The following is a 56,185-nucleotide window of genomic DNA, read 5'->3' as shown; positions in this document are numbered from 1 at the left end:
GTGGACGTGAGTTCCGGCGTTGAAGTCGGCAAGGGTGTCAAGGACGCCGTGCTGATGCGCCAATTCTGCGAAGCCGTCCGCGAAGCCGACGCCCGACGGGCCGACGCCGACAGCGGATACTGAATTTCCCGAGAGTCACGATGTTTACCTACGACCAACCCGATGCCCGTGGGCATTTCGGGGTCTACGGCGGCAGCTTTGTCGCTGAAACCCTCAGCCATGCGCTCGACGAATTGCGCGGGGCCTATGAGCACTACCGCCACGACCCGCAGTTCATCGCCGAATTCCGCCGCGAACTGAAGCATTTTGTCGGCCGCCCCAGCCCGGTCTACCACGCCGACCGCATGAGCCGCGAGATGGGCGGCGCGCAGATCTACCTCAAGCGCGAGGACTTGAACCACACCGGCGCGCACAAGGTCAACAACACCATCGGCCAGGCCCTGCTCGCCAAGCGCATGGGCAAGCCGCGCGTGATCGCCGAAACCGGCGCTGGCCAGCATGGCGTGGCGACCGCGACGATCTGTGCGCGCTACGGCATGGAGTGCGTGGTCTACATGGGTTCGGAGGACGTGAAGCGCCAAAGCCCGAACGTGTACCGGATGCACCTGCTCGGCGCCCGTGTGGTGCCGGTCGAGTCGGGCAGCAAGACGCTGAAGGACGCACTCAACGAGGCGATGCGCGACTGGGTGACGAACGTCGAGAACACGTTCTACATCATCGGCACGGTGGCGGGCCCGCACCCGTATCCGGCGATGGTGCGCGATTTCCAGAGCGTCATCGGTACCGAATGCCTGACGCAAATGCCGGACATGATCGCCGAGCTGGGCGGTCCTGCGGGTCGGCAGCCGGACGCGGTGGTCGCCTGCGTGGGCGGCGGCAGCAACGCCATGGGCATTTTCTACCCCTACATTCCGCACGAGGGCACGCGCCTGATCGGCGTCGAGGCGGCGGGCGAGGGCATGGACACGGGCAAGCACTCGGCCTCGCTGCAACTGGGCAAGCCCGGCGTGCTGCACGGCAACCGCACCTACATCCTGCAGGACGCCAACGGCCAGATCACCGAGACGCACTCCGTGTCGGCGGGTCTGGACTACCCCGGCGTCGGCCCGGAACATGCGTATCTGAAGGACATCGGTCGCGCCGAGTACGTCGGCATCACGGACAAGGAAGCCCTGGAGGCGTTCCACTACCTCTGCCGCACCGAGGGCATCATCCCGGCGCTGGAGTCGAGCCACGTATCATCCAGTTGATCGAGAACGAGCCGCGCGAGCGGGTGGTGCCGGTGGCCGCCGGTTTCCTCCGCGAGATCCGCGCAGCCTTGGACACGCTCCAGACCACCCCCGCAACCGCCCCAGGAGAACGCGCATGAGTTGGCTCGACAAGCTGCTGCCCCCCAAGATCCAGCAGACCAAACCCAGCGAACGCCGCACGGTGCCGGAAGGCTTGTGGGTCAAGTGCGCGTCCTGCGAGACGGTGCTCTACAAGACCGACCTGGAGGGCAACCTCAATGTCTGTCCGAAGTGTGGTCACCACCACCGCATCGATGCCCGTGCCCGCCTGAACGGTTTCCTCGACGACGAAGGCCGCTACGAGATCGGCCAGGAAGTCCTGCCGGTCGATGCGCTGAAGTTCAAGGACAGCAAGAAATACCCCGAGCGCCTCAAGGAAGCGATGGAGTCCACCGGGGAGACCGATGCGCTGGTGGTCATGGGCGGCTCGGTGCTGAGCATTCCGCTGGTCGTCGCGGCCTTCGAGTTCGACTTCATGGGCGGCTCGATGGGTTCCGTGGTCGGGGAACGCTTCGTGCGCGGGGTCGAGACGGCGATCGAGCAGAAAGTGCCGTTTGTCTGCTTCACCGCCACGGGTGGGGCGCGCATGCAGGAAGGGCTGCTCTCGCTGATGCAGATGGCCAAGACCAATGCGTCGCTGACCCGCCTCGGCAAGGCGAAGCTGCCCTACATCAGCGTGCTGACCGACCCGACGATGGGCGGTGTCTCGGCCGGGTTCGCCTTCGTGGGCGATGTGGTCATTGCCGAACCCAAGGCGCTGATCGGTTTCGCCGGCCCGCGCGTGATCGAGAACACCGTGCGCGAGAAGCTGCCGGAGGGCTTCCAGCGGTCGGAGTTCCTGATCGAGAAAGGCGCGCTGGACATGATCGTGGACCGCCGCGAGCTGCGCCAGACCGTCGCCCGCCTGCTGGCGATGCTGCAGCGGCAGAGCGCCGACGCGGTGTCCTGAGCCCACCTGCCACGCTCCGTGCTCCTGGGGGCGTCGCAAGACGCCCCTTCGGTTTTTCAACGTCGATGTGACCGCCATGCCCCACACCCTGTCCGACTGGCTCGCCCACTGCGAGCGTCTGCACCCCGTGACCATCGAACTCGGCCTCGACCGGGTGCAGCGCGTGCGCGAGCGGATGGGCCTGCAGTTCGATGTGCCGGTGTTCACCGTGGCGGGCACCAACGGCAAAGGCTCGACCTGCGCCATGCTCGAAGCCATCCTGCTGCAGGGCGGCTACCGCACGGCGGTCTACGGCTCGCCGCACCTGGTGCATTTCGAGGAGCGCCTGCGCCTGAACGGCGACGTGGTGCAGGCCGAGGTGCTGCTGCCGCATTTCGCTGCGGTCGAGGCGGCGCGGGGTGACGAGTCACTGACGTATTTCGAGTTCACGACGCTGGCCATCCTGCACTGCATGGCCGCGCAGCCGCTGGATGTGGTGGTCCTCGAAGTCGGCCTGGGCGGGCGGCTGGATGCGGTGAACATCATCGATGCCGACTGCGCCATCCTCACCAGCATCGACCTCGACCACATGGACTACCTCGGTCCCGACCGCGAGTCGATCGGCCGCGAAAAGGCCGGGATCATGCGGGCCGGCCGACCGGTGGTCGTGTCCGACCCGGTGCCGCCGCGCAGTGTCATCGAACACGCCGAAGCGTTGGGCGCGGACCTGTGGCTGTTCGGCCGCGACTTCAACTATTCGGGCGACCGCCAGCAGTGGGGCTGGAGCGGGCGCGGACGGCGCTACAACGCAATGGCCTACCCGGCGCTGCGCGGCGCGAACCAACTGCTCAACGCCTCGGGCGTGCTGGCCGCGCTGGATGCCATGCGCCCGCGGTTGTCGGTGCCGGCGCAGGCGGTGCGCAACGGGCTGGCGCTGGTCGAATTGCCGGGGCGCTTCCAGGTGGTTCCCGGACAGCCCACGCTGGTGCTCGATGTCGCCCACAACCCGCATGCCTCGGCCGTGCTGGCGCAGAACCTCGACCAGATGGGCTACTTCCCGCGCACCCACGCCGTGCTCGGCGCGATGGCGGACAAGGACATCGCCGGGCTGGTCGGGCCGCTGCTGTCGCTGGTCGATGTGTGGCACCTGTGCGATCTGCCCACGCCCCGCGCGGCCACCGCCGAAGGGCTGCGAGCGGCCATCGCAGCGGCGCGTGCGGCCCGGCCCAGCGGTTCTGCGCCGCTGCCGGCACCGGTGCTGCACTGCAACAGCGACCCGCAGGCGGCATTGGGCGCGGCGCTCAAGGGGGCGGACCCCACTGATAGAATCGTCGTTTTCGGATCTTTCCATACCGTCGGCGGTGTCTTGCAACACGGACTGCCACGCCTGGGCGCCGCACACGTCGGCTGACACGCCCGCTTTCGCCATCCCCACCACCCCGAGCAACGCGGCCTGACGGCTGAACCAGATGGGCTTGTTTTCCTTCCTCCAGCGCAAGAAGACCCCGGCTCCCGAGGCCCGCAAGCGCACGCCGCCGCCCCAGGATCCCGTGACCGTCGAGACGCTGCGCACCCGTGCCCGCCGGCGGCTGATCGGCGCGGCGGTGCTGGTGGGCGGGGCGGTGCTGGGGTTGCCTGCGCTCTTCGACAAGCCACCGCGTCCCGCGGACCAGTCCTTCCAGGTCCGTCTGGCCGGTGGCGAGGGTGCGGCGGCGGTGTCGGTCAAGGCGCCCACGGCGGTGGGGCAGGCGGGTTCCGCGGCGCCGACCGCCTCGGGCCGGCCGTCGGGATCGGTGGTGGCTCTGGCGACGACCGGGGCGGTCGTGGCGGCGGCAGCAGTGTTGCCGGGCACGGCCCGCAAGCCACCGGCCGACGAGGCCATCATCACCGAATCCAAGGCCGACCCGAAGGCCGAGGCGATGGCACGGGCGGCGGCCGCCAAGCTGAAAGCCGACAAGGCCCGCGCCGAGAAACTGAAGGCCGAGAAGGCGCGCCAGGCAGAGCAGGCCCGCGAAGCCGACAGGGCTGACAAGGCGCGCGAGGTGCGGTTGGCGGCCAAGAAAGCCAAGGACGCCAAAGAGGCGCAGGACGCCCGTGCGTCCGCCCGCAAGGACAAGGACGCCCGCGATGCCAAGGCGGCCAAGCTGGCGAAGGCCAAGGCCAATGCCGATGACGAGAGCGACAAGCCCCGCCGTTACGTCATCCAGTCCGGCTCGTTCGCCGAAGCGGCGGCCGCCCGTGACCTGGGCCGCCGCATCGGCAAGATCGGGCTGGATTCGCATGAACAGCACGTCGAGACCGCCGCCGGTTCGGCCCGGACGCGGGTGCGTCTGGGACCGTTCAATTCCAAGGAAGAAGCCTTGCGTGCCGCTGCGAAGCTCAAGGCGGCCGGGCTGAACGCTGCGGTGCTGCCGCTCTGAGGCCGGACCATGCTCGCCGACCTCGGGTGGATCGATCTGGCGATGTTGGCGGTGCTGGCGCTGTCGGTGGTCGCGGGGATGTTGCGCGGTCTGGTCAGCGAGGTGATGTCGCTCGGGGGCTGGGTGGTGGCGTGGCTGCTGTCGCAGGCGTGGGCGCTGGACGTGGCCGCGGCCTTGCACATCGGCGAGCCAGGGGGCCAGATCGCCCGCCTGTCCGGGCTGGTGATCACCTTCGTCGCGACGCTGCTCGCGTGGCGCGTGCTGACCTGGCTGCTGCAGCAGGTGATCCACGCGACGCCGCTGGCACCGCTCGATCGCTTGCTGGGCGCAGCGTTTGGCGTGCTGCGCGGCGGGCTGATCCTGCTGGTGGCGGTGATGATGCTGGGCCTGACGCCGATGGCGCGCCAGCCGTCCTGGCAGGCGTCGGACGGGGTGCGCTGGCTGACGGCTGCTCAGGCGGTGCTGGCCCCATGGCTGCCCGGCGACTGGCGGCCACTGCCGAGCGCGGCACCCGAGCCGGAACCGAGCCCCTCGGCACCAGGCTGAGCTGCAACGAAGACACGCAAGACACGCAATACACGCAGCACAAACGGGGATGACCGCGCCATCCGGCCCGGTGTCCGTTGGGAATTTCTTGAAAAGATGGAGTGAGCGATGTGTGGCATCGTCGGTGTGATTTCCAAGTCACCAGTGAACCAGTTGATCTATGACGCGCTGCTCTTGCTGCAGCACCGGGGCCAGGACGCGGCCGGCATCGTCACCGCCGTGGGCACCAAGTTCTTCATGCACAAGGCCCGCGGCATGGTGCGCGACGTGTTCCGCACCCGCAACATGCGCGCGCTGCCCGGCACGCTTGGCCTCGGTCAAGTCCGCTACCCGACCGCCGGCAACGCCTACAGCGAGGAGGAGGCGCAGCCCTTCTACGTCAATGCGCCGTTTGGCGTGGTGCTGGTCCACAACGGCAACATCACCAACGCCCACGCGCTGAAGACCGAGCTGATCGACATCGACCGCCGCCACCTCAACACCGAGAGCGACACCGAGGTGCTGATCAATGTCTTCGCGCACGAGCTGCAGGCAGCGGCGCAGGATCTGCCCCTCACGCCCGTGGAAGTGTTCAAGGCGGTCAGCGCGGTGCACCGCCGCGTCAAGGGTTCCTACGCCGTGGTGGCGCTGATCGCCGGCTACGGACTGGTGGCGTTCCGCGATCCGAACGGCATCCGCCCGCTGTGCCTCGGTTCAGCAGAAGCCTCCGGCAAGGGCACGGAGTGGATGGTGGCCAGCGAGTCGGTCGCCCTCGAAGGCAACGGCTACCACCTCGTGCGCGACGTGGCGCCGGGCGAGGCGCTGTTCATCACCCTGGAGGGTGCGCTGCACAGCCAGCAGTGCGCGGTGTCGCCGTCGCTGCACCCGTGCGTGTTCGAGTTCGTGTACCTGGCGCGCCCGGACTCGGTCATCGACGGCATCTCGGTCTACCACGCCCGCCTCAACATGGGCGAGACACTGGCGCAGCGGGTCGTCAGCACGATGCCGCCGTCCGACATCGACGTGGTGATCCCGATTCCCGAGTCGAGCCGGCCCTCGGCGATGCAGCTCGCGCAGCGCCTGGGCAAGCCCTACCGCGAAGGCTTCGTCAAGAACCGCTACGTCGGCCGCACCTTCATCATGCCGGGCCAGGCCACGCGCAAGAAGAGCGTGCGCCAGAAGCTCAACGCGATCGGCATGGAGTTCAAGGGCCGCAACGTGCTGCTGGTGGACGACTCGATCGTGCGCGGCACCACCTCGCGCGAGATCGTGCAGATGGCCCGCGAGGCCGGCGCGAACAAGGTCTACATGGCCTCGGCGGCGCCGCCGGTGCGCTACCCGAACGTCTACGGCATCGACATGCCGACCTCGGCCGAGCTGATCGCCCATGGCCGCACGATGGACGAGATCCGCGACTACATCGGCTGCGATGCGCTGATCTACCAGGACGTGGACGCGATGAAGCGCGCGGTGTCGTCGCTGAATCCGTCGCTGGCGGGGCTGGAGGCGTCCTGCTTCGATGGGCACTACATCACTGGCGACGTGAGTCCGGCCGATTTCGAGGCGATGAAGACCCAGCGCGCCAGCCAACCGCAGGAAGAGGAGGGCGCGGCGGCCGACCGCTCCCGCCTGGCCCTGCCGAACCGGGGGGATTGACCATGGGTGTGCGTGACGACCGCTGCCTGCCGGAAGGGCTGAGGCCCGAGACGCTGGCCGTGCGCACCGCGCTGCCGCCCAGCCAGCACGGCGAGAACTCCGAGGCGCTGTTCCTGACCAGCACGTTCGTTCAGCCCGATGCCGAAACCTCGGCGCGGCGCTTCGCGAACATGGAGGACTTCACCTACGCGCGCACCAGCAACCCGACGGTGCGCAGCCTGGAGATGCGCCTGGCCGCGATGGAGGGGGCCGAAGGCGCCATCGCCACCGCCACCGGCATGAGCGCCATCCTGCTGCTCATCATGGGGTTGCTGAAGGCGGGTGACCATGTGGTGTGCTCGCGTTCGGTGTTCGGTTCGACCATCGGCCTGTTCGCCAAGGAGTTCGGCAAGTTCGGTGTCGAGACCAGCTTCGTCTCGCAGACCGACATCGCCGAGTGGCGCGCCGCGATCCGGCCGACGACGAAGCTGCTGTTCGCCGAGACCCCGACCAACCCGCTCACCGAGGTCTGCGACATCCGGGCGCTGGCCGATCTGGCGCACGAGGCGGGGGCGCTGCTGACGGTGGACAACACCTTCTGCACGCCGGCGCTGCAGCGACCGCTGGCGCTGGGCGCGGACCTGGTGATGCACGCTGCCACCAAGTACCTCGACGGCCAGGGTCGCGTGATGGCGGGTGCGCTGTGCGGTGCCAATCGGCTGATCGTGGACGTGTTCGGCGCGACGATGCGCGCTGCCGGCATGACGCTGGCGCCGTTCAACGCCTGGGTCGTGCTCAAGGGCATGGAAACGCTGTACCTGCGCATGAAGGCGCAGAGCGAGTCCACGCTGGCGGTGGCCCGCTGGCTGGAGCAGCACCCGGCGGTGGCGCGCGTGTACTACCCCGGTCTGGCCTCGCACCCGCAGCACGCACTGGCGATGGCGCAGCAGTCCGGCCTGGGGGGCGCCGTGGTGTCCTTCGATGTCCGGGCTGACACGCCGGAAGCGGCGCGTGCCGCGGCGTTCCAGGTCATCGACAGCACCCGCGTGCTGAGCATCGCCACCAACCTGGGCGACACCAAGTCCATCATCACGCACCCGGCCACCACCTCGCACGGCCGCCTCACCGAGGCCCAGCGCCAAGCCGCCGGCATCGGCCAGGGCCTGGTCCGTCTGGCGGTCGGCCTGGAGCATGTCGACGACATCACCGACGACCTGCAGCGCGGCCTGTCACTGGTCGGTCACTGATCTGAGCACACCATGAGTCAAGTACGCACCCGCTTTGCCCCGTCGCCCACGGGCTTCATCCACCTCGGCAACATCCGCTCGGCCCTGTACCCATGGGCCTGGGCGCGGGCCACCGGCGGTGTCTTCGTGCTGCGCATCGAGGACACCGATGTCGAGCGGTCGTCGCAGGCCGCGGTGGACGTGATCATCGAAGGCATGAAGTGGCTCGGCCTGGACCACGACGAAGGCCCGTTCTACCAGATGCAGCGCATGGACCGCTACAAGGCGGTGCTGGCGCAACTGGTCGAGCAGGGCTGGGTCTACCCCTGCTACATGTCGATGGCCGAGCTGGACGCGCTGCGCGAGCGGCAGATGGCGAACAAGGAAAAGCCGCGCTACGACGGCACCTGGCGGCCGGAGCCGGGCAAGGTGCTGCCGCCGGTGCCGGAGAGTGTGAAGCCGGTGCTGCGTTTCAAGACGCCACAGGGTGGTTCGGTGGTCTGGGACGACAAGGTCAAGGGCCGCATCGAGATCAGCAACGACGAGCTGGACGATCTGGTCATTGCGCGGCCGGACGGCACGCCGACCTACAACTTCTGCGTCGTGGTGGACGACATCGACATGCGCATCACCCATGTGATCCGCGGCGATGACCACGTCAACAACACGCCGCGCCAGATCCACGTTTTCCGGGCGCTAGGCGTGGAGCCGCCGGTCTACGCCCACTTGCCGACCGTGCTGAACGAGCAGGGCGAGAAGATGAGCAAGCGCCACGGGGCCAAGCCGGTGACGCAGTACCGCGACGAGGGCTATCTGGCCGACGGCGTCGTGAACTACCTGGCGCGGCTGGGCTGGAGCCACGGCGATGACGAGATCTTCAGCCGCGAGCAACTGGTCGCGTGGTTCAACCTCGACCACCTCGGCCGCAGCGCTGCGCAGTTCGACGAGGCCAAGCTGCGCTGGGTGAACGCGCAGCACATGAAGGTCTGCGACAACGCGGTGCTGGCGGGGCTGGTGTCCACGCAGTTCGCCAGCCGTGGCCTGAGCGTGCCGGCCGACGCACGGCTGGCGGCGATGTGCGCGCTGTTCAAGGACCGCTGCAGCACGACGGTCGAACTCGCGGACTGGCTGTCGGCCTACTTCGTGGACATGCAGCCGAGCGAGGCGGATCTGGCGCAGCACCTGAACGCCGTGTCGCGTCCGGCCTTGGTTGCGCTGCGCGATCGGCTGGCCGAGCTGCCGAGCTGGGACGCCCCGTCGATCCAGCAGGCGATCAAGAACACCATCGGTGAGCTGAAGGTGAAGATGCCGCAACTGGCGATTCCGCTGCGGGTGCTCGTCTGCGCCCGGACCCAGACGCCCCCCGTGGAGGCGGTGCTGGCGCTGTTCGATAAAAATACTGTGCTCAAACGCTTGCAAGTCATCTGAATTGATTTCATAATCACGTTCTCGCTTGAACAACGAAGCGCCGAAGGCAATCAAATGTCGGGGGTATAGCTCAGCTGGGAGAGCGCTTGCATGGCATGCAAGAGGTCAGCGGTTCGATCCCGCTTACCTCCACCATAAAAGCGTTTCAGAGTTCATCGGGCAAGTTTCAGTTTTGAAGACTCCTTCGTCTAGAGGCCTAGGACACGACCCTTTCACGGTCGTTACAGGGGTTCGAATCCCCTAGGAGTCGCCACTGCGGAGTGGTAGTTCAGTTGGTTAGAATACCGGCCTGTCACGCCGGGGGTCGCGGGTTCGAGTCCCGTCCACTCCGCCACCATTTGGGGGTATAGCTCAGCTGGGAGAGCGCTTGCATGGCATGCAAGAGGTCAGCGGTTCGATCCCGCTTACCTCCACCAAATTCCTTTTTGATGGTTTGACTGACTCCTTCGTCTAGAGGCCTAGGACACGACCCTTTCACGGTCGTTACAGGGGTTCGAATCCCCTAGGAGTCGCCACTGCGGAGTGGTAGTTCAGTTGGTTAGAATACCGGCCTGTCACGCCGGGGGGACTCCTTCGTCTAGAGGCCTAGGACACGACCCTTTCACGGTCGTTACAGGGGTTCGAATCCCCTAGGAGTCGCCACTGCGGAGTGGTAGTTCAGTTGGTTAGAATACCGGCCTGTCACGCCGGGGGTCGCGGGTTCGAGTCCCGTCCACTCCGCCATGTTTTGCATGAATCAAGGTTTGGTTTTAGGGTCATCCCTGTTGACTCCTTCGTCTAGAGGCCTAGGACACGACCCTTTCACGGTCGTTACAGGGGTTCGAATCCCCTAGGAGTCGCCAAGTTTCAAATGGTTTCGTACCGCTGCGGAGTGGTAGTTCAGTTGGTTAGAATACCGGCCTGTCACGCCGGGGGTCGCGGGTTCGAGTCCCGTCCACTCCGCCACCATCAATTCCAGATCCAAATTTTTTGAAATGCCCGTTCATTCATGGTGAACGGGCATTTTGTCTTTGTCTTGCGATTCTCTTGCTGCCTACAATGCGCGGGTTTCTATCTAACCAGGATTCTTTCTTATGCAAGTGATTGCTTCCGCCTTCAAGGCTTATGACATCCGCGGCATCGTTGGCCAGGCGCTTGACGTTGAATTTGCCGAGCATCTGGGCCGTGCGTTCGGCACCGAGGCACTGGCCTTGGGCGAGCGCGCCGTGGCGGTGGGCCGCGACGGGCGTGTTTCCGGCCCGGATCTGAGTGCCGCCCTGATGCGCGGTCTGGCCTCGACCGGTCTGGATGTGATCGATCTGGGTGCGGTGACGACACCGATGCTGTACTACGTGGCCGCCACCCGTGCGGACATCGGCTGCCGCAGCGGCATCCAGGTGACGGGCAGCCACAACCCCAAGGACTACAACGGCTTCAAGATGGTGCTCGGCGGCGTGGCCATCTACGGCGACACGATCCAGGGGTTGCGTGCCCGCATGGAGTCCGAGACCTACACCACGGCCGCAGCACCGGGCGGCATCACCACACACGACATCCTGCCCGAATACACCACCCGCATCACGGGCGACTGCAAGCTGGCGCGCCCGATGAAGATCGTGGTCGATTCCGGCAACGGCATTCCCGGCGCCTCCTCGCCCGGCATCCTCAAGGCGTTGGGCTGCGAGGTGGTCGAGCTGTACAGCCGTGTCGATGGTGATTTTCCGAACCACCACCCGGATCCCTCCAAGCTGGAAAACCTGGCCGACCTGATCAAGGTCGTCCACGCCACCGATTTCGAACTGGGCCTGGCCTTCGACGGCGACGGCGACCGGCTGGGTCTGGTCACGAAGGACGGCGAAATCATCTTCCCGGATCGCCAGATGCTGCTGTTCGCACAGGACATCCTGACGCGCAACCCCAACGGCCTGATCATTTACGACGTGAAATGCTCGCAGCGTCTGCCGGTGGGCATTCGTGCTGCTGGCGGTGTGCCGATGATGTGGAAGACCGGCCACTCGCTGATGAAGGCCAAGCTGCGCGAAACCGGTGCTCCGCTGGCCGGTGAGATGAGCGGCCACATCTTCTTCGGCGAACGCTGGTACGGATTCGACGACGCGATGTACACCGCTGGCCGCCTGCTGGAGATCCTGTCGCGCTTCGCCGACCCGAGTGCGGTGCTCAAGGCGCTGCCGACCAGCTTCAGCACGCCCGAGCTGAACGTCGCCGTGCCCGCCGGCAACCAGCACGCCATCGTGGACCAGCTCATCGCGCAAGCCGACTTCCCTGGTGCCGTGATCGGCACCATCGACGGCCTGCGCGGCGACTACGCGGACGGCTTCGGCCTGATCCGTGCGTCCAACACCACGCCGGTGCTGGTGCTGCGCTTCGAAGGCCACACCGCCGAAGCACTGGCGCGCATCGAGCACGACTTCATGGCCGCGCTGCGCAAGGTCATGCCCGAAGCCGAAGTGCAGGCTTCCGCGCATTGAACCCGGTGTCCGGCCACCGGCTGTGGCAGCGGGCGGCGTTGGCGGCCTATGGCGCCGGGATGCGCTTGCTGCTGCCGGCCTTGCTGCTGAGGCTGTGGTGGCGGGCGCGGCGTGAACCCTTGTACGGCATGGCGGTGTCCGAGCGCCTGGGCTTCGGGCCTGCCACCGCACCGGGCGCTGTCTGGCTGCACGCGGTGTCGCTCGGCGAGACGCGCGCTGCCGAGCCTCTGGTGCGGGCGCTGCGCCTGCAGTGGCCGGAGGTGCCGATCCTGCTGACACACGGGACGGCCACGGGACGCGCGGCCGGGGAGCACCTGCTGGAGCTTGGCGACCACCAGTGCTGGTTGCCGCTGGACACGCCGGGAGCGGTGCGGCGGTTTTTCCGCAGGCACCGCCCGGCGCTGGGTATCTTGATGGAAACCGAAGTCTGGCCGCAGTTGCTGCACGCTGCACAGCGCGCCGGGGTGCCGGTCGTGCTGGCGAATGCACGGCTGTCCGAGAAGAGCTTGCGCCGGTCACTGTGTCTGGATGCGCTGCTGCGTCCCGCTGCGCAGTCGCTGGCCCAGGCGCTGGCGCAGACCGAGGCCGACGCGCAGCGCCTGCGGCAGGCAGGGGTGGTCGATGTGCAGGTGCTGGGCAACCTCAAGTTCGACCAGCATCCCTCTGCCGCGCTGCTGGCAGTGGGCGAGAGCTGGAGTGCGGGCCTGTCGCGCCCGGTGGTGCTGGCCGCCAGTTGGCGCGAGGGCGAGGATGCGCCGCTGCTGGATGCCTGGCGTGCGTTGCTGGAGCGCCGCGCCGCCACCTCCACTTCGCAGCCACAGCCCTTGCTGCTGCTCGTGCCGCGCCACCCCCAGCGTTTCGATGAAGTGGCCCGGCAGGTCACGCAGGCTGGACTGACCCTCGTGCGGCGCAGCACCTGGGGTGCGGCCGGACCGGGCACCGTCGCACGGGCGGCACAGGTCTGGCTCGGGGACTCGATGGGCGAAATGCCGGCGTACTACGCCTGCGCCGATGCGGCGCTGCTGGGCGGCAGTTTTGCGCCACTGGGGGGTCAGAACCTGATCGAGGCGGCGGCCTGTGCGTGTCCCGTGTTCCTCGGGCCGCACACCTTCAACTTCCAGCAAGCCGCCGAGGGGGCGGTCGCTGCCGGTGCTGCTTGGCGGTGTACGGACCTGGATGAGGCGGTGGCGGCGGCATGTGCGCTGGCTGACCGTCCCGCAGCGCGTGCCGCGGCGTCGGCCGCTGCCGTGTCCTATGCCGGGCGGGACCAGGGCGCCGCAGCGCGCATGGCCCGCACCCTGCGGCACTTCATTTCGTCGACAACAGCGCGTTGACAGCGTCGATGTCACCCGCGGCCAGCACACCCGCGGCCTGGCGCAGCTTCAGGCTGTTCACCAGCACGTCATAACGCGCCTTGGCCAGATCGCGCTGGGTCGAGAACAATTGCGTCTGCGAGTTCAGCACGTCCAGGTTCACCCGCACGCCCACCTTGTAGCCGAGCTTGGTGGCGTCCAGCGCGAGCTTGCTGGAGGCTTCGGCCGCTTCGAGCGCCTTGACCTGCGCATTGCCGGATTGCACACCGTAGTAGACCTGGCGCGTGGCCTGGGCGACGGCGCGGCGTGCAGCGTCCAGTTCGTTGCGCGATTTCTCTTCCAGGGAAACGGCTTCCTTGATCTGGTTCTCGATGGCGCTGCCGGTGTAGAGCGGCACCTTCAGCGTCACGCCGACCGAGTGGTTGGTCGTCGTGCCCACGCCGCCGGACGAACTGGCGCCGGTGCCACGGTTGTTGGCCCCGCCGAGCTGGCCTTGCAGGTCCACGGTGGGCAGGCGTGCGGCGTCGGTGCGCTGGGTTTCGAGCTTCGCGATGTCGTAGGCGAGGCGGGCCTTGCGCACGGAGGGGCTGTCCTCGGTGCGGTCCACCCAGGCATCGACCGGCTCGGTCTGCAGCGGCAACGCGACCGGGATGGACAACCCGTTCGGCTGCAGCCCCTGCCGTCCGACGATCTGGTCAAGCGCCAGACGGCGGGTGCGCACGTCGTTGTCGGCGGCGATTTCCTGGGCGGTGGCCAGATCGAAGCGGGCCTGGGCTTCGCGGGTGTCGGTGATGGTGGCGGTGCCGACCTCGAAATTGCGCTTGGCCGAGGCGAGCTGTTCGCTGATCGCGGTCTTGGAGGCCCGGGCCGTGGACAGCGTGTCCTGGGCGGCCAGCACGTCGAAGTAGGCTTGCGCCACGCGCACCGCCAGATCCTGCTCGGCACTCGCCAGATCGGCTTGCGCGATGTCGAGTGCCTTGCGTGCCTTGCCGATGGTGAAGCTGTTGGGGCGGTTGAACAGCGGCTGCACCGCCACCACGCCGAGCGAGCCGGTGGTGGTCGAGCGGGCGCCGAACAGCGGCGTGTCCGTGCCACCGTAGGACGCGCCCGCCTGGAGGCTGACCGTCGGGCGTGTCAGCGCGTCCGCCTGGGCGGCCTTGTAGCGGCTGGACTCTGCGGCGGCGCGCGAAGCCAGATAGGTCGCGTCGTAAGCCTTGGCGGCTTCGTAGACCTCCTTGAGGCTCTCGGCCGACACGGGCGCGGACAGACACGCCAGGACAGCAGCGGCAACGCTCACCAGACCAGACGCAGACGACAAGGGGTGTTTCAACACGGACATGGACGCTTCCTCGAACTTAACTGGCTTGACTGGCTAGAACTGGCACTCAGTACATGGGCACACGCGCATCGACCAGGCGGGACCACGCATCGATGCCCCCCGCGACGTTGTACACCGACGTGTACCCCTGCTGCGCCAGGAACAGCGCCACCTGCTGGCTGCGCACTCCGTGGTGGCAGAGCGCAAGGATGGGCTGATCTCGGTCGATTTCAGCCCATCTGGCTGGAATTTGCTGCATCGGGATCGTGACCGATGCCGCGCCCTCCAGCACTATCCGCGCCGTGGCGATTTCCCATGGCTCGCGCACGTCCAGCAGCACGGGGTGCTGGCCCTGCGCAGTCCACGCCTGCACCTGTGCGGCGACCGCATCGACCCGGAGTTGCTGCATGGCGGCGGATCCTGGTTCAGAACTGGAAGGCCGAGGGCTGCGCGAAGCCTTCGAGCCGCGGCGCCACGGTGTCGAACAGCACTTCGGTCGTGAACTGGCGCTCGCTGACCCGGCGCACACGCAGCGCGCGCATCATCGGCTCGCTGCCCACCACGGCGACCAGACGGCCACCGACCTTGAGCTGCTGCAGCAGGTTCTCTGGCACCTCGGCCACCGACCCTGACAGCACGATCACGTCCCACGGGCCACGGCCGGTGTCACCGTTCACGCCATCCCCCTGGCGGACCTCGACGTTCATCACCGCGGCGTGGCGCAGGTTCTCGCGGGCCACCGCGGCGAGTTCCGGGCGCTTTTCGTAGGTGACGACCTGCTGCGCCTTGTGGGCCATCAGCGCGGCCATGAAACCCGAACCGGTGCCGATCTCCAGCGCCTTCTCGTGGCGGTGCAGCTCCAGCTCCTGCAGCAGGCGGGCTTCCAGGCGCGGGGCCAGCATCACCTGACCGCCGGGCAGCGGGATCTCCAGGTCCGTGAAGGCGATGCTGCGGTAGGCGGCCGGCACGAAATCCTCGCGCTTGACGATGGCCAGCAGCGCCAACACCGACTGATCCAGCACGTCCCACGGGCGGATCTGCTGCTCGATCATGTTGAAACGGGCCTGTTCGACGTTCATCTTGGGTTCCTCGGGAGCTTGGGGTCTTGCGCAACGAAACCTGTCATTTTAGGAGCTGGCGGTGTCGCGCATCGGTTGATCTGCGGTCTGTGGTGCAAATCGGCGCTTCAGCCACGCCCCCAGATCGTCCATGTAGCAATAAATGACCGGCACCACCACCAGCGTCAGCACCGACGAGGTGATCACGCCGCCGATGACCGCCTGTCCCATCGGGGCGCGCTGCTCCGAGCCTTCCGACAGCGCGAACGCCAGCGGCACCATGCCGAAGATCATCGCCAGCGTGGTCATCAGGATCGGCCGCAGCCGCACCTTGGCCGCCAGCAGCAGGGCGTGTTCGCGGTCGAGCGGCTGGCCGGTCACGTCACCGGCGCGGGCGCGGATGGCGAAGTCCAGCAGCAGGATGGCGTTTTTCGTCACCAGCCCCATCAGCATCACCACGCCGATCACCGAGAACAGGTTCATCGTCGAGCGGAAGGCCAGCAACGTCAGCACCACGCCGACCAGCGTCATCGGCAGCGAACTCATCAGCGCGATCGGCTGCAGGAAGCTGCGGAACTGCGACGCCAGGATCATGTAGATGAAGACCACCCCCATCGCCAGCGCCGACACCGCGTAGGCAAAACTCTCCGCCATGTCCTTGGTCGATCCGCCGAACCGCCAGCGCACGCCCGGCGGCAGTGGCTGCGTGTCGAGCACGCGGCGGATGTCGGCGGAGACCTCGCCGGCCGAGCGCCCGTAGACGTTGGCGGTCAGCTCGACCTCGCGCAGGAGGTCGCGGCGGTTGATCTGGTTGGCGGTGCTGTCGGCGCGCACGTCGGCGACCTGGCCCAGGCGGACGGTGCGCGGGCTGCCGTCAGCGTTGCTGCCCGCCAGCAGGGGCAGGGCCTGGAGATCGCGGGCCTCCCGGCGGGCCTCGGGTGCCAGCCGGACCTTCACGTCGATGTTCAGGTCGTCGCTGGCACGCCAGTTGCCCACTGTCTGGCCCGCCACCAGGGCGCGCAGGCTGCTGGTGATGCTGCCCACGCTCAAGCCCAGATCGGCCGCCACGTCCCGGCGCACCTCGATCGCCACTGTCGGCTGGTTCGGCTTGGCGCTGGTGTCCAGATCGACCAGACCGGGAATGGCGCGCAGCCGCTCGGCGATGGCCACGCTCTGGCGCTGCAGCTCGGCCAGATCGCTGCCCTGGATCGAGAGCTGCAAGGGCTTGTTGCCGCCCACCGCGTCGAGCAGGCCGACGTGCGTCACCGTGATGCCCGGTACCCGCGCCAGCCGTTCGCGCAGCGGGCCGGTGAGCTGGTCCTGGTTGAGGGCGCGGTCCTTGCGATCGACGAGGCGGATGTAGATCTGCGCGTAGATCTTGCCCTGGGCCTGCCCGGTGTTGATCGTCGTCAGCGTGTAGCGCACTTCGGGCCGCTCGCGCACGATGGCCTCGACCTCGCGTGCCTTGGCTTCCGTGGTCTCCAGCGAGGAGCCGACCGGGGTGTTGAAGCTGACGAAGGTCTCCGAGTAGTCGGCCTTGGGCACGAACTCCGAACCCAGCAGCTTCACCAATCCGAGGCTGGCGACGAACGTGGCCAGCGCGATGCCCAGGGTGGCGAGCTTGTGCCGCAGTGCCCAGCGCAGCGCCGACTGGTAGACCTCGCCCAGCCCGTGCGAGAGGCGATCGACGGCGTGCGTGACACGGCCGAGCGTGTGGTCATAGACGGTGCGGGGCTGGAAGGGCGCGCCTTCGGTGTGGATGGCCGGGTCGTGCCAGATGGAGCTGAGCATCGGATCGAGCGTGAAGCTCACGAACATCGAGATCAGCACGGCGGCCACGATGGTGATGCCGAACTCGTGGAAGAACTTGCCGATGATCCCGCCCATGAAACCGATCGGCAGGAAGACCGCGACGATGGACAGCGTGGTCGCCAGCACCGCGAGGCCGATTTCCAGGGTGCCGTCGAGCGCGGCGTCGTGTGCGGACTTGCCCATCTGGACGTGGCGCACGATGTTCTCGCGCACGACGATGGCGTCGTCGATCAGCAGGCCCACGCACAGGCTCAGCGCCATCATCGTGATGACGTTGATCGAGAAGCCGAAGAGCTGCATGAACAGGAAGGTGCCGATGAGCGCGATCGGCAGCGTCAGGCCGGTGATGACGGTCGAACGCCAGGAGTTCAGGAACAGGAACACGATCAGGATGGTCAGTGCCGCGCCTTCGAGCAGCGTCTGGCGGACGTTGTTGACCGAAACGCGGATCGGCCGCGCGCTGTCGCGCACCACGTTGATCTCGACACCGGCCGGCACTTCCCCTGCCGCTTGCACGGCAGCCAGCGCCTTGTTCAGCCCGTCCACCACCTCGACGGTGTTCTCGCCCTGCGATTTCTGCACTTCGACTGCGAGCGTGCGCTGACCGTTGTAGAGCGCCAGCGTGTCGAGTTCCTCCGGTCCATCGACGACACGGGCGACCTGACCCAGCCGGATCAGACTGGTGCCGCGCCGGGCGACGACGAGCTGGGCGAAGTCGTCCGGGCGCTGTACCCGCCCACGGATCTGCACCACGCGCTCGCTGTCGGCCGAGCGCAGCGTGCCGGCCGGCAGATCCTGGTTCTCGGTCTTCACGGCGGCCATCACCTGGTCCGCGCCGACGCCCACCGCGTCAAGGCGCTGCGGGTCAAGGTAGAGGTTGATCTCGCGCCGCACCGCACCGACCAGCGCCACCGAGCCAACGCCGCGCGCGTTCTCCAGCCGCTTGCGCAGTGTCTGGTCGGCCCAGGTCGAGAGCTGCACCGCGTTGACCTTGGCCGGGTCGGTGGCCCGCACGGCGATGGTCCAGATCGGGCGGCTGGAGGGGTCGAAACGCTGGACCTTCGGCTCCTTCACCTCTTCGCGCAACTGGGGCTTGAGGATGGCGAGCTTTTCGCGCACATCGTCGGCGACCTTGCGGCCATCCAGGTCCAGGCTGAACTGGACGATGACCACCGAGGTGCCCGAGTAGCTGCGCGAATAGAGCTGGCTGACCCCGGCGATGGCGTTGAGCGCCTCCTCGACCTTGCGCGTGACCTCGGTTTCCACGATTTCGGCCGAGGCACCGGGGTAGTCGAGGCTGACCACCACGGTCGGGAATTCGATGTTGGGGAACTGATCGACCTTGAGCCGCTGGTACGAGAACAGGCCCAGCACGACCAGCGCAAGCATGGCCATGGTGGCCATCACGGGGTTGGCGATGGAGACGCGGGTGAACCACATGGGGGCGTCTCCGCTCAGCGTGCCGCGGCAACGAGCCGGGCGGGGGTGTTGTCGCGCACGGTGCCGAGGCTGCCGCGCAGCACGCGGTCCCCCTCGCGCAGCCCGTCGGTGATCTCGACCGACTCGGCGCCCGCCACCCGTCCGCGCCCGCCGGTCTTCACCGTGCGCCGGCGCAGTGCCTGTCCGTCCAGCACCACCACGTAGGGCAGGGCGTCGTCCAGCCGCACCGCCGACAGCGGCAGGCTCAGCACCCGCCGCTGCTCCAGCGTGACCGTGCCCCGCGCGAACAGCCCGGCGCGCAGGCCCGGCACCGGCTCCACGCTCAGGTAGACCAGCACGGCGCGGGTGCCGGCCTGCGTCGTCGGGTTCAGGCGCGCGACCTGGGCGCGGATCGGGTCGGGCAGTCCTTCGACCACCAGTTCGGCGGTGGCCCCTGGGCGCAGCAGGCCGGCGTCCGCCGCGGGCAGGGCGGCTTCCAGCTCCAGCCGGCTCAGGTCGATCACCTCCAGCACGCGGGCGTCCACGGCCACACGCTCGCCCGGTTGCGCCAGCCGCTGCGAGACGGTGCCGCCGATGGGCGACTTGAGCACGGTGTCGGCCTGCGCCTTGCGGGCCAGCTCGGTGGCGGCCAGCGCGGCTTGCAGGCTGGCTTGCGCGGCGGCGTGGTTGGCCACCGAGGTGTCGAGCGCAGTGGCGGAGATGTAGCCCTGTTCGACCAGTGCGCGGTTGTTGTCGAGCTGGCGCCGGGCGATGTCCACCTGGGCGCGGGCGGCTTCGGCCTGCTGCGCGGCCTGGTTCACGCGGAGCACGAACTCGGTGGCGTCGATCTCGCCGACGACCTGCCCGGCGCGCACCGTGTCGCCCTCGCGCGGGCCGAGGCTGCGCAGCTCGCCGGCCACCTTCGCCTTGACGATGGCGGTGCTGATGGCCTTGACGCTCCCCGACAGCGCCACCGTGCGCGCGAGATTGGCCGCGCCGGCAATGACCAGATCGCTGTCGCGCAGGTCCAGCGCGGCGGGCGCGGAGGCTGCCGCCGCGGGTGTCGGGACCGTGGCGGCCGTCTCGGCCTGGCGGCTCTGCACCAGCCGCGTACCGAGCACCACGGCAGCGACGGCGAGCACGGCGAGCACAATCTTGACAGGGCGGTTCATGGTGTGACCTGGGGGCTTGAGGGGATGGCGGTGGATGTGGCGGAAGGGGCCGCCGAGGGCGTGGCACACAGGCCGCCCAGCAGCAGGTCAATGTGCTGCCGGATGAACAGGCGCGGCTCCACCATCGCGTCGGGTACGCCACAGGCGTTGCACGCTCCCAGCGAATGCTTGTGGACACACAGCATCACCATGGGCAGCACCAGCGACTGCACCACGCTGTTCACCGGCACCGGGCGGAACTCGCCCCGGTCGATGCCGCGCTGCACCACGCTGCCAATCAGGTGCTGGCCCGGCTCCACCACCTCGCGGAAGTAGAACTCCGCGATTTCGGGGAAGTTGCGCACCTCGGTGATGATGAGCTTGAAGACGCCCGAGGCGTCGCTGTCGAAGACGTTCTCCCACCAGGTGGACAGCACGTTGCGCAGCAGGTCGGCGCAACTGCCCTGGTGGTCGGCCACTTGCCGCGCACCCTCGGCGATCTGGCTGGACAGGCGCTGCGCGATGACCGCCTTGAGCAGCTCTTCCTTGCTGGCGTAGTACAGGTAGAGCGTGCCTTTGGAGACCCCCGCGCGGGTCGCCACCTCGTCGGCGCGGGTGGCCGCAAAGCCCTTTTCCACGAACAGGCTCAGGGCCGCGTCCAGCAGCTCTTGCGGACGTTCGGCCTTGCGCCGCTGGTGGGTCGCGGGCATGGAGGACTCTGGGCTGGTGGTCAAGGTGAAAGAACCCCGTTAAGTGACTAACCGGTCAGTAATGTAGTCGCACTCGGCGAGCGGGGTCAATCGGTGCCGGGCTGGAGACCTGATTCCCTAGAATGGTCCGCATGACCAGACCCAGGAGTACCGCGATGGCGTTCGAATTGTTCCCCGCCGATGGCGGTCTGGTGCCGGGCGTGCGGCGTCAACTGCTGTGCCGTGGCGCCGGAGTGGCCCTGCTGGGGGTGTGTGGCGTGTCGGGGGTGGGGTCGCTGCTGTCGGGCTGTGCATCGACCGGGCCGCGGGAGTTCACGCTGAGCGAACGCCAGATCCTGGCCACGCTCGCCGAACGCTTTCCGGCCAACCGCCGGGTGCTGGAGATTTTCGACGTGCGGCTGGCTTCGCCGAAGCTGAAGCTGCTGCCGGCGGAAGACCGGTTGATGCTGGGCTTCGACCTGGGGGTGCAGGAGCGCATGCTGACGGCGCGCACCTTCAAGGGCAACCTGGTGTTCAGCAGCGGCCTGCGCTTCGACGCGGGCGATTCGACCGTCCGCCTCGTCCGGGTGCGCCGGGAAAACATTGCCATCGATGGCCTGCCGAGTCTGCTGGCCTCGAATGTCAACCGCTGGGGTGGCCTGCTCGCCGAGGATCTTCTCGAAGGGACGGTGGTCCACAAGGTCGAGCAGGCGGCCATCGACCAGGCGGCCCGAATGGGCTTGCGGCCTGGTGCGCTCAAGGTGACGGAGGGCGGTGTCATGGTGACGCTGGAACCCCTGCGCGCCCAGGGCACCTGACGTGCGCGCTGAATGCCGCACTGAACGGGCCGCACGTCAGCGCAGACCAGGACTGGCCCGTTGCATGGATCTGTTCGACCACTTCGGCGCCGCTGCGCGCTGCGACCGCCATGACCACGATCACACCCAAGGTGACCTTTCCGGCGCGACGTGCGCTGACCCTGACGCTGACCCTGCTGGCGCTCGGCAGCGGGCTGGCCGGCTGTGTGGTGGCGCCGTATTCCCGACATGGTGGGGGCGGTCGAGGCCACGAGGACGGCGGTGTCGTCGTGGTGGAGCCGCCGCCGGTACGCATGGAGCGACCAGGACCACCGCCCGCTGTCGGTTATCTGTGGATTGACGGTTTCTGGAACTGGTCGGGTGGACGCCATGTCTGGATGCCCGGACATTGGGAGCCACGCCGTCCGGGTCAGCGGTGGGAGCCGCACCGCTGGGAACGGGGCCAGCGCGGCTGGGAGCAGCGTGGCGGCGAGTGGCACAACCACTGAGCCGGTCGCTGGGGACGAAAAAAAACCGGCCGCAAGAGGCCGGTTTTTCATTTCCTGGCGACTTGCGCCACCAGGATCAGGTCAACGCTCAGCGCGGACCGTTGCTGCGCGGGCGCATCGCCGGGCGGCCAGCACCGAAGCCGCTGCGCGGGGCACCACGGTCATTGTCGAAACGGGGGGCACTGCGCGGCGCACCACGGTCGTTGTCGAAACGCGGGGCATCGCCACCACGCGGGCTGTCGAAACGGCTGTCCGGGCGCGGGCCATCATGACGCGGAGCACCGTAGCCAGGGTTCGCACCACGGTAGCCACCACCCGGCGCACCACGGCCCGGCGCGCCACGGAACGGCGGACGGGCACCTTCGCGCACCGGGCCACGGTTCGGGAACATTTCAGGTGCGGGGCGGGTCGGCTCCAGACCTTCGATGATGCCGATCGGGATGGCGCGGGTCGTGAACTGCTGGATGCGGCGGATCATCGACACGTCACGGCGCTCGGCCAGCGTGATGGCGCGACCGGTGCGGCCAGCGCGGCCGGTGCGGCCGATGCGGTGGACATAGTCCTCGGCCTTCATGGGCAGACCGTAGTTGATGACGTGGCTGATGGTCGGCACGTCGATGCCGCGGGCAGCGACATCGGTGGCCACCAGGATGCGCAGCTCGCCGCGGCGCAGGGCCATCAGCGTGCGGGTGCGGCGGCCTTGCGGCATGCCACCGTGCAGCGGGGCCACGGCATGGCCGAGGTCATACAGGCGGGCAGCCAGATCGTCGGCGTCACGCTGCGTGCTGGTGAAGATCACCGCTTGCTGCATGTCCTTGTCGGTCAGGATGTGCTCCAGCAGCGCGGACTTGTGGTCCAGGCTGTCGGCCCACAGGAGCTGCTGCTCGATGCTGGCGTGGTTGTCGGTGTGGTTGGCGATCTCGATGCGCTGGGCGTCGTCCTTGAGGATCTGGTCGGCCAGACGACCGACTTGACCCGCGAAGGTGGCGCTGACCATGACGGTCTGGCGCTCGGCGGGCAGCGATTCGGCGATGCGCTCGATGTCTTCGATGAAGCCCATGTCCAGCATGCGGTCGGCTTCGTCGAGCACCAGCAGTTCGACTTGGCCGAGGATGGCCTTGCCGCTGTCGAGGTGGTCGATCAGGCGACCCGGGGTGGCGATCAGCAGGTCGAGCTGGCCACGCAGCGCAGCCAGTTGGGCGCCGTAAGGCACGCCGCCGACGACGGTGGCAACGCGCAGGCCCTGGACGTGGCGACCGTAGGTCATCGCGGCCTTGGAGACTTGCAGCGCGAGTTCGCGGGTCGGGGTCAGGATCAGGACGCGCGGGCCCTTGTTCGGCTGGTAGCCCTTGATGCCGCGGGCAGCAGCGTCGGCGCGGGCGGCCAGCACACGCTCCAGGGCGGGCAGGACGAAGGCAGCCGTCTTGCCGCTGCCGGTGTTGGAGCACACGCGCAGGTCGGAGCCGGCGAGGGCGGCGGGAATGGTTTGTGCCTGGACTTCGGTCGGGGTCTCGTAACCGGAATCGGTCAGGGACTTCAACAGGACTTCGTTCAGGCCAAGGGTATCAAAGCTCATGGGTTCTCATCTGGCACCGTCGATGGGCGCCGTTCAGGCTAGCGCAGTCAGCACAACACGTGCGACAACGCAATGGCGGGCCAGCGTCCATGGGGCGTCATCCGTCAACGCGCCACGCTCGCAGCTTCAAGGGGTGGAGAAAAAGCCCGCCCGGGTCGAACAGCATCGCCGCCGACCGCGCCTGCAGCCCCGCAGAACCGAAAAGGTCTGCCGGAGGGATGAGGGGAAAGAGGAAGGTCAGAGGGGATGAACGAAACAGCTGTGCCTGTTGTCGTTGCTGCCATGCAAGGTGGGGTTATGACCACTTCGCGGCAGTTGCGTCAGAGACAGCAGCGGCGATTGTAGCGTATTCCCGGATTCCATGTTGCGCCGCATCATGAATAAAGAACCCGACTTGTTACCGCGGCTGGATAGGATGGCGACCCGACGGATCAACCCCAGAACGAAGGACGTGCCATGAACGCTGTGCCCTGCCGGGTGGCCTTGATTGCCCATGACGCCAAGAAGGACGACATGGTGGCACTCGCCCGCGAGTTCAGCGGGCTGCTGTCGGCCTGCACCCTGTGCGCGACCGGAACGACAGGTGCGCGCCTGGCCAGCGAGGTGGGGCTGGTGGTGGAGTGCCTGCTCAGCGGGCCGTGGGGCGGGGATCTGCAGATCGGTGCCCGGCTGGCGGTGGGCGAGATCGACCTGGTGGTTTTCCTGCGCGACCCGATGACGCCGCAGCCGCATGAGCCGGACATCAACGCCCTGGTGCGGGCGTGCGACGTGCATGACGTGCCGTGTGCGACCAACCTCAGCACGGCACGGCCCCTGCTCCTCAGCCTTGCACCACCTTGTGGTAGGCCGCCGGCACCGGCCAGCCGGCCTCCTGGCAGACCTTGATGATGGCTTCGTTGGTGTCGAAATACACCTGCCAGTAGTGGTCGGTGTGCGTGTATGGGCGCACCGAGATCACCGGGCCTTCGAGCTTGAAGTCGAGCAGGTTCACTTCCGGCGCGGGGCTGGCGACGACGTTCGGGATCTTGGCGACCGCGGCCTTCAGGCGGGCGATGGCGTCCAGGGCATCGACGCCTTGCGCGAGTTGTGCGGTGCGCTCGACACGGCGCGAGGGCAGCGCGGAGAAGTTCTGCACCGTGTCGCCGAAGACCTTGCCGTTGCCGACCAGGGTCATCACGTTGTCGGGCGTGATGATGGTGGTGGCGAACAGGCCGAGTTCGTGGACCGTGCCGGTCATGCCGCCGATGCTCACGAAGTCGCCGACCTTGAAGGGCCGCAGCACCAGCATGAAGGCGCCAGCCGCGAAGTTGCCCAGCATGCCGCTCCACGCTGCACCGATTGCCACACCAGCGCCGGCCAGCATCGCCGCGAACGAGGTCGTCTGGATGCCGAAGTAGCCCAGGATGCCGAGCACCAGGGTGATGTTCAGGGCGATCGTGATGATCGATCCGAGGTACTTGGTCAGTGTCGGGTCGATCGAATTGCGGTTCATGCCCGCCTGGATCAACCCCACGACCTTGCCGATCAGCCACCGACCAACGATCCAGAAGGCAATCGCTGCCAGGATCTTGATGCCCAGGTCCAGAGCGGTCGTGCTCAGGAAGTTCTGCATCGATTGCATGTCCATCGCGGAATTCCTCAGTCGCTAAGTGCAAAATTGCACGCCTCAACTGTGAAGGAATTCCGGAATTAATGCTACCGGCTTGGGGTGGGGAAACTGCTTAGGCACGTTCTGGTGTGCGGGTCGGCGTGTGTGGTCCTCGCAGGTCCATACTGCGCGACCGGTTCGCGGATCGGTGCGACGGACAGCGGGGGGCGCGGTTCGGCACGCAACTCCGCACACGCTGTATGCCGCATGCACATTGACACTCCGACCGTCCTGATCGCTCTGCTGATCGGCTACTCCATGCTGGTGCTCGACCTGGGGCTGGCACGGCGCTCTTTGCTGGCACAACAGCCAGCCCTGCGCGACTGGATGCTGGGCAGCGTGCTGATTCTGGCGGGGTTGGTGGCGATTCCGCTGCGCTTGTGGATCCCGGTGGTGCTGGGTGTCTTGCTCACCAATGTGCTGCTCACGGCCGGCTTGGCGTTCTACACGCGGGCGATCTGGCGTTTCGTGCGGGGCAGCGAGTTGCCTGGCGCGTTGTGGTTGTTCACGCCCGTCGGGTTGGGCCTGCTGACGCTGGCCTGGCTTGCGGGCTGGCCCCACCACCGGCTCGTCAGCATCAGCAGCACGTGCATGGCCTTGCAGACCGTGCCGATGGTGGTGGTGCTGCTGCGGGATGGCTGGCGGGCTGAAACCTCGCTGCGCACGGTGGGCATCACGCTGTCGATGTGCGGCCTGGCCCTGGGTGTCCGTGCGGTGCATGCCGAACTCGACCCCGGCAACTACGCGAGCCTGGACCAGCCCGGCACGGTCCAGGGCCTGATGCTGCTGGCGGGTTTTGTCAGCTCGGTGGGGGCGGGTTTCGGTTTCGTGCTGGCGTGTCTGGAGCGCACGGCCCAGCAGATGGAACACCTGGCAGCCCGCGACGGCCTGACCGGCTGCTTCAACCGCACCGTGACCCAGACGATGCTGGGCCACATGCTGGAGCGTTGCCGGCGCGATGGCCAGCCGATCGCGCTGGTGCTGTTCGACCTGGACCACTTCAAGCTGGTCAACGACCGCCACGGCCACCTGGTGGGTGATCAGGTGCTGCGGCAGTTCGCCGAGTCTGTCCGGGGGCGCATCCGGGCGTCGGATGTGTTTGGCCGCATGGGCGGCGAGGAGTTCTGCCTCGGCTTGCCCATGACCGACCGCCTCGGTGCGCAGCAGGTGGTGGAAACCGTGCGCAGCAGCGTCGAATCGATGGCGCTCGTGGGCCGGGAGGGTGCGGCCTTGCGCATCACCGTGTCGGCGGGCGTGGCCGTGGCGGACCTGCGCCAGCCCCACCTCGACAGCGCCGAGCTGACCATCGAATCCCTGTACGGGCAAGCCGATGACCAGCTCTACCGCGCCAAGCTGGGCGGGCGCAACCAGGCGATGGTGGCCTGAACCGGCTCAGCCGGTGGTCTGCTGGATGCCGGCGATGGCCCAGTTGCGGCTGCGGTCGCTGGGCTGGACCAGGTGCCAGACCTCGTCGAACGGCGTCGCATCCTTGCCCGCTTCCTCGCGGATCAGGCCGGTGTAGCGCACGCTGACCACATCGCGCTGCGCTTCCCGCAGGAAGTCGAGGATCTCGGCGCGCACCTCGGCCACGTCGGTCTCCTGCGCGCGGCTGCCGCGGTCCTGCAGGTCGGTGCGGATGCTGGCGAACATCTCGGGCGTGGTGAATTCGCGCAGGTCGTTCAGGTCGCTGCGGTCGTTGGCGGCCTGCATCCGGATGAAGACCATGCGGGCGATGCGCTCGAAGCCGGGGCGATCGAAATCGGCGGGCAGGCTCACCATGGCGGGTGCTGCATCGGGTGCGGAGAAGCTCGCCGCCGCGCTGCCCGGCCAGCTCACGCTGTGCGCCGAACGCTGTGCGGGGCTGTCCATCGACAAGGGTGCAGCACCGGCACTGGCACTGGCCAGGGCCGGACGCTGATCGCCCCCCACCGAGCGGCGCTTGAACCACGCGAAGGCGGCCAGCGCGGCCATGACCAGCAGCGCGACCATCAGGATGTTGCCGAAGGCTTCACCCATGCCGAAGTGGCTCATCAAGGCGGCAATGCCCAGACCGGCCGCCAGCCCGGCCAGCGGACCCATCCAGGAACGCTTCTTGGCCGCGGCGACGCCCGTTGCGGCGGCGCCCGCCATCGGAGCGGTCGGGGCGGCCTGTTGCGGGGCTTGCGCCGGTGCGTTCTGTGCCGGCGTGCTCTTGGAGGGCAGGCTGCGCTGCATGCCGGAAGACCCGCCACCGCCCAGGCGCTTGGCCTCGGACAACGCGGGAGCCAGGGCCGTACACAGGGCGAGTACACACACGGCGGTACGCCAGAATCGGTTCATCTTGACCTCTAGGGTGGAAAGGGGGTTCAGAGCGCCGGCGTGTGGATCCGGATGCGCGTGTGCGCAGCGGCCACGGTGACGACTTGTCCCGCGCGGATCTTGCAGGTCTTGCGGGACTCGGGCTGACCATCCACCTGGACAGCGCCATCGGCCACCAGCATCTTGGCCGCGCCACCGCTGTGGGCGACGCTGGTGGCCTTGAGCAGGGCGTCCAAGGGAATGAAGTCGCCCCGCAGTTCGAAATCGATCAGGTTCATGGGCCTGATCCTACGCCAGTCGCCAATGCCCCGTCAGTCCACGACGCGCACCACCGTGGGCCGGTCGGCCTTGTCCACCGACTCGCCGCGGGCGCGGCGCTCGGCGTAGTCGCGGATCGCCGCCGGCAGCCGCTTGAGCAGCCAGCGCATGGCCAGCGGGATCAGCACCAGGTCATCGACCACGCCGATCACCGGGATCACGTCCGGGATCAGGTCGATCGGCGAGAGCAGATACGCCACCATGCCGACCACGCCGACCTTGAGCCAGCGCGGCGACTGCGGATGCTGCAGCGCGTACCAGAGCACGCGCGCATCCACCTTCACCAGCGTCCACACCACTGCGACACGTTTCCACATGGGCCACCTCCGGCAGGAACAACCCGTCGGGGTGACGGGCGAGCGGATTCTGCGACAAGATTCCGCCCGCTGCCTGAACGGAAGTCGTGGTGCCTCCAAGGCGTCAGCGTGGCGCGGCGACGAAGCGCAGTTGCGTGCCGCCGTTGGCCGCGATGATCCACTCGTTGCTGTCGGCCGTGACCGAGGCGCTGCCCGCCGTCACGAGCGGTGTGCCGAACCTGCTGCGCGGCAGCACCCAGGTCTGGTCCTTCAGCGAGGTCGGGTGGCTGGCGTTGAACGTGGTCAGGCCGCTGGCGGTGGTCGCACTCCAGGTGGTGGCCAGGCGTTGCTGCGAGAACGCCGCCATCTGGCCCATCGTGTACCACTGGAACTGCCCGAAGACCTGCAGCAGATCGGCCCGCGCCAGCATCGGCTGCAGGGCCGGCAGGTGGCCGCGGGCGCCCGGCGGGTGGTTGTAGAACAGCCGGTTCGTGCGGTGGTTCACCACGAAGTCCTGCAGGTCGATCAGCCACTGGCCCGAGGTGGCGTCCGAGATGCCGAACAGCCCGAACTCCTCGAAGGTGGCGTACTTGCCCAGCGGCACGATCGGGTAGCTCCACAGCGCCTTCGACAGCCGGTTGCCGGCCCGCCACGAGCGCACGCCGGGCGCGCCCGTGTCGCCGACGAAGTACATGCTGTTGACGCCGCGGTTCTCCAGCCAGTTCACCGCCCAGGTCGGGTTGTTGCCGACCGGGGCCGAGTATTCGCGGATCTTCTTGCCCGTCACGCGCTCGATGGCGGCGAAGTTCAGCTCCAACCAGGGCAGGTAGGTGGCGGCGTTGGTCTCGTTGGCGCCGAGGCCGTAGAGGTCGTGGTTCCAGCCGCCGTGGGAGCCGAGTTCGTGCTGCACGGGGAGCTTGCCGGCCCAGTTGCCGAGGTTGCCCAGTCGCCGCACGAGGTCTTGCGACTTCGGGTTGGTGTCCAGGAACATGCCGTTGTTGTCGCCCAGCGTGACCACGTCGTGACCGGCGGTGAAGTGGATCGAGAACGGCCCGCGCTTGAGCACCGAGGTGCTGTCGAGCAGGTACTTCGCGTCCGACAGCAGATCGTCGCCGTCATCGACGTGCCAGTTGTAGATCAGCCCGCCCTTGCCGCGCGGCTGCATCGACATCTTGGGCAGCCCCACCTGTTCGGTGGCGAAGAGGTTCAGGAAGCCGTGCAGCGGCGCGCTGTCGGTGCCGATGGCCTTGAAGTAGCCCAGCGGCAGATTGACGAACATCACCTTGCCGCTGCCCGTCGGGCGCACGCCGGCCACCAGCCCGTGGTCGGGCGAGGACAGGTAGACGCTGCCTGGGAAGCTGCCCTGCGTGACGTAGCTGAAGTAGTCGATCGTGCCGTAGCCGTAGCCGCTGATGGCGTTGAGCTGGGTGTCGGCGGCGGTGGGGGTGCCGGTGACGTTGACGGTGGTGCTGCCTTGCAGCAGGGTCTTGAGCAGGGTCGTGGTGTTGGCGACCACATCGCCGACGTGCTGGTCGATGGCCGGCGAGGCGGTGGCGACCTTGGACGTGACCGTGACCGCCGCGCCCGCGGCCGACACCGGATTGCTGCTCAGGCCCAGCAGGTTGCGCAGCGTCTGCGTGCGCAGCAGCCGGACGTTGACCGAGCCTTCATCGACAGCGCGCAGGGCCCGCGCCTCGATGGCCGGGCGCATGTGCTTCGACCCGCCCGCGTCCACGGGCGACGCCGGCACGAAGGCCGCTGCCGGCGCCGCGCCCGCCACGCTGGTCACGGCCCCCCACGGCGCGTACTTGCCCGGCGGCAGCGACAGGCTGTCCAGCCGCGCCCGCGTGCCGACCACCGGCCCGAAGCCGACCACCCGGTCCCGCAGCGACTCGTACAGCACGTAGTCCACGCCCACCAGATCCGAAAAACGCGACTTGATCGGCGCGTAGACGGCCGAGCTGGTCAGTGCGCCCGCGTCATAGACCAGCATCAGCTTGCCGCCGAGGTTGGCGTATTGCTTGACGGCGGCAACCACCGCGTCGCTGGCCTGGATGTGGGCGCTGTCGGGCACGACGAGGCCGGCGATGCTGGCCGCCGCCGTGGTGCCGAGCGCCAGGAACTGCGCGTCGGTCATCGTCTGCAGCCGGTAGCCTTCCTCCTGCGCCGTGTCGGCCCAGACCTTGACCGGCCAACTGTTGAGGTCGGCGTTGTCGGGCACGAGCAGCACGAGGCTGTCCTTGATCGGAGCGGCGTGTGCGGCGGCGGTGAAGGCGGTCAGACCGGCCAGCAGCAGCGCGCCGGCGAGGCGTTGCAAGGGCAGCAGGGATGGCGAGGGATGTCGGGTCATGTTGGCTCCTTGGGTGTGGTGGGGATCAACGCTCTGCGGCGGTGAACTTCAGCGCGGTGCCGCTGGTGGCGGTGACGACCCAGTCGGTCGCATCGGCGGTGTTGACAGCGCCCGCGCCGGCGGTGATGCGTGGGGCGGCGTAGCGCGCCTTGGGCAGCAGCCAGGTCATGTCGGCCAGCGAGGTCGGGTGCGCGGCCGTGAAGGTGGCGATGCCGAGGCTGCTGGCGGCGCTCCAGGTGGTGGCCAGGCGGCGCTCGCCGAACTGGGCGAGCTGCGTCATCGTGTACCAGCGGAACTTGCCGGCGGCCTGCAGCGTGTCGGCGGCGGTCATCAGGGGCGTGAGGGCCGGGACGTGGCCGCGGGCGCCGGGCGGGTGGTTGTAGAACATGCGGTTGGTGCGCTTGTTCACGACGAAGGTCTGCAGGTCGAGCAGCCACTGGCCCGACACCGCGTCGGTCACGCCGAACTCGTCGAACTCCTCGAAGGTGCCGTACTTCTCGAACGGCGACAGCGGGAAGCTCCAGACCTTGTTGCTCAGCCGGCTGCCGGCCCGCCACGACCGCACCGCCGCCGCGCCGGTGTCGCCGACGAAGTACATGCCAGTGACGCCGCGGTTCTCCAGCCAGTTCACCGCCCAGGTCGGGTTGTTGCCCTGCGGCGCCGAGTATTCGGTGGTCTTCTTGCCGTACTGGCGCTCCACGGCCGCGAAGTTCAGCTCCAGCCAGGGCTGGTAGGTGGTCTGGTTGGTCTCGTTGGCGCCCAGGCCGAAGAGGTCGTGGTTCCAGCCCCCGTGCGAGGCCAGTTCATGGCCGACCGCCAGCGACTTCACGCGCTTGAACTGCGTCTGCGAGGCCGCACTGGTGTCCAGGTGCATCCCCAGGCCATCGCCGAGGGCAACGGTGTCCGGCCCGGCCGTGAAGTGGATCGAGAACGGGCCGCGCTTGAGCAGCACGTTGGCGTCCAGCAGCGCCTTCAGATCGGCGGTCAGGTCGTCGCCGTCGTCCACATGCCAGTTGTAGACCAGGCCGCCGATGCCCTTGGGCTGCACGGACATCGTCGGCATCTGGACGTGCTGGCGGGCGAAGAGGTTGAGGAAGCCGTGCAGCGGGGCGCTGTCGGTGCCGATGGCCTTGAAGTAGCCCAGGGGCAGGTTGACGAACAGCACGTTGCCGCTGCCCACCGGGCGGCTGCCGGCGACCAGGCCGTGGTCGGGCGAGGCGAGGTAGGGCGTGCCGGCGTAGCTGCCTTGTGTCACGAAGCTGAAGTAGTCGAGGTAGCCGTAGCCGTAGCTGCTGATGGCCCTGGGCTGGGCGACCGTGACCGCGGCGGCGGAGACGGTGCCCGTGGCGGCTGCGGCAGCGACGGTGGCCGTGTTGCCCGTGACCGATGTGGCGGTCGCGCCCGTGACCTTGGGCGCGAGCTTGAGGCTGGTCGTGGCGGGCAGGCTGGTCAGGCCGAGCAGGTCGCGCACGGCCTGCGGCGTGAGCGTCTGCGCGCTGCGCACGTTGCGGGAGCTTTCGTCGATCCGCTTGAGCGCGCGGGCCTCGATGAAGCTGCGCATCGCCTTGGTACCGACTGGATCGGCGGCGGTGGTCTGCACGAACTGGGTGCTGGCGCTGGTGGTGCGGGCGATGGTCAGCGGCGTGGACCAGGCCATCGACTTGCCGGGCGGCAGCCGCAGGGTGTCGAGCGCGGTGGCGTCGCCGACCACCGGGCCGAAACCGACCATGCGGTCGAGCAGCGTGTCGTAGAGCGTGTAGTCCACCCCGGCCAGCGCCGAGAAGCGCGACTTGCCCGGCGCGTAGACGCCGCTGGCGGTCAGCGCACCCGCGTCGTAGACCAGCATCAGCTTGCCGCCGAGGTTGGCGTACTGCGTCACGGCGGCGACCACCGCGTCGCTGGCCTGCTGGTGGGCGCTGTCGGGCAGGATCAGGCCGGCGATCTGCGCCGCCGCGCCAGTGCCGAGCGCGAGGAACTGCGTGTCCGTCATCGTCTGCAGCCGGATGCCTTCCTCGGCGGCCGAGTCGGTCCAGACCTTGACCGGCCACGCCGCAACGTTGGCACCATCGGGCACCAGCATCACCAGCGTGTCGCGGACCACCGCCGCCTGGGTACCGGGGGCGACCAGGCCCAGTGCAAGCAGCAGGGCGGCAGCGAGGCGGGTGGGTGTGTTGGGGTTGTTCGGGGGCATGTGTTCTCTCCTGAATTGGAATGGCGTGAAATGGCGTGGAATGGCGTGTTGAACGGGTCCGGCCGGCGTGCTCAGCCGGCGGGAGCGGGTATTGGCAACGGCGCCTGCGGCGGCCCCGGCTCGGCCAGCCAGAGCAGCCACAGCAGGTCGCTGACCTGGAAGGGCCAGGCGAACGGCGCGGCCGGCTTGAGCCACGCGGCACGCGCACGCGCCACCCAGTCCACGGCCGCCGCGGTGTCGCCGACGCAGTGCGCCGCCACGGCCGCCGCCGGCCACCAGAAGCCCGCCGGATCGACATTGCGCGCCTGCCAGGCGTTGTCGTTGGTGCGCCACTGGGCGGCGGCGCGGGGCCAGGCGCTGCGCGATGCCTGGAAACTGGCGGGCTGGCCGGACGTGCTCCACAGCAGCGGCCACGCCTGCGCCATCGTGTCGGGGTACCAGCGGCTGGTCTGCGCCGAGGCGGCGTCCTGGCTGACCCGCCACAGGCCAGCGCCTGCGTCCCAGAGCTGTTGCTCGATGCCGCTGCCGGTGCGCTGGGCGCGGTCGCGGCTGGTCTGGGCCGCCTGGGGTTGCGCCCAGACCTTGTCCTGCACGAAGGCCAGCGCCCTCCAGCCCGCAGCCACCTCCACGGCGTCCATCAGGTAGGCCACCGGGTGGTCGCGCTTGGCCCAGCTCAGGCCGTTGGTCTGCTGCAGCCGCACCTGGGTGGCCGCGGCCCGCTCCAGCGCCAGCCGCACCGCCGGCTCGCGCAGCAGCGTCGCGTCCCCACCGTTGTCCACGTAGGCTTTGGCCATGAGGAACAGCGAGGCGATCGTGCTGTCGGTGGCGTCGATCTGGTTGCAGTGGCGGGCGTCGATGTCGGGCGGGCACATCGACTCCTGCGTGCCGTCCGCCAGCACCCAGCGGTCGTGCAGCACCCCCTGGTCCGTGCCCCGTAACGGCAGGTGGCGCACTTGCCAGCGCAGCCAGTCGGCGGCCTCGGTGCGCAGGCTGGGATCGACCCGCAGCGCGCCGATCAGGCCGAGGTTGCCTTCGTAGGCGGCGATGTGGTGCCACGGCCGCTTCTGGCCGTCGATGTGTGCGGCGGCGAGGGCGCGGCGCACGGCCCCGTGGCTGTTCTGGCCCGGTGCGCGCACGACGAGTTGCCGCATCGTCAGCACGGCGGCGTCACGGAAGGCCGCGTCCACCAGCGTGCCGGGCGGACACAGGCTGTCCATCGGCGGCGTGGCGGCGTTGACCTGCGCACCGGCCGAGGCCCAGACGCAGCAGGCCAGGGCGGCCGCGGCCAGAGTGGGTTTGGAGGGCATGGTCATGAGGGAATCCGGAGTCCAGTCAAGCAAGTCAAGTCGATCAGGTCAAGGGATGGGCGCAGGTTGCAGGCGTGCGTTGGCCCAGCCCATGGCCCAGCCATAGAGCGCCACGAAACCGATGATGGCCACCATCACGCCGAACAGCAGGTGCAGCAGCGGCATGGCGAGCAAGCCCCAGCCGTGCAGCGCCAGGGCGTGCAGCGCGAACAGCAGCGGCGCGAGGAGGAACAGGTAGGCCCAGGTCAGCAGGGTCAGCGCGATCCGCTGCCCCCAGGTCACGGCGAAGAGGTAGTAGGTGCAGAGGTGGATCCACGGCGCCAGCAGCATCAGCGCCCAGCACTGCTGCAGGCCGTTGCCGATGTGCTCGTTGACCGAGTGCGGAAAGCTCGCCGGCCAGATCCAGAAGAACAGCACCGCCGCCCCGTGGATGATCGCGGCGAAGCGCAGCAGGTAGCAGCCCGGCCGCGCCACGTCCGGCAGCAACCCGGCCAGCCACCACACCGCCACCACCCCGATGCCGTTGAACACCAGCGTCGTCTGCAGCGGCGCGCTGACGAACAGCGTGATGACCGGGGTGGCGATCTGGAAGGGCAGGTTGCCGTGCTCGGTGATGGCCGAAAACCGCCCGGACAGCTCCATGCGCGTCAGCCACCACAGCAGCTCGGTGGACCACAGCGTGGCGATCGACTGCCGCAGCAGCACGAGCACGGCCGTCAGGACCACAGCCAGCAGGACGGAGCCGGCCAGCCGGTGCGGCGGCAGGTGCAGGCCCCAGATCGAGCGGTGCATCTGCACCCGCCCGCCGCGGGCACCGCGGGGCGTGAGTTCGCCCAGCACGGCGTGTTGCACCGAGTGCTGGAAGTCCGGGCGGGCGGGGGGGCGCAAGAAATGGAACATGGCTCACAGTTGCAGAAACAGGCCGCCGCCGACGGTGGTGCGGCGGTAGCTGGGGTTCAGGTAACGCTCGGCGTGCAGCGCCATGCCCCAGTCGGGGGCGAGCCAGTAGCGCCAATCCACGCTGTACGCCTGGCTGTCGAAATCGACCAGTTGCGCTGCCGTGCCCACGCTCTGGTACGCCTCGCTGCCGCGGCTGGCACGCAGGGTGAGGAACTGCAGTCCCTCGGTGCCCAGCGTCAGCGCCAGGTAGGGCATCTGCGAGCGGACCTTGCCTGGGTGGCTGGTGTTGAAGGTGGCGCCGCCTTCCAGCACGGCGAAGTGGTTCAGGTAGTAGTTCGCCGACACGCGCAGGCCGCGGTCGCTGCGGCTGGCGTCGAAGTTGGCGCGGTACAGGCCCAGCGTGGTCACGAGCTGGCGGTCGGCGCCCCACTTGCGCGAGACGGCGCCATCCACGCGGGTACGTGCCCAGTTCGGGCCACCCCAGCCACGGGTCAGGCTGGCGCTGACGAACCAGTCGGGGTCCAGGTTCTGCGTGGCCCCGACCGCGGCCACACCACCGCGGGCGTCGAACTTCTTCTCCGACAGCAACTCGGCGTTGAGTACCGTGTCCTGGCTCAGTGCCCAGTGGCCGCGCAGGTGGGTGGCCTGTCCGGCGGGCAGGCCGCTGCTGTAGCGGCTCTGGCGCTGGGTGAGTTCGAGCTGGCCGCGGCGTGCCGGTGCGGTGGCCTGGACCGGTGGTTCGGTGGCGGGCGCAGGCGTTTCCTCGGCCGAGGCAAGGCCCGCGAGCAGCAGCAGGGCGGACAGGACAGGCAGCGCAATGAGGGGGGGCAGGCGGTGCATCTCAGACCCCCAGATCGTGTTGCAGCACATCGGCGATCTGCTGCGCCGTGGTGCCGTCGCCGAACGGATTGACCGCGTCGCGCATGGCCTGCAGCGCGGCGGCGTCGTGGAAGAGGTGCGAGACGGTCCGGACGATGCGCGCCCGGTCGGTGCCGACGATCACGCCCGCGCCTGCGTCGATCAGCTCCGGCCGCTCGGTCGTGTTGCGCAGCACCAGCACCGGGCAGGACAGCGCCGCGCCCTCCTCCTGGATGCCGCCCGAGTCGGTCAGCGCGAGCACGCTGTGGTGCAGGCACCAGAGCAGCGCGGGATATTCCAGCGGCGCACACAGCGTCAGGCGACCTTCCAGCCGGCGCGCCTTCTCGCCCAGCGCCGCCTGCACCGCGTCGCTCACCGCCGGGTTGCCATGCACGGGCCAGACCACGGCCAGGTCCGGGTGCGCGTCCAGCAGGTCCGCCACGGCGCGGGCGATGTGGTCGATGCCTTCGCCCCAGTTCTCGCGGCGGTGGGCGGTGACGGTGACGAGGCGCCAGCGGCGGTGCGCCAGCCCTTCGCGCAGCAGGTCCAGCGCGGCCGGCAGCACGGCGTGGCCCGCGGCAAGCAGCGACTCGACCCGCGCCGTGCCAGCCAGCGCCGCATCGACCGCGGTGTTGCCGACGGTGTGGATGCCGGGCGGGCGCACGCCTTCGTTGCGCAGGTTGGTGGCGGCCTTGGCGGTCGGCGCGAAATGCCAGTGCGCCAGCCGGGCGGTCAGCTCGCGGTTCATCTCCTCGGGAAACGGCTCGCGGTGGTTGAAGGTGCGCAGGCCCGCCTCGACGTGGCCGATCGGCACGCCCTGGTAGAACGCCGCCTGCGCCGAGGCCAGCGTGCTGGTCGTGTCGCCGTGGACCAGGACGGCGCGGGGCTGCGTGCGCTCGAACACTTCGGACAGCCCTTCGAGCAGCAGCGCGTTCAGGTGCGAGAGCTGGCCGTTGCGGCGCTCCAGCGTGATCTCGTGCTCCGGTGCGATGCCGAAGAATTCGTAGAGCGGCTGCGCCATTTCCCGGTGCTGGCCGGTGTGGACCCAGGCCACGGGCAGGCCGCGGCGGCGCAGTTCGCTGTGGACGGGCGCCATCTTGATGATTTCAGGACGGGTGCCGACGGAGATGAGGATGGGTCGTTGCATGGGGGGTCGCAGACGTTGCGGGTTCAGGAGAGGGGCAGGTGCAGGCGCAGCCCGGTGCCGGGTCCGGCGACCACGCGCCACTGGCCGTCCACCTCGTCCACCACGGCCTCGCCGCTGACGACGGTGGGCTGGCCGTAGCGGCTGCGCGGCAGCAGCCAGGCCATGCCGTCGAGCGACTGCGGGTGGTGGGCTTCGAGCTGCTGGCTGGGCGTGCTGGCGCTCTGGCTGGAGTCGGTGAGCGTCCAGCGGGTGCGCAGGCGCGCGTTGGCGAAGGTGCTGTACTGGGCCATCGTCATCCAGCGCAGGCGGCCCTGGTTGGCGAGTTCCTTGCCGCTCTCCAGCCAGCGCTGGAACGCCTGCGGGTACATCACCAGCCCGATCGGGTGGAAATACACCAGCCGCAGCGTGCGGTGGTCGGCGCAGAAGCGGTTCACGTCGGTCAGCCAGGCGGCCACCTCGATTTCCGGCAACTGGTCGGCCTTCGCCTCCTCGAACGAGGCGTAGACGCCGAAATTCAGCACCGGGTACGACCAGATGTCCGGCAGCGGGCGCACGCCATCCTGGTAGCTGCGGGTCGGCGCCATGCCGGTGTTGCCGGTGAAGTAGTAGGAGCGGATGTCCCGCTTGCGCAGCCAGGCGGTGGTCCAGGCGGGGTGGTTGCCGACCGGGGCCGAGTATTCGCGCACCGGCCGCCCGCCCACCTCCAGCAGCAGCGCCGAGTTGCGTTCGATCAGCGACGCCACCACCTCCCGGTCGAGCTTGTCCGCCCGCGAGCCGAACCAGTTGTGGATCCAGCCGCCGTGGCTGCCGATCTCGTGGCCGGCCGCACCCAGGCGGCGCACCCAGTCCTGCGCCTGCGGGTTGTTGCTCAGGTCCATGCCCTTGCCGTCACCTTCCTCGTTGACATCGGGTCCGGCGGTGAAGTGGATGGAGTAGGGGCCTTGCTTGAACGCGCCCATCTCGGCGGCCCGCTCCAGCGCCGGGAGCGCCTTGCGGTCGTCGATGTGCCAGTTCATCACCACCGCGCCGCGCCCCTGCGGCATCGGCGAGAGCTGCGGCGCGCCCACCACGCGCTCGGCGAAGTACTGCAGGAAGCTGTGCAGCAGCAGCCCGTCGGTGCGGACCTTCAACTGCGTCAGCGGCAGGTTGACGAACAGCACCTGCCCGGCGCCGAAGCGGTGCAGCCCGGCAACGAGGCTGCCGTCGGGGGCGTTCATCAGCCGGGTGCCGTCGTAGGCGCCACGGGTGACGAAGGTGGGGTATTTCAGCGCGCCGTAGACATAGCCGGCGATCGACAGCGGCTCGTCCGGGCTGGAGGCGGGCTGGGCGCTGGTGTACGGTCTTCCTTCCTCGCCGCGCACCAGCTTGCCCGGCGGAATGCCCAGTGCCTGCACCTGCGTCGGCACGACCCAGGCCGGTGCGTCGCGCAGCATCCCGGTCTTCAGCGCGCCATACAGCCCGTACTGCACGCCAGCCAGGTCCGACAGCCGCGCGCGGTCCTCGCGGTAGCGGCCGTCGATGTCGGACAGGCCGGCGTCATGCACCAGCATCAGCGAGTCCCCGGCGCGCACCCGCTCGCGCAGGTGGCCGATCAGCACGTCGCTCATGCGGCGGTGCAGTGTGTCGGGCAGGATGAAGGCCGTGCCCTGTGCCTGCCGCCCGGCGCGCATCACCTGTGAAGCGGTCTGGGTGTCGAGGTTGACGCCCAGCTCTTCGGCCGCGTCCTGCCAGGCGCGCACCTGCACGGGATCGTTCAGCTCGGCGTCGGGCAGCAGCAGGACGATCCGTTGCACGTTGTCCGGCAGCTTGCCAGCGCGCACCTGCCACCAGGTGGCACCTGCCGCGCCAAGCAGCAGCAGTGCCATCAGCACGCGGCCCCAGTTCCACCCGGCGATCCGGGCCAGCCAGCCAGTGTTCCGTGTGGCGCTCATGCGGCAGCCCTCCCCGGCAGGGCGGGCAACTGCGGCAGATCGGGCAGGTGCTCGTCCAGCTCGACCTCGGTGTCGATCTGCAGCGCCCCGACCGCGTCGCCGCTGGCTCCCGCCCAGACCGTGCCGTGGACCACCACGCCCAGCGCCACCTCGATGCGCGGGGCGCTGACGGTGGCCGGGTGCTCGGGCGTGCCGATGGTGCAGCCGGGGCCGAGCACGACGGCGGTTTCCGACAGCACCGAGCCGCCGACGTGGCTGCCCGCGCCGATCAGCACATCGCCTTGCGCGACCACGCTGCCGTCCACCTGCACGCCGGGGCCGATGCCGAGGTCGCCGTGGCTCTTCAGGCTGCCGCGGGCGTGGCAGCGCGGACCCAGCGCCAGATCGCCTTGGCAGACCAGATCGCCGCCCCACTGGCGCAGCGCCGGGATGGTCAGGTCCGCGTTCGCCAGCCCGCGGCCGGAGACCGCGTTCCAGCGCACCGCGGCGCCGAGTCCGGACTCGTCCATCGGGTCCAGATCCCCGTCCTGCGGGCCGGTGGTGGTGCGCAGGTGCTGGCCGGACCAGACCGTACCATGCACCACGACGCCCTTGCCGATCTCGACCCGCGGCGCCCGCACCGTGGCGTGCGCCCCCGGCACGCCGACCACGCAACCCGCGCCCAGCACCACCAGCGTCTCCGACACGATCGACGACCCGATGGCGCAGCCGGCGGCCAGGTAGATCTCGCCCGGCGCCACCAGCCCGCCGTGGACGCGGGAACCCGCCCCCAGGCTGATCGAGCCGCCTGCGCGCACGCTGCCCTCGGCCTCGCAGCCCTCGCCCAGCGCGACATGGCTGTCGCCGACGAGATCCCCGCGCCAGCGCCGCAGCGGCGCCACCTGCAAGGACCGCGGCGCCCGCCCGGTGCCGCTGCCTGCGTCCCAGAGCACGCCCTCGGCCACCCCGATCGACCAGCGTCCGTCCGGCGGAATGCTCCAGTCCGGCGGCACCTGCCCGGCGAAGCGGATGACCGGCGCGTGCAGCAGCGAGAAACTCACCTCGCGTCCCAGCACCAGCACCTGCGTGGCGCTGATGCGGGCGGGGAGCTGGCAGTGGTCGCCGATCGACAGGCTGTGGGCGTGTGCCCAGCGGATGATGCGGGTGCGCGGGGCCAGGGAGAGCTGGGCGCCGCTGAGCAAGGCGCGGTAGGTGCGGCCGGCCGCGGTGCGCAGGGCGCCGCGGGCGGACATCTCGGCCAGACAGTGCAGCCGCTCGGGCAGCACGCAGTCGCCCTCGGTGTGCCAGATGCGCCGGGTGCGGCCCGTGCGGACTTCTTGCGCGTTGAGTGGCCAGGGGGCGTGGATGGCGTTGGCGGGCAGATGCACCAGCGGCACCCCGCCCAGCGCGATCAGCCCATGCTCCAGCGCCGGCATGAGCAAGCCCGAAAAGCGCCGCGCCAGGTACTCCGGCTCCAGCGCGTCGGTCTCGTCGATGGGCAGCGGCGTCACGTCGGTCGGCTTCCACCATTCGCGGAACGCCGGCCACAGCGGCAGCAGCACGACCAGCAGCGTCAGCACCAGCAGCAGCACGGCGGCCCTCATGCCGGTGCCCCTGGCTTGGCGGGCGCCGTGCGGTAGCGGATGGTCTTGTCCCACTGGAACTTGGGCGCGCCGATGCGGTCGAGCACCATCTGCTCCAGCGCGCCGCGGGTGATCGCCACCGCGCTGACGATGAAGCCCAGCCAGTTGAACGCCAGCAGCCGGATGCGGTGGTGCGAGCGGTCCATGTGGGTGGCCGCGGCGATCTCGAAGAAGGCGGCGAAGTTGCCCAGCGCCCCGTGCGTCATGAACGCCATCAGCATCAGCGCCGGGGCGATCCACTGCACCGACACCGTGAAGTACAGCAGCAGGCTCACCACCCAGCCGATGATCAGCACCGGCGCCATGATGTAGACGCCCAGCAGCAGCACGCCGTCGATCCGCTCCCGCCAGCGCAGGTCCGACTGCCGCAGCAGCGCCACCGTGTGGCGCCACATCGCCTGGTTGTGCCCCTTCGCCCACCGCTTGATCTGGCGCGTGCGCACGGACCAGTTCTGCGGCACCTCCTCGTAGCACTCGGCGCGGTTCTGGTAGATCGTCTTCCAGCTCCCGAGCAGCAGCCGGTAGGTGAGGTCGGTGTCTTCGGCCAGCACGTCGTCGTGCCAGCCGCCCACCGAATGCAGCGCCGAGAGCCGGATCCCGCCCACCGTGCCACCGTACTGCGGCACCAGTCCCAGGTTCATGCGCGCTTGCTGGTCCACCTGGTAGCCGCCGGAGCGTTCCAGATCGAGCAGCCGTGTCAGCAGGTTCGCCCCGCAGTTCTGCGGCACGACGCGGCCCATCACCGCGCCCACCTCCGGGTCGAAGAACGGCGCCATCAGCCGCCGGATCAGCCCGCGCGAGGGCAGGTAGTCCGCGTCGAAGACGATGATGAAGTCGGTGTCCACCGTCTCGGTGGCGTCCTTCAGCGCCGCGGCCTTGCCGGGCTTGCCATCGACGCGGTGGAAGGGGCGGATGCGGCCGGGGAAACGCGCGACCACGGCGTCGATGATCTCCCGGGTGCGGTCCTTGGAGCGGTCGTTCACCGGCACCACCAGCATCCGGTCTTCGGGATAGTCCACGCCCATCAGGTTGACCAGACAATCCTCGATCACCGCCTCCTCGTTGTGCGCGGCCACGAAGATGGTCACGCGCGGCCAGTCGGCGCTGACGACGCTGGCGTAGGGGTGGCGCTGGTCGCCGAACAGGCGGTTCAGCGAGAACCAGTAGTGGCGGAAGGTGTAGGCCGCCAGCAGCACGACGATGACCAGCATCACCACCAGCAGCGTCCAGGCCCAGGCGGGGCCGAGCGGGCTTTCCAGCGACACGCGCAGCCAGGGGGCGCTGTCCGCGGCCTGTGCCCGGTCGGCAATCAGCAGCCAGCCCAGACCGCGTGTGCCACATTGGAGCAGGGGGTGCGGATGGCGAGAATGGGTGGATGTCATGTGCAATTCGGGGGCGACTCGGGCGCGGTTCGGGGCGAAAAAGGGAGATGTATTGGTGTCTGCATGTAAGAATAAACCCAAATGTGTGACTTTTTGTGTGTTTTTGCGCAGTGCTTAAGGTGGAGAAGCGCACGGTCAGGCCCGTGTTCGTGCTCCAGGTTTCACCCATGCGGCCGATGTAGCGGTACCACTCAGATCGGATGAGGATGTCGTTGACCCCAAGCAGTAACAGACAAGATGGGCACGGCATGTCCAGCGACGCCCGCCGCAGCCGGTGGCTGGTGCGTGTACTGGTGACACTGGGCTGTGTGGCCACGCTGCTGGCCTGGAACACGGTCGCCAGCCGGCTGGCCGAGGAGGCGCAGGCCCGCTTCACGGCGTTCGGCGAGACGCGGGAGCTGCTGTTCGACCGCCAGGTGCAGCGGTTGTTCGACGTGGCGCTCAGCTTCCAGGGGCTGTTCCTCGCCAGTGAACATGTCTCGCCAGCGGAGTTCGAGACCCACTACGAGACCCTGCAGATCCGCCGCAACCTGCCGGAGGTGGTGTCGGTGCGGCTGGACGCATGGGACGCCACGCGGCGCCGGCTCTCGACCCGCTACCGCGCCCCGCTCGGCACCGACCTCCTCCCAGACCCGCCCATGGACGCCGACCGCATCCGCTCGACCGAAGCGGCCCGGGACGGCTACTTCAGCCTCCTGACGCCGCCCTACCGCTTGGCCGAAGGGTTTGTGGGTGTGGACATTGGCGTGCCGGTCTACCAGCAGCGGCAGCGCGACCAGGACGGCGTGCCGACCGCGGTCACGCAGCGCCGTGCGGGCTTTCTGGGTCTGGTGCAGGTGTCCATCGACCTGGGCCGGATCATGGTGGCGGTGCTGCCGGAAGGAGTCAATCTGCCGTACCGGGTGCGCCTGCGCGACATCGGCATGGCCGAGGGACACGATCCAGCGGAGATGGACATCTACGACAGCGGAGCGCCGCAGGAGCAGGCGACATGGCCCGGACTGTCGGCCTGGGCCGTGGCGGCACCGGAGCGGCGCTACGTGGTGCAGGCGGGCCAGCGGCTGTGGAGGCTGACGATCCAGCAGCCGCCGGTCGTCTACCACCTGCGCACGCAGGCGCTGCTGGTGCTGCTGTCGGGCTGGCTGGGGACACTGGTGCTGGCGATGGCGCTGCGGCAATTGCAGGGCAGGGTGGAGCGGGTGCAGGTGCTGGGCGAGCAGGCCAGCCTGGACGGTGCCCGCCTGCGTGGCGTGCTCGACCAGAGCACCGAGGGCATCGTCACCTTCGACGCCGACGGGGTGCTGCTGGCGGCCAATCCGGCGGCGCTGGCCATGTTCCAGTGCCGCGGTCCGGCGGGCTTGTCCGGCCAATCGCTGCTGGCGCTGGTCGATGCGCGGGACCGGGCCGCGCTGCGGACCCACCTGCACCGCCTGGCCGAGGGTGATGACACCTGGGTGGTGCCGCGGCTGGAGGTGCAGGCCCGCCGGCCCGACGGCAGTGGCTTCCCCTTGTCGCTGGTCTGTCAGCCATTGGGTGCGGCGGGTCCGCGCCGACAGTGCCTGGGATTGCTGCGGGATCTGGGGGTGGGTCAGCGCGTGGCGGCGGCGATGCGCATGCTGGCGCAGCACGACGCACTGACCGGATTGATGAACCGCGAAACCTTCCAGAAGCACCTGACCCAGGTGCTGGAAGAACGCAGCAGCGACCCCGAGCGGGGTGTTTCACCGGCGCCGGCGCTGGCGATGATGGTCATCGATCTGGACCGCTTCAAGAAGATCAACGACACGCTGGGCCACCTGGTCGGCGACCGGGTGCTGCTCGAAATCGCGGCCCGGCTGCGCGGTGCGCTGGACGAGGACACGACGCTGGCGCGCCTGGGCGGCGACGAGTTTGCGGTGCTGTTCGTCGAACCGCAGGCACTGGCACGCAGTGAAGTGGTGGCGGGTCGGATGATCCAGTTGCTGTCGGAGCCGCTGGAGGTGGACGGGCACCGGCTGCGCGTGAGTGCGAGCATCGGCATCACGGGTCTGGAGGCGGGAGACGGGGGGGACGGCCTGGACGGCCTGGGTCTGATGCGCCAAGCCGACTCGGCCATGTACGTCGCCAAGAGCGCCGGTCGCAGCCAGTGGCACCGCCACCGCCGCGAAGACCAGCGGCACTCTCCCGCCCAGCTCCAGCGTGAAGTGGATCTCTACCGGGCGCTGGAGCGCCAGGAGCTTGAGCTGTATTTCCAGCCGCAGTTCGATTGCTGCAGCCGCGTGCTGGTCGGCGCCGAGGCGCTGCTGCGCTGGCGGCACCCGAGCCAGGGTCTGGTGTCACCGGCCGACTTCATCCCGCTGGCCGAAGAGTCGGGGCTGATCGTGCCGATCGGCCGCTGGGTGCTCGACGAAGCGTGCCGCCATGCCCGCACCTGGCACGAGGCGGCGGGCCGGCCGCTGTCGGTGGCGGTGAATCTGGCGAGCCGGCAGATGGTGGACGACGACATCGTCAGCGCCGTGCGCGAGTCCCTGGCCCGGCATGGGCTGTCCCCGCAGTCGCTGGAGCTGGAGATCACCGAGAGCGCGGCCGTCACCGACACCGAACAGGCCCGCGGACTGCTGAACCGGCTGGCCGCCCTGGGGGTGGGCGTGTCGATCGACGATTTCGGGGTGGGTTATTCGAGCCTGTCCTACCTGCGGGACTTGCCGGTGCAGCGGTTCAAGATCGACCGCTCCTTCCTGGCCAACGTGCCGCAGGACGCGGGCAGCTCGCGCCTGGTGAGCGCCATGATTTCCATGGCCAGGAGCCTGGCTGTCGGGCTGGTGGCCGAAGGGGTGGAGACGCAGGCCCAGCTTGATTTCCTGGCCGAGCAGCACTGCGATGTGGCCCAGGGCTATTGGCTTGGCAGACCGCTGCCGGCGGATGAATTCATGCGCCGGTTGTGCCATGAGTGGCTGATTCCGTGAGCTTGTGGGGGTGACTGCGCATCAAGGCAGCGCGGTGTGAAATGAAAAAATACACCGTGCAACAGCCCTGAAACCCCGCGAAACAGGGGGTTACGGCTGTGATTTCTTCGTCGATTGCCGCCAATCCGGCGGCCGCATTCCCCCCGTTCAAGGGGTGTGACCAGTGGCGACAAACCGCGTGTTCCCGTTACGGTTCGATCCAGTGGCAAGCACGGATTTTCAACCATAAATAGCTCAAGTGCTGAGCCATGCAGCCTTGGGTAAACACGGGAAACTGGTATGAACAAGCAAATGATCGCGGCAATAATCGCCGCTTCCCTTTCACTGGCCGCGCAGGCACAGCAATCCCTGCATGCGGCCACGGTGACGCTCGACGGAGACTGGTACTTGCAAGCGGGTACGGTGCTGAACCAGTCTGGTTCCGGCATTCTGGTCACAGGACTTACCTATTCGATGGGTACACCGCAAGATGGCGGCGGGGTATGGGAGGACTTCCTCTCCGATGGCCGGCACGAGGTGCGCTTGCCGGGCAGCAGCACCCACTACTCGAACCAGGTCTGGTCCGGCTTGCAACTGCAAAGCCAGGGCGTGTGGGACTTCGGCGGGCTGGACCTCGACCGCATCGTCCACACCGCGACGGGCGAGGTGGACAGCCAGAACGTGGACTTCAGCGGTGTGTCGCTGCGCAATGCTTATGTCGAGGTGTGCTTCAGCGATGGTTTCCGGGGGCAGGCCCGGCTGGCGGCGCTGGCCTGGGACAAGACCCAGGTGCTGTACATCGGGGATGCCGTGACGCCAGAGGCAGCGTCGGTACCAGTGCCAGTGCCAGTGCCCGTTCCAGAGCCTGCGCAGGGCTGGCTGCTGGCGGCCGGGCTGGGGTGGATGGGACTGCGTCGGCGCAAGGCCGGTTGAGTCCGGGACCGGCCTTGCGCCGGTCGGGGATCAGCCCACGCTGGAGGTGTCGCCCGCGTTGGGCTGCGGCGCTTGACCCGCGTCGGTCGGTGCGGACGGATCGGCCGAGGCGCTGCTGTCATCCCGCCCCGGATGGGCCTTGCGGTTGCGCTTTTCTTCCGTCTTGCGTTTCTTGGCGAGTTCGCGCTGACGTTTTTCGTAGGAATAGTTGGGTGTTGCCATGGCGTGCTCCTGGGCGTGGCGTGGACGGGGCATCCCTGCGGGTCGGCCGACGCTGCTTCGGCGTCGCGATCCGCGCTAGATGCCGAAAAGTGGCTCGCAGCATAAGGCATCGCCGGCTTGTGGCCGCGCGCAGGCCCGCTGTGGCTGCCTGCGGTGTCCGCTATCCGCCCGAAGGCAAGGAGAATTCGCCGCAGTGCGAGCGGCGGGGCGTGCGAGCACCGACAATGGAGGGTTGTCCTTCCCCAGCATCGAGAGTCCCGCTTTGGCCGCCACCCTGACCGCCCCCGCCATGCCCCGCGCCCCCAAGGCCCTCAACGGCTACCGCCCGTTCTGGGCCAAGCGTTTCGGGGTGGCCAAGTTCCTGCCGATGAGCCGCGCCGAGATGGAGCAGCTCGGCTGGGACTCCTGCGACATCGTGCTGGTCACGGGCGATGCCTACGTGGACCACCCGAGCTTCGGCATGGCGGTGATCGGGCGGATGCTGGAGGCGCAGGGTTTTCGCGTCGGCATCATCGCCCAGCCCGACTGGCAGAGCGCCGACCCGTTCAAGGTGCTTGGCAAGCCGAACCTGTTCTTCGGCGTCACGGCCGGGAACATGGATTCGATGATCAACCGCTACACCGCCGACCGCAAGATCCGCAGCGACGACGCCTACACGCCCGGTGGTCTTGGCGGCAAGCGGCCTGACCGCAGCTCGCTGGTCTACGCGCAACGCTGCAAGGAAGCGTGGAGCGATGTGCCGATCGTGCTCGGCGGCATCGAGGCCAGCCTGCGCCGCATCGCGCACTACGACTACTGGCAGGACAAGGTGCGCCGCTCGATCCTGGTCGATGCCAAGGTGGACCTGCTGCTGTACGGCAACGCCGAGCGCGCCATCGTCGAGATCGCCCACCGCCTGGCCGCCCGCGAGCCGATCGAGCAGATCACCGACGTGCGCGGCACCGCCTTCATGCGCCGCACCAACGACCCGACCGCCGAGGGCTGGTTCGAACTCGACTCCACCGACGTGGATCGCCCCGGCCGCATCGACAGCTTCATCAACCCGTACCAGACCACCTCCGAGCAAGCTGCCGACCAGGGCACGACCTGTGCCAAGGAAGACGGGCAGGGCGGCGAATCCGGTGTGGCGGCCCAAGGCGACGTGCAGCCGATCCGCTTCATCCCGAGCGCCCGCACCACCGGTCGCCTCCAGATGCCCGCCCGCGACCGCACCGTGATCCGCCTGCCGTCCTACGAGCAGGTGAAGAGCGATGCCGTCCTGTATGCCCACGCCAACCGCGTCCTCCACCTGGAGACCAACCCCGGCAACGCCCGCGCCCTGGTGCAGCGCCACGGCGAGCGCGACGCCTGGATCAACCCGCCGCCCATCCCGTTGACCACGGCCGAGATGGACCTCGTGTTCGACCTGCCCTATGCCCGCAGCCCGCACCCGGTCTACGCCGACGAGCACGGCGGCCACGACGGCGCGACCAAGATCCCCGCGTGGGAAATGATCCGCTTCAGCGTCAACATCATGCGCGGCTGCTTCGGTGGCTGCACCTTCTGCTCGATCACCGAGCACGAGGGCCGCATCATCCAGAGCCGCTCCGAGGACTCGGTGATCCGCGAGATCGAGGACATCCGCGACCGCGTGAAGGGCTTCACCGGCGTCATCTCCGACCTCGGCGGCCCGACCGCGAACATGTACCGCATCGGCTGCAAGTCGCCCGAGATCGAGGCGGCGTGCCGCAAGCCGAGCTGCGTCTACCCGGACATCTGCTCCAACCTCAACACCGACCACGACCCGCTGATCCAGATGTACCGCCGGGCGCGGGCGCTGCGCGGCGTGAAGAAGATCCTGATCGGCTCGGGGCTGCGCTACGACCTGGCGATCCGCTCCCCGGAGTACATCAAGGAGCTGGTCACGCACCACGTCGGCGGCTACCTGAAGATCGCCCCGGAGCACACCGAGGGCGGCCCGCTGTCCAAGATGATGAAGCCGGGCATCGGCACCTACGACCGCTTCAAGCAGCTCTTCGAGAAGTTCAGCGAAGAGGCCGGCAAGAAGCAGTTCCTGATCCCGTACTTCATCGCCGCCCACCCCGGCACCCGCGACGAGGACATGATGAACCTCGCCGTCTGGCTGAAGAAGAACGGCTTCCGGGCCGACCAGGTGCAGACCTTCTACCCCAGTCCGATGGCGACCGCGACGGCGATGTACCACTCCGGCCTGAACCCGCTCAAGGGCATCAGCCGCGACGCCACCCGCGGCGAGAAGGTGGACATCGTGCGCGGCGACCGGCGGCGTCGCCTGCACAAGGCGTTCCTGCGCTACCACGATGCGAACAACTGGCCGCTGCTGCGCGATGCCTTGGCGGAGATGGGCCGCGCCGACCTGATCGGCAACGGCAAGCACCACCTCATCCCGACCTACCAGCCCACCACCGACGGCAGCTACCAGAGTGCGCGGCGCAAGAACTCGACGCCGGTCGGCGTGAAGACCTCCGTCGCCAAGCCGGCCGCCAGGGCGGTGGTCAAGGGCGCGGTCAAGGTGGCGCGTGACGACCGGATCATCGTGCCCGGCCGCATCCAGACGCAGCACACCGGCTTGCCGCCACGGGTGACGGGCAGCGCCAAGGTCGGCCCCAAGAAAGGACGCTGAACCTTGAACGCCTTGCTGCGCGCCTTCGAGCGCCTGGTTGACCCTTTCCCCTCGGCCGACATGGCGCTGCCGCCGCGCGGCTTCCTGGCTTTCATGTGGCGCTGCACCGAGGGCGTGCGGCCGGGCATCCTGGCGATGGCGCTGCTGACGGCGTCCATCGGGGCGTTCGAGGCCTACCTGTTCGGCGTGCTGGGCGATCTGGTGGACTGGCTTGGCCACACGCCGCCCGCCCAGTTGTGGACCGAGCAGCGCAGCCGGCTGTTCGGACTGGCGGCGCTGGTGATGGGCAGCACCGCGCTGGTGGCGCTGCAGACCTTGTTCAAGCACCAGACGCTGGCCGGCAACTTCCCCATGCGGCTGCGCTGGAACTTCCACCGCCTCATGCTCGGCCAGAGCCTGTCGTTCTACCAGGACGAGTTCGCCGGCCGGGTGGCGGCCAAGGTGATGCAGTCGGCGCTGGCGGTGCGCGACACGGCGATGATCACCTGCGACATCCTGGTCTTCGTCGTCATCTACTTCGTGACGATGACGGCGCTGGCCGGGCGGCTGGACGTGTGGCTGCTGGGGCCGTTCGCGGCGTGGCTGGCGCTGTATGTGCTGTCGGTGCGGTTCTTCGTGCCGCGGCTGGCGCGCATCGGCCAGCAGCAGGCCGATGCGCGTTCGCTCATGACCGGGCGCATCTCGGACGCCTACACCAACATCACCACCGTCAAGCTGTTCTCGCACGGCCGCCGCGAAGCCGGCTACGCCCAGAGCGCGATGGGCGAGTTCCTCGGCACGGTGCATGGCCAGATGCGGCTCGTCAGCGGCTTCGAGATCGTCAACCACCTGCTGAGCATGGGCCTGATCGCGGCGACGGCGGGGGTGGCGCTGTGGCTGTGGATGCGCGGCGAGGTGGGCGTGGGGGCACTGGCGGCATCCACGGCGATGGCGCTGCGGCTCAACGGCATGTCGCATTGGGTGATGTGGGAGATGACCTCGCTGTTCGAGCACATCGGCACCGTGCAGGACGGCATCGGCACGCTGTCCAGGCCGCGCACCGTGCTCGACCGGCCGCAGGCGCCGGCGCTGGAGGTGCCGCGGGGCGAGGTGGTGTTCGAGGACGTGAGCTTCTCGTATGGCGCCACCGATGGCCGCCCGCCGGTGATCCGCGGCCTGTCGCTGCACATCCGCCCCGGCGAGAAGATCGGCGTGGTCGGCCGTTCGGGGGCGGGCAAGTCCACCATCGTCAACCTCCTGCTGCGCTTCTATGACGTGCAGTCCGGCCGCATCGTCATCGACGGGCAGGACATCGCCGGCGTGGCCCAGGACAGCCTGCGCGAGCACATCGGCATGGTGACGCAGGACACCTCGCTGCTGCACCGCTCGGTGCGCGACAACATTCTCTACGGCCGCCCTGATGCGGGTGACGCCGCCATGCAGGACGCTGCCCGCCGCGCCGAGGCGACCGATTTCATCCAGTCCCTGAGCGACCCGGCCGGCCGCCAGGGCTACGACGCCCACGTCGGCGAGCGTGGCGTCAAGCTCTCCGGCGGCCAGCGCCAGCGCATCGCCATTGCCCGCGTGATGCTCAAGGACGCGCCGATCCTGCTGCTCGACGAGGCCACCAGCGCGCTCGACTCCGAGGTCGAAGCCGCCATCCAGGCCAGTCTGTACGCACTGATGGAAGGCAAGACGGTGGTGGCCATCGCGCACCGGCTGTCCACCATCGCCGCGATGGACCGCCTCATCGTGCTCGACCAGGGCCGCATCGTCGAAGAAGGCGACCACCGCAGTCTGCTGGCGCGCGGCGGGTTGTACGCGCGGCTGTGGGCGCGGCAGAGCGGGGGGTTTCTGGGTGAGGATGAAACTGAATGTATCGGTGAAAATTCACCAGTTTGACCATTCCATCGAACATTGCCGCTACAGTTCTCTGGAACACGGTGCCCGGCTCCTTTGCGGCACTGTCCAGTGGGTACACTTGCCAAATCACCTGATGTCGAATGCTGTCCCATGGCCATAGCGTCTCCGGGGAATTCCCCCGCCGTGTTTGATCTGAAAAGCGCCACGCTCACGCTCGTGGCGCTTGTGGTGAAGTCTCCACACCTGCCAGAACTGGCAGAACAACTCCGGGTCCGCCTGGGACCATCCACCGAGTTCTTTAACCAGGATCCGGTGCTCATCGATTTGGCGCAGGTGCAGGAATCTGCCGGCGAAATCGATTTTCGGGGGTTGATCGAATTGCTGCGCAGCTACAGCATGGTGCCCGTGGCCGTGCGCGGAGGGTCTGCGGCGCAGATGGCGGCAGCGCAGGCGGCCGGCCTGTGCGAGGTGCCGCCGCAGGACGGTCCGGCAGTGCGTGCGGCGGCACCGGCACCGGCGCCCGTGCGGGCCGCCTCGGTCGTGGTGGTGGATCGGCCGCTGCGCTCCGGCCAGCAGGTCTACGCCAAGGGGGCCGATCTGGTCATCCTGGCCCTGGTCAACCACGGCGCCGAGGTGATCGCCGATGGCAGTATCCATGTCTATGCGCCACTGCGGGGCAAGGCCATTGCCGGTGCCACCGGGGATGTGAATGCCCGGATATTCACCACCTGCATGGAACCGGAACTGATCTCGATTGCGGGTATTTACCAGACGACCGATCCGCCATTGCCGACGGACGTGCGGGGAAAATCAGCACAGGTGCGGCTCGATGGCGATACCTTGATCATCGAGCCCATTAAGGCATGAGGCATGGGATTGGTGTTTTACCTGACTCAGCCCATAACAAACAAGTCAACAGAAAGGACCTCGACGGATGGCCAAGATCATTGTGGTGACCTCCGGGAAGGGGGGCGTTGGAAAAACCACCACCAGCGCCAGTTTTGCCTCGGGACTGGCGCTTCGTGGACACAAGACGGTGGTCATCGATTTCGATGTCGGCCTGCGCAATCTCGACCTCATCATGGGCTGCGAGCGGCGCGTGGTCTATGACCTCATCAACGTCATCAACAGCGAAGTCCATCTGCAGCAGGCGCTGATCAAGGACAAGCACTGCGAGAACCTGTTCGTGCTGGCGGCGTCCCAGACCCGCGACAAGGAAGCCTTGAACAAGGAAGGGGTCGGCCGGGTCTTCCAGGAGCTGGCCGAGATGGAGTTCGAGTTCATCGTCTGCGATTCGCCTGCCGGCATCGAGACGGGCGCGATGATGGCCATGCACTTCGCCGACGAAGCCCTGGTGGTGACGAACCCCGAAGTCTCCTCCGTGCGCGACTCGGACCGCATTCTCGGGATGCTCGCGTCCAAGACCTTGCGTGCCATTGAAGGTCGCGAGCCGGTCAAGGAGCACCTGCTGATCACCCGCTACAACCCGACCCGCGTGCAGGGTGGCGAGATGCTCTCGATCGAGGACATCCACGAGATCCTGCGCATCAAGCTGATCGGCGTGGTGCCGGAGTCGGAGGTGGTGCTCCAGGCATCGAACCAGGGCGTGCCGGTGATCCACATGGACGGTGCCGATGCGGCCGACGCCTACCGGGACGTGGTGGCGCGTTTCCTCGGGGAAGAAAAGCCCATGCGTTTCATCGATCTGGTGAAGCCCGGCTTCTTCAAGCGGTTGTTTGGCGCGAGGTGACCCCATGGGGTTTCTATCATTCATGCTCGGTGAAAAGCAGAAATCCGCGACGGTTGCCAAGGAACGCTTGCAGATCATCCTGGCCCACGAGCGCACCTCGCGCAGTGCCAGCCCGGACTATCTGCCCGCCCTGCAGCGCGAGCTGCTGGCCGTGGTGACGAAATACGTGTCGATCAACCCGAACGACATCAAGGTGCATCTGGAGCGCCACGACAACCTTGAAGTGCTCGAAGTCAAGATCGAGTTGCCGGACGGGCCGCGCTGACCATGCCTGCTGTCGAAGACTTCTCCACCATTGCCATCGACGGCACCCCCCATGACCTGGCTCGCTACCGCGGGCAGGTGGTGCTGGTCGTCAACACGGCCAGCGCCTGCGGGTTCACGCCGCAGTTTGCGGGACTGGAGGCGCTGTGGCAGCGTGAACGTGCCCGTGGTCTGGTGGTGCTGGGATTCCCGTGCAACCAGTTTGGCGGACAAGACCCCGGCTCGGATGCGGAAATCGGCGCCTTCTGCCAGCGCAACTACGGCGTCAGCTTCCCGATGATGTCGCGCACCGAGGTCAACGGAGACGGGGCCGATCCGCTGTTCCGCTGGTTGACGAGCGAAGCGCCCGGTCTGCTCGGCACGCGGGCGATCAAGTGGAATTTCACCAAGTTCCTGATCGGACGGAATGGCCATGTGCTCGGCCGCTATGCCCCGCAGACGTCTCCGGCCAAGCTCCAGGCCGACATCGACGCTGCACTCGGCGCCCAGTAGTTACGACCGTGCGTCGAACTGGTCGGCGTTGCGCCCGCGGATGCTGGCGTAGAACTGCTTGATCGTCACCATGTCGCGCTCGATGTCGCCGGTGGGGTGGAACACCGGGCCGAGTCCGCCGACCTTGCGGTGGTAGTCGAGGTAGGCCAGCACGATCGGCACCCGGGCCTGCAGCGCGATGTGGTAGAAGCCCGTCTTCCAGTAGCGCACCTTGCTGCGCGTACCCTCCGGCGGCACGATCAGTTGCACCGGCCCTTCCGCGTTCGCCAGCGCCTGCGCCGACGCGGCGACGAGGTTGTTCGAGGTCTCCCGCCGCACCGCGATGCCCCCCAGCCAGCGCATCAACCCGCCGAACGGCGCCCGGAAGATCTGCCACTTGCCCATCCAGTGGATGTGCAGGTTCAGCACGAACGCCACCATCAGCGTGTAGGGCAGATCCCAGTTGCTGGTGTGCGGCGCGGCGATGATCACGCACTTGTGCGCCTCGGGCGGCAGGTGGCCCTCGACCCGCCAGCCGGACAGGCGCAGCACGGTGATGGAGAGGCTGCGGAAGGCGCTGTTGATGCCGGGTGTGTCGAAGATGGTGCGTTGCATGGGGGCGCATTCTCGCCTGCCCGGATAATCCGCCCCATGCAAGAACCCACGAACGCTCTCGACTCCTTCTCGCGCCTGCCCTTGTCGCCGGCCATGCTCGCCAACCTGGAGCAACTCGGCTACACCCGCATGACCCCGATCCAGGCCGCCAGCCTGCCCCTGGCGCTCGCCGGCCACGACCTGATCGCGCAGGCCAAGACCGGCAGCGGCAAGACGGCGGCCTTCGCGCTGGCGCTGCTCGCCCGGCTGGATGTCGCGCGCCAGGACGTGCAGGCGATGGTCCTGTGCCCGACCCGCGAACTCGCCGACCAGGTGACGCAGGAGATCCGCCGCCTCGCCCGCGCGCAGGACAACATCAAGATCCTGACCCTGTGCGGCGGCTCGACCATGCGCCCGCAGATGGACAGCCTCGCCTACGGTGCCCACATCGTCGTCGGCACGCCCGGCCGCATTGGCGACCACTTGGAGCGCGGCAGCCTGGTGCTGGGGGTGCTCAACACGCTGGTGCTGGACGAGGCTGACCGGATGCTCGACATGGGTTTCCACGACGACATCGCATCGATTGCCCGCCAGTGTCCGCGCCAGCGCCAGACGCTGCTGTTCTCGGCGACGTACCCGGAAGGCATCGCCAACCTGAGCCGCGAGTTCATGCGGGCGCCGCAGGAGGTCAAGCTGAAGGAGGTCCACGCGCCCAGCAAGATCCTCCAGCACTGGTACGAGGTGGCCGAGTCGCAGCGCCTGCACGCCGTGACGCTGCTGCTGAAGAAGTACCGCCCCGAAAGCGCGATCGCCTTCTGCAACACCAAGCAGCGCTGCCGCGATCTGGTGGACGTGCTGGTGGCGTCCGGCTTCGAGGCGCTGGCGCTGCACGGCGATCTGGAGCAGCGCGACCGCGACCAGGTGCTGATCCAGTTCGCCAACCGCAGTGCTTCGGTGCTGGTGGCAACCGACGTGGCCGCGCGCGGCCTGGACATCGCGCAGCTCGGCGCGGTCATCAACGTGGACATCACGCCGGACACCGAGGTCCACATCCACCGCGTCGGGCGGACTGGCCGTGCGGACGAGGAAGGTCTGGCCTTCAGTCTGGCGAGCCTGGACGAGATGGGGCGCGTCGGCCGCATCGAGGTGCTGCAGGGGCGCGAGACGGTGTGGTCGCCGCTGGCGGAGCTGTTCAACGCCGAGGTCGAGGACGCGCCGCCGCTGGTGCCGCCGATGCAGACCATCCAGATCCTGGGCGGGCGCAAGGACAAGATCCGCCCCGGCGACGTGCTGGGCGCGCTCACCGGCGAGGCCGGCTACGTGTCGGCGCAGATCGGCAAGATCAACGTCACCGATTTCCACACCTACGTCGCCGTGGACACCAAGGTGGCGCGTCAGGCCGCGGAGCGGCTGAGCAAGGGCAACCTCAAGGGCCGCAAGGCGAAGGCGCGGATGCTCAAGGACGTGCTGGCCGAGTTTGCTGCACGCAGTTGACGGATTGACCCGGACGAAGCGACAAGCCCCGGGGTTCAGCCCGGGGTCGAGCGTTCAAGCCGTTCCGGCTTGTCAACCGACATGTATGGAAATACAGTTGTCAGATGGAAGCCGTGAAGACCCTCAAGCTGCGGATCAAGGACAAGCACGCGGGCGTGCTGTCCTTGATGGCGCGCGAGGTCAATCAGGTGTGGAACTACTGTAACGAGACCAGTTCACGGGCGATTCGCGAGCGAGGCAAGTGGCTGAGTGGGTTCGACCTGCAGAAGCTCACGGCCGGGTACTCGAAGTGCGAGGGCGTGCAGATCGGTAGCGCCACGGTGCAACTGGTGTGCGAGGAGTACGCCGCCCGGCGCAAGCAGTTCAAGAAGTCGAGGCTGAACTGGCGGGTGTCGAACGCGAAGTCGGCGAAGCATTCGCTGGGCTGGGTGCCGTTCAAGGCGGGCGGCGCGAAGTACAAGGCCGGGCAGATCGCTTTTCTCGGGCACAGGTTCAGTCTGTGGGACAGCTACGGGCTGAGCCGGTTCGATCTGCGCGCCGGCTCGTTCTCGCAGGACGCGCGCGGCCGGTGGTACCTGAACGTGTGCGTCAAGGTGGACGTGCCGAAGTCGGCCGGCACTGGATCGGTGGGGATCGACCTTGGCCTGAAGACGGCGGCGACGTGCTCGGACGGCGAAGAGCTGGCGTCCGGCCTGTACCGCAAGCATGAGGGCGCGCTGGGGATCGCCCAGCGAGCCGGGAAGAAGAACCGGGTGCGTGCGATCCACGCGAAGATCGCCAACACGCGCAAGGACGCGATGCACAAGTTCAGCACCGGGCTGGTCGAGCGCAACGCGGCGATCTTCGTCGGGAACGTGCAGGCGAAAGCGATGGTGAAGACCAAGATGGCGAAGTCCACGCTGGACGCCGGGTGGTCGATGATGAAGACGATGCTGGAATACAAGAGCCATCAGGCCGGCATCGTGTTCGAGGAGGTGAATGAAGCCTACACAACCCAGACCTGTTCGCGCTGCGGGGGCATACCCGCCAGCAGTCCGAAAGGCAGGACAGGTCTGCGAATGAGGCGATGGACATGCTGCGATTGCGGCGCGGAACACCACCGCGACGTGAACGCCGCCAGGAACATCGCCGCGCGCGGACATGCGCGTCTCGCAGGAGGAATCCCCGTCCTTTAGGGCGGGGAGGATGTCAAGATCCTCTCAAACGCTGGAAACTTTCGCCGATCGACCTGAAGGCACGCC

At 68.3% G+C, this 56,185-nt stretch carries 47 protein-coding genes and 9 tRNA genes; 34 read left to right on the top strand and 22 right to left on the bottom strand.

What is annotated here, in order from left to right; translation table 11 throughout:
* From trpF to QZW52_RS03345, 20 genes are all read left to right on the top strand, one after another.
* The coding region (trpF, locus tag QZW52_RS03445) for a phosphoribosylanthranilate isomerase (protein WP_473964386.1) at positions 1–123 on the top strand (123 nt) is incomplete at its 5' end.
* A gap of 17 nt (positions 124–140) precedes the next feature.
* On the top strand, positions 141–1,250 hold the full coding sequence (gene trpB, locus QZW52_RS03440) for a tryptophan synthase subunit beta (protein ID WP_293995298.1): 1,110 nt from the start codon (positions 141–143) through the stop codon (positions 1,248–1,250).
* 115 nt (positions 1,251–1,365) lie between these two features.
* Positions 1,366–2,238 (top strand): acetyl-CoA carboxylase, carboxyltransferase subunit beta, encoded by an 873-nt coding sequence (gene accD / locus QZW52_RS03430; RefSeq protein WP_293995296.1) that lies wholly within the window; start codon positions 1,366–1,368, stop codon positions 2,236–2,238.
* Positions 2,239–2,314: 76 nt separating this feature from the next.
* On the top strand, positions 2,315–3,628 hold the full coding sequence (gene folC / locus QZW52_RS03425; RefSeq protein WP_293995293.1) for a bifunctional tetrahydrofolate synthase/dihydrofolate synthase: 1,314 nt from the start codon (positions 2,315–2,317) through the stop codon (positions 3,626–3,628).
* Between the two features lie 58 nt (positions 3,629–3,686).
* Positions 3,687–4,637, top strand: a complete 951-nt coding sequence (locus QZW52_RS03420) for an SPOR domain-containing protein (protein ID WP_293995290.1) — start codon at positions 3,687–3,689, stop codon at positions 4,635–4,637.
* Between the two features lie 9 nt (positions 4,638–4,646).
* Positions 4,647–5,183: a CvpA family protein gene (locus QZW52_RS03415; RefSeq protein WP_293995288.1), complete on the top strand. Its 537-nt coding sequence runs from the start codon at positions 4,647–4,649 to the stop codon at positions 5,181–5,183.
* 108 nt (positions 5,184–5,291) lie between these two features.
* The gene (purF, locus tag QZW52_RS03410; protein WP_293995285.1) at positions 5,292–6,818 is read left to right on the top strand and encodes an amidophosphoribosyltransferase; all 1,527 of its coding nucleotides are present in this window, start codon (positions 5,292–5,294) and stop codon (positions 6,816–6,818) included.
* A gap of 2 nt (positions 6,819–6,820) precedes the next feature.
* Positions 6,821–8,044: an O-succinylhomoserine sulfhydrylase gene (locus QZW52_RS03405; RefSeq protein ID WP_293995282.1), complete on the top strand. Its 1,224-nt coding sequence runs from the start codon at positions 6,821–6,823 to the stop codon at positions 8,042–8,044.
* A 12-nt stretch (positions 8,045–8,056) separates the two neighbouring features.
* Positions 8,057–9,451 (top strand): glutamate--tRNA ligase, encoded by a 1,395-nt coding sequence (gene gltX, locus QZW52_RS03400; RefSeq protein WP_293995279.1) that lies wholly within the window; start codon positions 8,057–8,059, stop codon positions 9,449–9,451.
* Between the two features lie 59 nt (positions 9,452–9,510).
* Positions 9,511–9,586, top strand: a tRNA-Ala gene (locus QZW52_RS03395).
* 42 nt (positions 9,587–9,628) lie between these two features.
* Positions 9,629–9,704, top strand: a tRNA-Glu gene (locus QZW52_RS03390).
* 4 nt (positions 9,705–9,708) lie between these two features.
* Positions 9,709–9,785 (top strand) — tRNA-Asp (locus QZW52_RS03385).
* 6 nt (positions 9,786–9,791) lie between these two features.
* A tRNA-Ala gene (locus QZW52_RS03380) sits at positions 9,792–9,867 on the top strand.
* Positions 9,868–9,890: 23 nt separating this feature from the next.
* Positions 9,891–9,966 (top strand) — tRNA-Glu (locus QZW52_RS03375).
* Positions 9,967–10,017: 51 nt separating this feature from the next.
* Positions 10,018–10,093: transfer RNA gene (locus QZW52_RS03370), tRNA-Glu, on the top strand.
* Between the two features lie 4 nt (positions 10,094–10,097).
* Positions 10,098–10,174, top strand: a tRNA-Asp gene (locus QZW52_RS03365).
* Positions 10,175–10,217: 43 nt separating this feature from the next.
* A tRNA-Glu gene (locus tag QZW52_RS03360) sits at positions 10,218–10,293 on the top strand.
* A gap of 26 nt (positions 10,294–10,319) precedes the next feature.
* Positions 10,320–10,396 (top strand) — tRNA-Asp (locus QZW52_RS03355).
* A 128-nt stretch (positions 10,397–10,524) separates the two neighbouring features.
* Positions 10,525–11,919 carry a phosphomannomutase/phosphoglucomutase gene (locus QZW52_RS03350; RefSeq protein WP_293995277.1) on the top strand — a complete coding sequence of 465 codons (1,395 nt, stop codon included), beginning with the start codon at positions 10,525–10,527 and terminating at the stop codon, positions 11,917–11,919.
* Positions 11,920–11,978: 59 nt separating this feature from the next.
* Complete coding sequence (locus QZW52_RS03345; protein ID WP_434738259.1) at positions 11,979–13,253, top strand: 3-deoxy-D-manno-octulosonic acid transferase; 1,275 nt, start codon at positions 11,979–11,981, stop codon at positions 13,251–13,253.
* Here QZW52_RS03345 and QZW52_RS03340 read toward each other — a convergent pair.
* The 6 genes from QZW52_RS03340 to QZW52_RS03315 are packed head-to-tail and all read right to left on the bottom strand — an operon-like array spanning position 13,228 to position 20,700.
* Positions 13,228–14,571 (bottom strand): TolC family outer membrane protein, encoded by a 1,344-nt coding sequence (locus QZW52_RS03340; RefSeq protein ID WP_293995271.1) that lies wholly within the window; start codon positions 14,569–14,571, stop codon positions 13,228–13,230. The genes QZW52_RS03345 and QZW52_RS03340 overlap by 26 nt on opposite strands.
* A gap of 46 nt (positions 14,572–14,617) precedes the next feature.
* The gene (locus QZW52_RS03335) at positions 14,618–14,959 is read right to left on the bottom strand and encodes a rhodanese-like domain-containing protein (RefSeq protein ID WP_293995268.1); all 342 of its coding nucleotides are present in this window, start codon (positions 14,957–14,959) and stop codon (positions 14,618–14,620) included.
* A gap of 16 nt (positions 14,960–14,975) precedes the next feature.
* Positions 14,976–15,629, bottom strand: coding sequence for a protein-L-isoaspartate O-methyltransferase family protein (locus QZW52_RS03330; protein ID WP_293995265.1), 654 nt, complete (start codon positions 15,627–15,629; stop codon positions 14,976–14,978).
* A gap of 48 nt (positions 15,630–15,677) precedes the next feature.
* Positions 15,678–18,860 carry an efflux RND transporter permease subunit gene (locus tag QZW52_RS03325; protein ID WP_293995262.1) on the bottom strand — a complete coding sequence of 1,061 codons (3,183 nt, stop codon included), beginning with the start codon at positions 18,858–18,860 and terminating at the stop codon, positions 15,678–15,680.
* A 14-nt stretch (positions 18,861–18,874) separates the two neighbouring features.
* Positions 18,875–20,011 (bottom strand): efflux RND transporter periplasmic adaptor subunit, encoded by a 1,137-nt coding sequence (locus QZW52_RS03320; RefSeq protein ID WP_293995260.1) that lies wholly within the window; start codon positions 20,009–20,011, stop codon positions 18,875–18,877.
* Entirely contained in the window at positions 20,008–20,700 is a 693-nt protein-coding gene (locus QZW52_RS03315) for a TetR/AcrR family transcriptional regulator (RefSeq protein WP_293995258.1), read from the bottom strand. Before QZW52_RS03315 ends, QZW52_RS03320 begins: the two co-directional genes overlap by 4 nt.
* 155 nt (positions 20,701–20,855) lie before the next feature.
* On the opposite strand from QZW52_RS03315, the gene QZW52_RS03310 reads away from it, so the two are divergent.
* Both QZW52_RS03310 and QZW52_RS03305 read left to right on the top strand, forming a co-directional pair.
* Complete coding sequence (locus QZW52_RS03310; RefSeq protein ID WP_293995256.1) at positions 20,856–21,497, top strand: hypothetical protein; 642 nt, start codon at positions 20,856–20,858, stop codon at positions 21,495–21,497.
* 110 nt (positions 21,498–21,607) lie between these two features.
* On the top strand, positions 21,608–21,985 hold the full coding sequence (locus tag QZW52_RS03305; protein ID WP_293995254.1) for a hypothetical protein: 378 nt from the start codon (positions 21,608–21,610) through the stop codon (positions 21,983–21,985).
* A gap of 88 nt (positions 21,986–22,073) precedes the next feature.
* On the opposite strand, the gene QZW52_RS03300 is transcribed toward QZW52_RS03305, so the two are convergent.
* The gene (locus QZW52_RS03300; protein ID WP_293995252.1) at positions 22,074–23,561 is read right to left on the bottom strand and encodes a DEAD/DEAH box helicase; all 1,488 of its coding nucleotides are present in this window, start codon (positions 23,559–23,561) and stop codon (positions 22,074–22,076) included.
* Positions 23,562–24,017: 456 nt separating this feature from the next.
* Here QZW52_RS03300 and QZW52_RS03295 point away from each other — a divergent pair, with 456 nt between their 5' ends.
* On the top strand, positions 24,018–24,446 hold the full coding sequence (locus QZW52_RS03295) for a methylglyoxal synthase (protein ID WP_293995250.1): 429 nt from the start codon (positions 24,018–24,020) through the stop codon (positions 24,444–24,446).
* On the opposite strand, the gene QZW52_RS03290 is transcribed toward QZW52_RS03295, so the two are convergent.
* Entirely contained in the window at positions 24,382–25,188 is an 807-nt protein-coding gene (locus QZW52_RS03290) for a mechanosensitive ion channel family protein (protein WP_293995247.1), read from the bottom strand. The two genes, QZW52_RS03295 and QZW52_RS03290, sit on opposite strands and share 65 nt — an antisense overlap.
* Positions 25,189–25,416: 228 nt before the next feature.
* Here QZW52_RS03290 and QZW52_RS03285 point away from each other — a divergent pair, with 228 nt between their 5' ends.
* Positions 25,417–26,595: a GGDEF domain-containing protein gene (locus QZW52_RS03285; protein WP_293995244.1), complete on the top strand. Its 1,179-nt coding sequence runs from the start codon at positions 25,417–25,419 to the stop codon at positions 26,593–26,595.
* Between the two features lie 6 nt (positions 26,596–26,601).
* Here the strand turns inward: QZW52_RS03285 and QZW52_RS03280 are convergent, their stop codons facing one another.
* The 12 genes from QZW52_RS03280 to QZW52_RS03225 all read right to left on the bottom strand — a co-directional run bounded on the left by QZW52_RS03280 (position 26,602) and on the right by QZW52_RS03225 (position 41,809).
* The gene (locus QZW52_RS03280) at positions 26,602–27,528 is read right to left on the bottom strand and encodes a Tim44 domain-containing protein (RefSeq protein ID WP_293995242.1); all 927 of its coding nucleotides are present in this window, start codon (positions 27,526–27,528) and stop codon (positions 26,602–26,604) included.
* A gap of 26 nt (positions 27,529–27,554) precedes the next feature.
* A complete protein-coding gene (locus tag QZW52_RS03275) occupies positions 27,555–27,785 on the bottom strand; it encodes an RNA-binding S4 domain-containing protein (RefSeq protein ID WP_293995239.1) in 231 nt (76 codons plus the stop codon).
* Positions 27,786–27,818: 33 nt separating this feature from the next.
* A complete protein-coding gene (locus QZW52_RS03270; RefSeq protein WP_293995237.1) occupies positions 27,819–28,142 on the bottom strand; it encodes a YkvA family protein in 324 nt (107 codons plus the stop codon).
* Between the two features lie 103 nt (positions 28,143–28,245).
* A complete protein-coding gene (locus tag QZW52_RS03265) occupies positions 28,246–30,471 on the bottom strand; it encodes a polysaccharide deacetylase family protein (RefSeq protein WP_293995234.1) in 2,226 nt (741 codons plus the stop codon).
* A gap of 25 nt (positions 30,472–30,496) precedes the next feature.
* Positions 30,497–32,662: a polysaccharide deacetylase family protein gene (locus QZW52_RS03260; protein WP_293995231.1), complete on the bottom strand. Its 2,166-nt coding sequence runs from the start codon at positions 32,660–32,662 to the stop codon at positions 30,497–30,499.
* A 71-nt stretch (positions 32,663–32,733) separates the two neighbouring features.
* Entirely contained in the window at positions 32,734–33,975 is a 1,242-nt protein-coding gene (locus QZW52_RS03255; protein WP_293995228.1) for a hypothetical protein, read from the bottom strand.
* Between the two features lie 42 nt (positions 33,976–34,017).
* Positions 34,018–34,869, bottom strand: a complete 852-nt coding sequence (locus QZW52_RS03250; protein WP_293995225.1) for a hypothetical protein — start codon at positions 34,867–34,869, stop codon at positions 34,018–34,020.
* Between the two features lie 3 nt (positions 34,870–34,872).
* Complete coding sequence (locus tag QZW52_RS03245; RefSeq protein ID WP_293995221.1) at positions 34,873–35,709, bottom strand: YaiO family outer membrane beta-barrel protein; 837 nt, start codon at positions 35,707–35,709, stop codon at positions 34,873–34,875.
* Between the two features lies 1 nt (position 35,710).
* A complete protein-coding gene (gene wecB, locus QZW52_RS03240) occupies positions 35,711–36,874 on the bottom strand; it encodes a non-hydrolyzing UDP-N-acetylglucosamine 2-epimerase (protein WP_293995218.1) in 1,164 nt (387 codons plus the stop codon).
* 23 nt (positions 36,875–36,897) lie between these two features.
* Entirely contained in the window at positions 36,898–38,805 is a 1,908-nt protein-coding gene (locus tag QZW52_RS03235) for a polysaccharide deacetylase family protein (protein ID WP_293995214.1), read from the bottom strand.
* Complete coding sequence (locus QZW52_RS03230) at positions 38,802–40,388, bottom strand: hypothetical protein (protein ID WP_293995211.1); 1,587 nt, start codon at positions 40,386–40,388, stop codon at positions 38,802–38,804. Before QZW52_RS03230 ends, QZW52_RS03235 begins: the two co-directional genes overlap by 4 nt.
* Complete coding sequence (locus QZW52_RS03225; protein WP_293995209.1) at positions 40,385–41,809, bottom strand: glycosyltransferase family 2 protein; 1,425 nt, start codon at positions 41,807–41,809, stop codon at positions 40,385–40,387. Before QZW52_RS03225 ends, QZW52_RS03230 begins: the two co-directional genes overlap by 4 nt.
* Positions 41,810–42,057: 248 nt before the next feature.
* Here QZW52_RS03225 and QZW52_RS03220 point away from each other — a divergent pair, with 248 nt between their 5' ends.
* Complete coding sequence (locus QZW52_RS03220) at positions 42,058–44,754, top strand: bifunctional diguanylate cyclase/phosphodiesterase (protein ID WP_293995206.1); 2,697 nt, start codon at positions 42,058–42,060, stop codon at positions 44,752–44,754.
* 279 nt (positions 44,755–45,033) lie between these two features.
* Positions 45,034–45,666, top strand: a complete 633-nt coding sequence (locus QZW52_RS03215) for a PEP-CTERM sorting domain-containing protein (protein WP_293995203.1) — start codon at positions 45,034–45,036, stop codon at positions 45,664–45,666.
* Positions 45,667–45,696: 30 nt separating this feature from the next.
* Here QZW52_RS03215 and QZW52_RS03210 read toward each other — a convergent pair whose 3' ends face one another.
* Positions 45,697–45,888 carry a hypothetical protein gene (locus QZW52_RS03210; RefSeq protein ID WP_293995201.1) on the bottom strand — a complete coding sequence of 64 codons (192 nt, stop codon included), beginning with the start codon at positions 45,886–45,888 and terminating at the stop codon, positions 45,697–45,699.
* A gap of 289 nt (positions 45,889–46,177) precedes the next feature.
* Here QZW52_RS03210 and QZW52_RS03205 point away from each other — a divergent pair, with 289 nt between their 5' ends.
* From QZW52_RS03205 to QZW52_RS03180, 6 genes are all read left to right on the top strand, one after another.
* Complete coding sequence (locus tag QZW52_RS03205; RefSeq protein WP_293995304.1) at positions 46,178–48,529, top strand: YgiQ family radical SAM protein; 2,352 nt, start codon at positions 46,178–46,180, stop codon at positions 48,527–48,529.
* A 12-nt stretch (positions 48,530–48,541) separates the two neighbouring features.
* Positions 48,542–50,410, top strand: coding sequence for an ABC transporter ATP-binding protein (locus tag QZW52_RS03200; protein WP_293995301.1), 1,869 nt, complete (start codon positions 48,542–48,544; stop codon positions 50,408–50,410).
* 111 nt (positions 50,411–50,521) lie between these two features.
* Positions 50,522–51,238: a septum site-determining protein MinC gene (gene minC / locus QZW52_RS03195; RefSeq protein WP_293995199.1), complete on the top strand. Its 717-nt coding sequence runs from the start codon at positions 50,522–50,524 to the stop codon at positions 51,236–51,238.
* A gap of 67 nt (positions 51,239–51,305) precedes the next feature.
* A complete protein-coding gene (minD, locus tag QZW52_RS03190; protein WP_293995196.1) occupies positions 51,306–52,121 on the top strand; it encodes a septum site-determining protein MinD in 816 nt (271 codons plus the stop codon).
* A 4-nt stretch (positions 52,122–52,125) separates the two neighbouring features.
* Positions 52,126–52,386: a cell division topological specificity factor MinE gene (minE, locus tag QZW52_RS03185; RefSeq protein ID WP_293995193.1), complete on the top strand. Its 261-nt coding sequence runs from the start codon at positions 52,126–52,128 to the stop codon at positions 52,384–52,386.
* Between the two features lie 2 nt (positions 52,387–52,388).
* Complete coding sequence (locus tag QZW52_RS03180; protein ID WP_293995191.1) at positions 52,389–52,877, top strand: glutathione peroxidase; 489 nt, start codon at positions 52,389–52,391, stop codon at positions 52,875–52,877.
* Here QZW52_RS03180 and QZW52_RS03175 read toward each other — a convergent pair whose 3' ends face one another.
* The gene (locus QZW52_RS03175) at positions 52,878–53,471 is read right to left on the bottom strand and encodes a 1-acyl-sn-glycerol-3-phosphate acyltransferase (RefSeq protein WP_293995189.1); all 594 of its coding nucleotides are present in this window, start codon (positions 53,469–53,471) and stop codon (positions 52,878–52,880) included.
* A 36-nt stretch (positions 53,472–53,507) separates the two neighbouring features.
* On the opposite strand from QZW52_RS03175, the gene dbpA reads away from it, so the two are divergent.
* Both dbpA and QZW52_RS03165 read left to right on the top strand, forming a co-directional pair.
* A complete protein-coding gene (dbpA, locus tag QZW52_RS03170) occupies positions 53,508–54,944 on the top strand; it encodes an ATP-dependent RNA helicase DbpA (protein WP_293995187.1) in 1,437 nt (478 codons plus the stop codon).
* 104 nt (positions 54,945–55,048) lie between these two features.
* On the top strand, positions 55,049–56,119 hold the full coding sequence (locus QZW52_RS03165; RefSeq protein WP_293995185.1) for an RNA-guided endonuclease InsQ/TnpB family protein: 1,071 nt from the start codon (positions 55,049–55,051) through the stop codon (positions 56,117–56,119).
* Positions 56,120–56,185 lie beyond the last annotated feature (66 nt).

Origin of the sequence: Sphaerotilus sp., assembly GCF_013299175.1 — a bacterium.
Lineage (GTDB): Bacteria > Pseudomonadota > Gammaproteobacteria > Burkholderiales > Burkholderiaceae_C > Sphaerotilus.
Note: the sequence above shows the minus strand (reverse complement) of the source record. Positions and strands in the feature narration are given on the sequence as shown.

What these genes read in the sequence shown, in the direction of transcription:
- trpB (WP_293995298.1), top strand. Translation starts at nt 141, where the DNA reads ATGTTTACCTACGACCAACCCGATGCCCGTGGGCATTTCGGGGTCTAC.
- minE (WP_293995193.1), top strand. Translation starts at nt 52,126, where the DNA reads ATGGGGTTTCTATCATTCATGCTCGGTGAAAAGCAGAAATCCGCGACG.
- minC (WP_293995199.1), top strand. Translation starts at nt 50,522, where the DNA reads ATGGCCATAGCGTCTCCGGGGAATTCCCCCGCCGTGTTTGATCTGAAA.
- purF (WP_293995285.1), top strand. Translation starts at nt 5,292, where the DNA reads ATGTGTGGCATCGTCGGTGTGATTTCCAAGTCACCAGTGAACCAGTTG.
- minD (WP_293995196.1), top strand. Translation starts at nt 51,306, where the DNA reads ATGGCCAAGATCATTGTGGTGACCTCCGGGAAGGGGGGCGTTGGAAAA.
- QZW52_RS03215 (WP_293995203.1), top strand. Translation starts at nt 45,034, where the DNA reads ATGAACAAGCAAATGATCGCGGCAATAATCGCCGCTTCCCTTTCACTG.
- QZW52_RS03295 (WP_293995250.1), top strand. Translation starts at nt 24,018, where the DNA reads ATGAACGCTGTGCCCTGCCGGGTGGCCTTGATTGCCCATGACGCCAAG.
- QZW52_RS03180 (WP_293995191.1), top strand. Translation starts at nt 52,389, where the DNA reads ATGCCTGCTGTCGAAGACTTCTCCACCATTGCCATCGACGGCACCCCC.
- QZW52_RS03305 (WP_293995254.1), top strand. Translation starts at nt 21,608, where the DNA reads ATGACCACGATCACACCCAAGGTGACCTTTCCGGCGCGACGTGCGCTG.
- QZW52_RS03165 (WP_293995185.1), top strand. Translation starts at nt 55,049, where the DNA reads ATGGAAGCCGTGAAGACCCTCAAGCTGCGGATCAAGGACAAGCACGCG.
- QZW52_RS03335 (WP_293995268.1), bottom strand. Translation starts at nt 14,959, where the DNA reads ATGCAGCAACTCCGGGTCGATGCGGTCGCCGCACAGGTGCAGGCGTGG.
- QZW52_RS03405 (WP_293995282.1), top strand. Translation starts at nt 6,821, where the DNA reads ATGGGTGTGCGTGACGACCGCTGCCTGCCGGAAGGGCTGAGGCCCGAG.
- QZW52_RS03340 (WP_293995271.1), bottom strand. Translation starts at nt 14,571, where the DNA reads ATGTCCGTGTTGAAACACCCCTTGTCGTCTGCGTCTGGTCTGGTGAGC.
- QZW52_RS03290 (WP_293995247.1), bottom strand. Translation starts at nt 25,188, where the DNA reads ATGGACATGCAATCGATGCAGAACTTCCTGAGCACGACCGCTCTGGAC.
- QZW52_RS03225 (WP_293995209.1), bottom strand. Translation starts at nt 41,809, where the DNA reads ATGACATCCACCCATTCTCGCCATCCGCACCCCCTGCTCCAATGTGGC.
- wecB (WP_293995218.1), bottom strand. Translation starts at nt 36,874, where the DNA reads ATGCAACGACCCATCCTCATCTCCGTCGGCACCCGTCCTGAAATCATC.
- QZW52_RS03210 (WP_293995201.1), bottom strand. Translation starts at nt 45,888, where the DNA reads ATGGCAACACCCAACTATTCCTACGAAAAACGTCAGCGCGAACTCGCC.
- QZW52_RS03310 (WP_293995256.1), top strand. Translation starts at nt 20,856, where the DNA reads ATGGCGTTCGAATTGTTCCCCGCCGATGGCGGTCTGGTGCCGGGCGTG.
- QZW52_RS03265 (WP_293995234.1), bottom strand. Translation starts at nt 30,471, where the DNA reads ATGACCCGACATCCCTCGCCATCCCTGCTGCCCTTGCAACGCCTCGCC.
- folC (WP_293995293.1), top strand. Translation starts at nt 2,315, where the DNA reads ATGCCCCACACCCTGTCCGACTGGCTCGCCCACTGCGAGCGTCTGCAC.
- QZW52_RS03220 (WP_293995206.1), top strand. Translation starts at nt 42,058, where the DNA reads ATGTCCAGCGACGCCCGCCGCAGCCGGTGGCTGGTGCGTGTACTGGTG.
- QZW52_RS03175 (WP_293995189.1), bottom strand. Translation starts at nt 53,471, where the DNA reads ATGCAACGCACCATCTTCGACACACCCGGCATCAACAGCGCCTTCCGC.
- QZW52_RS03260 (WP_293995231.1), bottom strand. Translation starts at nt 32,662, where the DNA reads ATGCCCCCGAACAACCCCAACACACCCACCCGCCTCGCTGCCGCCCTG.
- QZW52_RS03250 (WP_293995225.1), bottom strand. Translation starts at nt 34,869, where the DNA reads ATGTTCCATTTCTTGCGCCCCCCCGCCCGCCCGGACTTCCAGCACTCG.
- accD (WP_293995296.1), top strand. Translation starts at nt 1,366, where the DNA reads ATGAGTTGGCTCGACAAGCTGCTGCCCCCCAAGATCCAGCAGACCAAA.
- QZW52_RS03255 (WP_293995228.1), bottom strand. Translation starts at nt 33,975, where the DNA reads ATGACCATGCCCTCCAAACCCACTCTGGCCGCGGCCGCCCTGGCCTGC.
- QZW52_RS03275 (WP_293995239.1), bottom strand. Translation starts at nt 27,785, where the DNA reads ATGAACCTGATCGATTTCGAACTGCGGGGCGACTTCATTCCCTTGGAC.
- QZW52_RS03270 (WP_293995237.1), bottom strand. Translation starts at nt 28,142, where the DNA reads ATGTGGAAACGTGTCGCAGTGGTGTGGACGCTGGTGAAGGTGGATGCG.
- QZW52_RS03320 (WP_293995260.1), bottom strand. Translation starts at nt 20,011, where the DNA reads ATGAACCGCCCTGTCAAGATTGTGCTCGCCGTGCTCGCCGTCGCTGCC.
- QZW52_RS03315 (WP_293995258.1), bottom strand. Translation starts at nt 20,700, where the DNA reads ATGCCCGCGACCCACCAGCGGCGCAAGGCCGAACGTCCGCAAGAGCTG.
- QZW52_RS03420 (WP_293995290.1), top strand. Translation starts at nt 3,687, where the DNA reads ATGGGCTTGTTTTCCTTCCTCCAGCGCAAGAAGACCCCGGCTCCCGAG.
- QZW52_RS03350 (WP_293995277.1), top strand. Translation starts at nt 10,525, where the DNA reads ATGCAAGTGATTGCTTCCGCCTTCAAGGCTTATGACATCCGCGGCATC.
- QZW52_RS03415 (WP_293995288.1), top strand. Translation starts at nt 4,647, where the DNA reads ATGCTCGCCGACCTCGGGTGGATCGATCTGGCGATGTTGGCGGTGCTG.
- QZW52_RS03235 (WP_293995214.1), bottom strand. Translation starts at nt 38,805, where the DNA reads ATGAGCGCCACACGGAACACTGGCTGGCTGGCCCGGATCGCCGGGTGG.
- QZW52_RS03300 (WP_293995252.1), bottom strand. Translation starts at nt 23,561, where the DNA reads ATGAGCTTTGATACCCTTGGCCTGAACGAAGTCCTGTTGAAGTCCCTG.
- dbpA (WP_293995187.1), top strand. Translation starts at nt 53,508, where the DNA reads ATGCAAGAACCCACGAACGCTCTCGACTCCTTCTCGCGCCTGCCCTTG.
- QZW52_RS03285 (WP_293995244.1), top strand. Translation starts at nt 25,417, where the DNA reads ATGCACATTGACACTCCGACCGTCCTGATCGCTCTGCTGATCGGCTAC.
- QZW52_RS03280 (WP_293995242.1), bottom strand. Translation starts at nt 27,528, where the DNA reads ATGAACCGATTCTGGCGTACCGCCGTGTGTGTACTCGCCCTGTGTACG.
- QZW52_RS03230 (WP_293995211.1), bottom strand. Translation starts at nt 40,388, where the DNA reads ATGAGGGCCGCCGTGCTGCTGCTGGTGCTGACGCTGCTGGTCGTGCTG.
- QZW52_RS03245 (WP_293995221.1), bottom strand. Translation starts at nt 35,709, where the DNA reads ATGCACCGCCTGCCCCCCCTCATTGCGCTGCCTGTCCTGTCCGCCCTG.
- QZW52_RS03330 (WP_293995265.1), bottom strand. Translation starts at nt 15,629, where the DNA reads ATGAACGTCGAACAGGCCCGTTTCAACATGATCGAGCAGCAGATCCGC.
- QZW52_RS03205 (WP_293995304.1), top strand. Translation starts at nt 46,178, where the DNA reads ATGCCCCGCGCCCCCAAGGCCCTCAACGGCTACCGCCCGTTCTGGGCC.
- gltX (WP_293995279.1), top strand. Translation starts at nt 8,057, where the DNA reads ATGAGTCAAGTACGCACCCGCTTTGCCCCGTCGCCCACGGGCTTCATC.
- QZW52_RS03325 (WP_293995262.1), bottom strand. Translation starts at nt 18,860, where the DNA reads ATGTGGTTCACCCGCGTCTCCATCGCCAACCCCGTGATGGCCACCATG.
- QZW52_RS03345 (WP_434738259.1), top strand. Translation starts at nt 11,979, where the DNA reads ATGCGCTTGCTGCTGCCGGCCTTGCTGCTGAGGCTGTGGTGGCGGGCG.